Here is a 57,671-nt window from a genome sequence, read left to right on the forward strand (position 1 = left end):
TCGCCGACGGCCTGCCGCCAGTCGGCGCGGCCGGGGACGACGAGGGGGCCCGGGCCCGCGGGCCCGGGGGGCGGGACCGGTGTGGTCGTCCCTTCCGCTCACCGTCGGGTCGCCCGGCGGCTCCGCTCACCGTCGGCTCAGCCGGCGGCCAGGTGGTCGGCCAGCCCCTCCTTGACGCCGCGGACGAACGCGGCGATCTCCTCCGGCGTGTAGATCAGCGCCGGGCCGGCCGGATCGGTGGACTGCCGTACGGCCACGCGGCCGTCGGCGAGTCGCTTGGTCTCGACACACTGACCGCCGTTCGGCCCGCTCCAGGGGCGCTCCCAGCCTTGTTCCCCGAGATCGCGCGCCGGCATGCCGTTGTAGACGCTCTCGTCGGTCATCGTCATGAGTACTCCTTGCGCATGCGGTTCAAGAGGGTCTTGCTGTCCTCGGAAGACGTCAGCAGCGCCATGCGGTTGTGTGCCTCGAGATGGGAGACGACGTCCGCGCGCTGGTCAAGGTAGACGGAGGCGGAGAGAAGCTCGCTGTAGACGATGTCGGGCAGTTCGGGTTCCTCGAACCGGAAATAGGTGAACGGGGCGCACGCTCCGACATGCGCGCCCGCACTGAAGGGCACGATGTCGAGGCTGACGTGCGGGAGTTCGGAGGCGTCCAGGAGCCGTTCGAGCTGCTCGCGCATCACGTGCGGGCCGCCCACCACCCGGTGCAGGACCGATTCGTCCATGACCACCCACAGCGTGGGGGCGTCCGCCCGCTCCAGCAGGCTCTGGCGGCGCAGCCGCAGCTCCACCCGGCGTGCGAGCTCCTCCTCGCTGTCGTTGGGGAACCCGCCGCGCAGCACGGCGCGGGCGTAGTCGTGGGTTTGCAGAAGGCCCGTGACGTACTGGGGTTCGTACGTGCGGAGGGTCTTGGCGCCGGTCTCCAGGCTGACGTAGGCGGTGAACCAGCTGGGGACGGCGTCGCGGTAGGAGTGCCACCAGCCGGGCTTGTTGGCCTGCTCGGCCATGTCGACGAACTCGTCGATCTCCTGGCGGTCCGCGCCGAACGTCTGCAGGAGCTTCTCCGCGTAGAGCGGCTTCAGGGCGACCTCGGCCTTTTCCAGCCGGCGGATCGTCAGGGGGGTCACGCGCAGGGCCTTCGCCGCGTCCTCCAGCGACACACCGGCGCCCAGCCGCATGTCCTGCAGCCGACGGCCGAGGATCATCCGCAGGACCGTCGGCGCGCTGGTGCCGGAACGGGCTTCGCTCACGCCCAACCCCCTGAGTGATCGTCAACAAAGCCATTCTTACAGCCATTTGATGATGACACCAGAGTGATACAAGCGCTGCTGAGATTATCAGGGAGTCGGTTGCAGCGTGAGCTATCGCACGCGCATAGTGGACCTGTGAGCGGTCAAGGCACAGTAATGACGCAGATTCCGGTGCCGGAGAGCACGCGTGATGTCGATCCCGTCGTCGGCCCCCCACCGCTGGTCACGTGCCTCGGCGCACGCCTCGCACCGCTCGCGCCGCAGTCCCGTATCCCCTCACCGCGCCCCGCCCCCCGGAGGCGCTGGAAGGCGACACCCGTGACTCTGTCCACGCCCTCCCCTCCGGCCCCGGCCTTAGCCGGGACCGTGCCGTGCCGGGAGTACTGGTTCGGCCTGCCCGCCCTGCGTTCCAGCGTGAGACCCGCCCGCGACACCGTGCGGGACCGGCTCCGCGCGTGGCAGCTGCCCGACGACACCTGCGGCGACGCGGTGCTGCTGGTCTCCGAGTTGACCACGAACGCCGTGCTCCACACCGGCAGCGGTCAGGTCCTGTGCGGCCTCACGCTGACCGGCGACCAGCGGCGCCTGCGGATAGAGCTGCACGACGAGGGCCGTACTCCGGTCCTCCCGCCCGAGCACCGCGCCGGCCCCGGCGAGGAGAGCGGGCGAGGGCTGTTCCTCGTCCAGCAACTCGCGGACACCTGGGGCTCCGCACGCTCGACGCGGGCCGAAGGAAAGGTCGTCTGGGCAGAGTTGACGGCCCACCCGTGACGCTGTGGGGCACGGTCGGCCGCCGCACCGGACCGGTCGCGCCGACCCGCGGCAACGACCGCACGCCCCCGCCGCGTTCACCGTTGCGCGCGGCGGAACCCCTCCCACTCCTCCTCGTTCTGCTCGCGGAAGGTGCCCATGACTCCTCACGATGACGCCGCTTCTTCCGTCGTGCTGTACGTGTGCGCCGACCGAGCCCGGTGCGCGCCCGGGGAGGCCACGCAGCGCGCGCAGATCGAAGGGCACGCGTTCGCCGAGGAGCGCGGACTGACGATCTCCGAGGTCATCACCGACCCGTACGGCGAGTCCGACCCGGCCCGGCGCAGCGGGTGGCGGCGGGTGAGACAGCTGGCACAGACCGGCCACGTCGGCACGGTGCTCGTCCGCTGGCCCAGCGCCATCGCCCCGGAGTCCGCGCACGAGCTGCGGACCCGCGAGGCCGAGTGGCTGCGCGCCCAGGGTGTGCACGTGCGCTACACCTGGGCGCCCTTGTCGTCGGGGTGCTGCGAGACCGGCTGACGTCACTGGCCGGTCGGCGGCCGGCCTGCGGCCGGTGGCCGGTCAGGGGAACGGATGAGGGTGGGGGTTGATCTCCTCGGGGAGCCGGCGGGGGGTGTGGCCGAGGGGGTGCGGGGCGGTCAGGACACGGTCGAGTCCGGCGATGCGGCGCAGGTGGTGCCCGAAGGTCATCGGGAGCAGGCCGGGCACGAGGACCTTGACGCAGGAGAGGTCGGACGCGGCGTGCACCGGGGTGGTCTGGTCGACGACGATCGCTTCGAGGCCGGACGCGGCGAACCGGCCCACCACCTCGTCGAGATCCGCGCGCAGGTCGGCGTGGAGCGGCCAGGCGTAGTGGTCGGCGAGTTCGCGCAGGTCGCGGCGCTCCTGGGGCGGGCGGCCGCCGGGGGCGAGCAGGAAGTCGAGGCGGCGGGCGGCGATCGGGTCGCAGTGGAGCAGCGCGTGGTCGTCCATCAGGCGGACCTGCTCGGGGTCCTCGCGCATCCGGGCGGCGTCCGCCACGCGCTTCGGGTAGATCAGCCGGTACGCCTCGATGGCGGTGACCAGTTCGTGCAGCGCGCCGAAGACACCCCGTTCGGGGTCGAGCCCCGAGCCGCCGGCGCACAGCACGCGGGGGCGGGGCGCCGCCGGTTCGCTGCCGGGAGTGGAGGCCGGTCGGGCGTCCACGGCGGCGGCCCAGAAGCAGGGGATGCGCTCGGCGCCGGTCACGTCGAAGACCTCGACGCGGTAGCCGGTGCGCTCCTGGATACGGTCGGCGAGCAGGCCGATCCGCCGGTCACGCGCGGAACGCAGGTCGAGTGCGGGCGCCGGGAGCCGGGCGTACCAGGTGAGCAGGAACGCGTCGCGCTCGGCGAGTTCGAGCAGGCCGTACAGGGCGGCCTCCTCGACGCAGCCGCCGAGCGCGCAGCCGTTGGAGATCTCGGAGACGAACGGCCGGGCGGACCGCGGGTGATGCCGGCCGAGCCGGTAGTACACCAGGCTCTCGGGGACCAGGACCGGCTGCTCGCGGGTGAGGGAGTGTCCCCAGACCCAGGGCAGCACGAGGTCGGGGTGGTAGGGCTGGAAGGGGAAGCCGGGTTCCTGGTAGCGGTGGGGTTCGTGGCCACCGGTGGTCGCCGGGTCCAGTACGGCGCCGGGGTGCCGGGCGGCGAGTTCGCGGTGGCTGCCGCGCACCACGGTGCGCCGGCCGCCGGGGCGGCCTCCGCCGAGCCGCTCCAGTGCCTCGGCGATCGCGGTGACCCGGGCGGTGCGGAAGTCGAGCGCGCGGCCGTAACCGCCGTCGACCGACTCGGGCGGGCCGACCTTGGCCTCGGCGAACGGCAGCGTGTGCAGGCCGCGGGCGCGCAGTCCCTTGAGGACGCCGGTCTCGTCGTCGGCGTAGCGGGCTTCCAGCACGGCCCGCTCCGCGCGCAGGTTCCTGACCCGGGTGACCGCCGGGTCCGGCTTGGGCCGGGTGACGCGCGGGATCGTGGCGTCGGCGGGGGAGTCGTCGGGCAGGCCGCCGCACTCGGGGCAGAGGGGGTCGGGCAGGAAGCGGCGCCGGGTGATCTCCAGGTCGCTGAGGCGGAGCATGGTGACGGTGTGCCCGGCGCCGGCGGTGGCGGGTGCGGCGGTGGATACGGTGGTGGGCGCCGCGGTGGGCGCGGCCGGAGTCGCCGCTGAGGTCGCCGCTGAGGTCGCCTCGGCGGTCGCCGCGGTGCTGAGCTGGTTCAGGGCGAGTCGCGCGGCGAGGTCGGCGGCGATCGGGGTGAGCAGGGGCGAGACCGTGCCGGTGAGGCGGTTGCCGTAGGTGGCGTGCAGGGCCGCCGCTTCGGCGGCGTCGTCACGTGCCCCGGCGCGGCGGGCGGCGAGGCATCGGTGGCAGCCCGGCGTGCCGGGGCGGACCAGCGGGCCGATGACCACGCGGTCCAGTTCCGCGACGACGAGCAGGAACGGGGCGCCGGCGGCGGCCAGTTCAGGCGCGCGCGCCGCCGCCGCGTCGGGTGTGTCGGCGGCCAGCAGCCGTACGTCGCTCAGGAGCGGTACCTCGCTCAGGAGCTGCGCCTCGCTCCGGGGCCGCGCCATCGTGCCGGACCGGCGGACGAGCGCCTGGCCGAGCAGGCCGCCGTCGTGGTGTGTCCGGGGGAAGGTCGCCAGGAGGCCGTCAGTCATCGCAGCGCACCGTTCGTAGCAGGTAGGGCAGGATCGCGGTGGCGGCCGGATCGTGGTCGAGCGGCACGATCAGCGCGCCGTGCGTGGGGCCGCGCAGGTCGCGAAGTGCCGCCGCCACCGCCTCGGTGAACGTGCCGCCCGAGCCGAGTCCCCGGGGCGCGCCCGGTCCCCGCGCGGATACGGCGGCCGCCGGCACCAGGTGGGCCGTGCCGCGCTCGGGGGACCACGCCCACAAGGAGGGCCCGCCGGGCCCCGGGACGAACCGCCGCGGGTCGAGGGCGAGCAGCGCGTACAGCGCCAGGGCGCGCGACGCGGTGCGCAGGCGCGCGGTGGTGAAGTCGGTTCCCGTGGCGTGGACCTGGTGCTCGGCCCGGCCGGTGCGCGGGTCGCGGACCAGGGCCCGGGAGGCATGCCGGGGGAACTGCGGCAGCTCCCCCTCGTCCAGGTCCGCGAGCAGTCCGGCGCGCGGGTCGATGCAGCCGGCCGCGCGCTGGGAGAACTCCTCGGGGCCGACGGCCGGGCCGTCGCGCAGGGCGGTGATTCCGGCGAGGAACCGCGCCTCGGACTCCGGCGCCGCCGGCAGCGCGCCCGGGTGGGGGCGGTAGGCGTGGCGGGTGGTGGTCAGGGTCGCGGTGTCCAGCCGGACGAGCGGTTCCGGCTCGGCCGCCGCTTCGGTGGAGGAGTCGAGGAAGGCCCGCTGGAAGCGGTACGCCAGCAAGGTGGCGGCGAACTCGGCACCCTCGGAGGGGTGTTGGGGGAGCGGAGTGGCGGCTTGCGTGCCGTGCACGCGCAGCCGGGCGCCGAGCCAGCCGCCGGCGGCGCGGTCGGGACCGGGGGAGAGCGTCGGGCCCAGCCACCAGGACTCCGCGTCATGGACGGCGGCGGCGAACCACAGGCCGTGCGCGCGGCAGTCCTCGTCGAGCCGGGCGACGGAGGGCGGATCGTCGCCCGTCGACAGGAGCAGCAGCGCGTCATGGCCGCCGGCCGCGATCGCGGTCGCGGCCGCCGCGTGGTCGGCGACCGGCGTGACGGCCGGCAGGCCGGTCAGCCGCAGCGCGTCCGTCAGCGCGCCGACCGCGGGCGGCGCCCCGAGGACCAGCACCCGCAGCCGCGAGTAGGCGGCGGTGCGCCGCTCCGGGCCGGGGGCGGCCTGGTCCGTCAACAGGCCGTGGCTGTCGATGAGTCGAAGGACGCGGAGCACCATGGCGCTCCGGGCCTCGTCGAGGCCGCCGACCAGCTGTCCCACCGTGCGGGTGCCGTCCAGGAACGGAGCGAGCCGGTCCAGCCAGTCGGCGATGCCGGGAGCGGCGATCAGGTCGGTGCCCTGGCTGGAGCGCACGTAGACGGTGCCGCTGCCGCTCGGGGTCAGGAAGGCGTCGGCGCGCAGGAGGGGCGCGGAGTCGTAGGTGATCACGGTGTCCTCGGCCGGGGAGGGGTCGGTACGGTCGGGTGGAGCAGATGGCAGGCCGGTGTGCCGCTGCCGCGTTCCTGGCCGAGCAGAGCGGCGAGCAGCGTGGTGCGGTCGGGGGGCGTACGGGCGGGGTCGGCGCGGTCCGGGTGCCTACGGTCGGGGTTCGTACGGGCGGGGTGCGCGCCCAGCAAGGCGTCGGCGGCCGCGGTGTCGACGTCGCAGCGGAGCCCGGCGCCGAGTCCGGCGCGCGCGGCGGCCAGGCCGATCCGCTGGCCGATGACGCCCGCCCGCAGGTTGAGCATCTGGTACCAGCGGTCGCCGTGTTCGGGATAGCCCGACTCGTAGTCGCCGGTCACCAGCACCGCGCAGGCCGCCTCGTAGCCGGCCAGCTCGCCCGGACCGCCGGGTGGGAACAGGTGCCGGGGCGTGCCGTCCCCGGTGACCGGTACGAGCCGGCCCGTGCCCGGGTCGCGCCGGTGGCAGCCGGCCGGAAGTCCGGTGACGCGGTGGGCGACGACGTACAGGTCGCAGCCGGCGGGGGCGGCGTGGTCCAGGGGGATCGGGCGGGCGGCGTCCGCCAGGACGGTGAGCAGGGCGGCCAGCGGAACCGGGACCGGTTCGAAGCCGGAGCGGGCCGAACGGCGGCGCAGCAGCGGGGCGTCGGGCGCGATCGCGCCGGGCGTCCGGGCGGTGACCACGGCGTGGACGCGCTCCGCTTCGGGGTCGAGGCCGAGCAGGCGGCCCAGTTCCCCGCCCGCGAACCGGGCGTGCGCCGTCGGCGCGGCGCCGGCCGACTCCAGCAGGGTGAGCGCCTGCCCGGTCAGCACGCCGGTGTCGAGCGCCTGCAGCCGGTGGCCGAAGGGGCCGTAGCGGGCCAGGTTCGCGTCCAGCCGGCTGGTGATCAGCAGGACCGACTCGGGCTGCTCGGGCGGCGGCCGGTCCAGCGCGCGGGTGAGGTCGGCGCGCAGGTCGGCGCGGGAGAGGAGTTCGAGTGCGTGGGCCGACGGCAGGTAGTGGCAGAGCCCGGCGGCGCCGGCCGTGTACACCTCGGCCGGATACGTGCCGCCGCCGGACGGCACCGGCCGGCCGGCACCCACGCCCGCGCCGGTCCAGTCGACCCGGGTGACGCCGTTGAGCAGCGCGAGCAGGGCCCCCAGGCGCTCCGCGGAGGCGGCCGGATCGCGGTCGGCGGAGGGCGCATCGGGTTCGGTGGAAGGCGAGTCGGGGCCGGCCGGGGGCGGGGGGAGGACCGGCGGGAACGGCAGGGGGAGGACGGGCGCGCCCGGGTGGTGCTTGGGCGGGGCGCTGCCCGCCGCCGGGTCGATGGCGGGCAGCACCCGGCCGTACCGCGCGTGGTAGCGGCGGGCCGCCGCCCCTCCGGTGTCGGCGGGCGGCGGGTAGGACGGGTGGGCCGCGTCGGACAGGTCAGCCGGGTCGGACGCGTTGGCCTGGTCGGACGGGTCGGCGTCGGGCCCGGGAGCCGGTGGCGCGGTCCTCATCCGTGCGTCCGCGCCGCCGCGGTGGCGCGCTCCGGCGTACCGGGGGTGTCCGCCGCGGTGGCCAGCACCAGTTCGAGCGCGCTGACCCCGTAGACCTCCTCCACCGCGTCGGCCGCGAGGTGGCAGAGCAGGTAGCGGGTCAGGCCGGGCAGCCCGAGACGGGAGAGGTGGAGATAGGTGTAGTTGAGCATCAGGCGGTAGCGCAGGAAGCGCGGGTCCCGGTACATCATCTGCTTGTACGTGGCGCTGCCGCTGATCGCCCGGTGCAGCGGGCTGGCGGTGAGCAGTCCGCCGATGCCGTTCTCCTCGTCGGTCGGGATCTCCGCCTCGGGGATCTCGCCGGCCTCGTACAGCGCGGTCCAGCGGCTGCCCAGCGGGTCGATCGCGGCCACCCAGCGCCGCAGCGCCGCAGCCTGGTCCGGCCCGGCCGCGGTGCCCGGCGGCTCGGGTTCGGCCCCGGCGGTGTCGAAGGCCGCGACCACGGCGCGCACCTGGTCGGTGAGCACCGCGCGGTTGGCCGCGTACCGCTGCGCGAAGGCGTCCCGCACCTGGGGGCCGACCGTGCTCAGGTAGCCCTCGGCGTGCGAGCGGAAGGAGACGAACCCGCGGCGGATCGACGGGTCCTGCGGGTGCCGGCAGAGCGTGTGCGCGGTGGCGAGCATCAGGCGCAGGGCCAGCGTCTCGCGCGGCAGTCCCGCGGCGACGGCCTCCAGGTGCTCGAACATCAGGTCGTTGGTCCGCTGGTAGAAGAGGGCCAACTCGTCGGCGCCGACCGGACAGCCCAGCACGTCGACCCGGCGGTCGTGCTCCTCCCAGGTGATCGCGTGGTCCTGGTGGAAGGGGGTCAGCGGGCCGGGTTCCCGTTCGGCCGCGGCGAGGCGGCGGTGCAGCGGCAGCAGGGCGGCCTCGTCGAGGGGGGCCGCGGACGGCCGCGTGGCCAGATATCCGCCGATCAGCTCGGCGACGGCGGGTTCCACCAACTCCGCGAAGACGGCCGGCGTGGCCTGGACCACCAGCCGCAGATGGGGACCGCGGCGCCAGTGCCGCAGCACGTAGGCCGAGGCGACGTGACCGGCGCAGCGCTCGATCACCGGCCGTACGGCCTGGAGGATCAACTGGTCGGTGTCGTCACCGAAGTACGCGATGTGGGCCGCGCGCCACTGCGGCTCGTCGGTCGGCGGGATGGCTGCCACGGGGGTCCCTCCTTCGTGGTTCTCTGCGGTCCGGGCTCGTTGCCACGGGCTTTCGTCAGCCTGTCGCTACGGGGGCCGGCCTTACGGTGGTGCGGCGCCGTCGTGGCGCGCGGGGCCGCCGGCGCCCGTCAACTCCGCCACGGCCAGCAGCGCCAGGCCGCGCAGGGTCGCCTCCTGGCCGAGCCGCACGTCGAGGCGGTTGCAGGCCAGGTGGGTCAGATGGCCGGCCAGCCGGTCGGGGAGGGCGGAGTGCCGCTGGGCGTTCCGGCAGGCCGCGAGCCACTGGTGCACCGGGTCGGTGCCGGCCTGGCCGGCAGCTTCCCCCGGTGCCTGCGCGCGGGCCGCGCGGGCTGCTCGGGCGACGGTGAGCAGGGCGGCCCGCCGGTCGCCGTACCGGGCCAGCAGGTCCGGCGCCGGCCGGTCCGGCGCGACCGCCGCGTCCAGGCTGCCGGTCAGCAGGGCGAAGCAGTGCGCCGCCCGCCGTGCCGGGCCCCACTCGGCCAGCACCGCGGCGACGGCCAGTTCGCTGCAGGTGGCGAACGCGTCCTCGACGGCCCGCAGCGCCGCACCCCGGCCGTACTTGCCGTGCTCCGGCCGGTAGGGGTGGAAGGCGAGGCTGTCGTGAGGGGCCAGGGTGCCGGATTCGCTCTCCGGCTCCTGGGCGGCCAACTGACGTGCCAACGCCTGGTATTGGCCTCCCGTCATGGCCGGCGACGGCGGCCGGGTACGGAAGAACGCGGCGGCGTGCGCCTCCAGCGTCGTGCGTACCGCGGGCTCCGCCGCCGGCGTGGTGAGGCGTACCCGCAGGCGCAGGTGCGGACCGCCCTGCCAGTGGCGGAGGAAGAAGAAGCGGTCGGCCAGGCCGCGTCGGCGCAGCTCCGCGACGGCCTCGGGGAGCAGCGCGCGCACCACCAGGTCGAGCGGGTGCCCGGTGAACACGTGGGCGCTGACCCAGCGGTCGTCGGGTTGCGGGTCCGATGCCGGGGCCGGCTGAGACTCCGGCTCCGGGTCCGGCCCCGGCTCCGGGTCCGGTACGCCTCCGGGCGGGCGGGTCAGCATGTCCGCGCCTGGCGGTCCGGCAGCGGGAGCGGGGCGGCGGGCAGCTCGACCACGAACTCGGTCGCGTACCGGCGGCCGTCCCGGTGGGCCGGAGCGTCGTGGAGGTCGGGCAGGGCCTCGGTGAGCAGCAGCGGGCGGCCGGTGGCGGCCGCCCGCTCGAAGACGCGGAGCAGATGGGCGTGGGCGAAGTCGACGTACACCGGCTTGCGGTCCTTGTCGTGCAGCGCGGGGCCGGTGAAGCCGTCGGCGGGGCGTGGGGTGAGGGTGCGCAGGAAGCAGCGCTGCGGCAGGCCGAGCGCGGCGCGCCAGGTGTGCACGCGGACCAGGTAGGCCGCGTCCGGCTCCCCGGCGGTGCGGGCCGGCGCCCTTCCGCGGTCGACGAACCAGGTCGCCCGGCGCAGCACCACGGCCCCCAGGGCGAGCCGGGGCATCCTCGTCCAGCCCGCGTCGGGCGCCGCCCCCGGGTCCGTACCCGGTGGCGCGGTCCGCGCCGGCGGGAGCAACTGCCACAACTGCGGCCAGTCCGACCAGAAGGCGTAGGAGGTCTGACCGAACGCCTCCGCCAGCAACCGGGCCGGCAGCGGGAGCAGCGGCGTGGCGAGCAGGCCCAGGTGCAGCGGCCGTACGACGCGGCCGGAGGCGCGGTGGAGCAGGTGGAGGCGGCGGGTGCGGGGGTCGTGCACGACGTCCAGGTCGGCGGGGCGGATCAACCGCTCGGGGGGCCGGTGCGAGGTGGCGCCGTCCAGGTCGATCGCGTAACGGGTGGCCGCCGCCCGCTGGTTGAGGGCACTGCCGAAGGCGGCGTCGAACTCGACGTGGAGCGGGGTGCCCGCGGGAACGCCGTCGGGAAGCCCCTCGTGGGCTGCCTCGGGGCAGCCGGGGTCGGGTGCGGCAACCTCGGGTGCGGCAGCCTCGGAATCGACCTCCTCGGGTTCGGCCGCTCCGGCCGCCGCGTCGAGCAGGCGGGCGATCCGGGTCCGGCCGGTCCCATGCCCGCAGGTGACCGTGTTGAGCACCAGGCCGAGCCCGGCGGTCGGGTCGTCGGGCAGGGTCTGGACGTAATAGGCGTGGTGGTCGCCGGAGGTGTCCGGGTCGGGCCAGGCGCCGCACAGTTCGCCGACGACCTGGGGTGCGAGACGGACGGTGCCGTCGTGCGCGGGCGCAGTGCCGGCGATCAACTGGCGCAGCTCGTCCCGCCGTTGAACGTCGCGCTCGCTCGGAACGTGTGCCCCGGGTGCGGCCCACCAGGCACCGAAGTCCTGGAGGAAGCGGGTGAAGGGCTGCCGGAAACCCGGGCCGTACGCGGTCAGGGCGCGCTGCCGGAGAGCTTCGCGCGGCGGTGCGAGCGTGTCGAACGGGGCGAGCAGCGCGGGTATCCGTGCCAGGTCGGCGAGCGCCTGCTGCCAGCCGGCGGGATCGAGCACGGCGGCCGTGCCGACCGTGACGGTGTGGTGGAAGTACACCGGCCCGCGGTCCAACTCGTCGTTCGGGCCGATCAGTTGGAGGCGCCGGGCGGCATCCGTGGTGTGCCGGCGCAGGGCGGCGGCGAGGTCCCGGTGGGAGCCGGGCGCGGCGGCCCGGGCGGCGTCGATCCCGTCGCGGATGGCGCGCAGGTCGTCGAGCAGAGGGGTGAGGCGGTCGCGGTGCCGCGGTGCCGGCAGGTGGCGGCCGAGCCAGTCGTCCAGCGAGGCGGCGTCGAGTTCCTGGTCGGGCGGGCCGAGCCGGACCTCCAGCAGGCCGAGCCGGACCAGCCGGGCGATGACGGCGTCGGCGGCGGAGCCGGGGGAGTCGGCGGCGGGGAAATCGGCTGAGTCGGCGGGGAAATCGGCTGAGTCGGCGGGGGAATCGGCTGAGTCGGCGGGGCCGGTCGTGGCGCTCCCCGGGCCGGGCGCGCCGAGCAGGGCGCGCAGCCGTACGGGGCTGGGCTCCTCGTGGACCGCCGCCAGGATCGCGGCCAGCGCGGGTGTGGCGGGCAGGGCGCGTACCTCGCCGGACGGGCCCGGCGCGGTGAACAGCCACCGCTCACCCTCGGGGGAAGGCACCGGTGTGGCCGACGGGTTGACGCGCAGCCGCACGGCGGCGCCCAGTTCGGGCACGTGGGCGAGGGCGGCGGCGATCCGGGACAGCGGCAGCAGACCCGCCTCGGCCACCTCGGCGCGGACGGAGCTCTCCAGCCGCACGCCGGCGCCGGCGTCCGCCTCCCAGCGGCCGAAGCCGACGGCGGCGAAGGTGGTCAACGGGCTGGGTTTGGCCATCGCGCGGCCCGCGTACTTGGCCAGCCGCACGGCTGCCCCGTCCAGCGGGCGCCGTTCGGGCGTGCCGCGCTCGCCCCAGCGCAGCAGGTCCTCGTACAGGTCGGGGCTGGCGTAGTCGAGACCGGTGGCGAACGCCCGGTCCTGGACGAGCGCGGCGAGGGCGGCCGCCGCCGACCGGGTCTCGACCGGTAGGACGCTGCCCAGTTCGGCGAAGAGCTCCGCCCGGGTGCGACGCAGATCGGCGTGGTGGTGGAGGCGCTCGGCGAGCGCGGTGCCGAGTACGTCCGGCGGGGCCGCCGCGCCCAACAGCGGTCCGATACGGGCGCCTTGGTGCACGGCGCGGCGCAGGCCCACCAGCCGGGCCTTGAAGGGGCGGGCCGGCTCGGTGCCGATCAGGGCGTACAGCGCGTCGCTCAGCCGGGCCGCGTCGACGGTCAGCCGCTGGTCCAACGACGCGACGCGGACGGCGAGTTCGGTGCTGCGCGGGATGCGGGAGGCGTCGAGCGCGGTGGTCGGCAGCCCGGCGGTCCGCACTCCCACGGTCCGGTCGGCCGGGGCCGGAGCGGGGGCGGGCGCAGGGGTGGTGAGCGCGGGGCGACCGGTCGAAGGCGGCGTGTTCCGGCTCATCAGAACACCACGGGGATACGGAAGGCGGCGCCCGGGCGTGCCGTGCCGACGGCCACCTGGAAGAGCACGGTCTCCTCGCCCGAGGCCGCCCCGAGCAGGCGTTCGGCGCTTGCGGCGTCGTAGCCGTTGTGGACCCGGGCGGACAGGCCGTGCCGCGCCGCGACCACGCAGAGCAGGTGGGCCGCCGCCCCCGCGACCAGGTGCAGCCTGCGGAAGGCGTCGGTGCCGTGCCGCGCGACGGTGGCACCGCGCCGCACGGCGAGGTACGCGGTGCAGGAGGTGGAGCGGAAGTTCATCGACACCCGGCCCTCGGTCTGCCCGATCCGTTCGAGCAGCGGCAGCGGGTCGCCGTCGTGGACCTGGCGCAGGCGGCCGCCGCCGTGGACGTAGTGGCCCGGGGAGGTGCCGGCGACGCGCCGGACCAGCAGGTGGCAGGAGAAGCCGGTGAACGGCGCCGCGGCGAGGGCGGTTTCGAGATCGGTGAGCAACTCCCGTGGCGCGGGCACGGGTTCGGGGTCGAAGAGCGCGGCGCCGGAGTGGCGGGCGCGGAGTACCGAGGCCAGGTCGGGTGGCGGCCAGGCCGCCCGGTCGGCCGTGGGCGCCGCCGGTCCCAGGATCTCCAGGTAGCCCATGGGGTGTTCAGCCATGGCCGGCAGCCGGTTCGCGCAGAGGTCGTGCAGCGTCTCCCGGTCCTGGCCGGGCCGGGTGCGCAGGCCGAGCGCGGTGGCGACCAGGTGCACCGCGCCCAGCAGCATCCCCGCCTCCTGGGCGCACAGCCGCGGGGCGTAGTCGCCGTAGAGCCGGGCCGTCCGGGCGAACCGGCTGGTGATCACGACATGCCGCGAGGTGCCGGGACCGCCGTCCCGATCATCGCCCGACGAACCTGGCAGCAGCACGAGTTGGTGGTGGAGCGGATCGAACCGGAAGGCCGCGGTGGGGGTGAGCAGGGTGAGCTCGCTCGGGTAACGGCACCGCGCGGAGGCCACCGCGCGGTGCAGCGGCCAGCCGCCCGGGGTCAGGTCGTGCTGGAGCAGGCCGTAGGAGTAGTGCAGCAGCGCGGCGAGGACGGCCGGGTCGGCGAGGGTGGCCGGGGAACCGGGGGAGGGCGCCAGGTGGAGCGGCGGCGGCGCCAGCGGGAGGCGCGGCCCGGGCGGGAGCGGGTCGGGCTCCGCGCCGGCCGTTCCGGGTGCCGGGTGTCCCGCCGCGAGCGTGGGCGGGATGGCCCGGCGGGAGTAGACCGCGTCCGCCCAGAGCGACGAGGGGAACGGGTCCTCGGTCGCGAAACTCCTTGCGGTGCTGGGGGTTCCGGGGGTTCCGGGGGGCTCGGGAACCGTACCGGCCGTGCCGGCCGGCGCGGTTGGACCGGTCCCCGCGGCCGTGCCGGTCCGGCCGGCGGCCCCGCCGGTCACCGCGCCTCCGCGCCGAGGAAGCGGCCGGTGGGCAGATCCAGGACCGCGGCATCGGTCACCAGTGACGGGTCGGCGCCCTCGCCGGTGCCGTCCAGGCCCGCCACCCGGTGCAGCAGGTGCAGGCAGAGCTGGTTGGCGGCGAGCGCCGCCACCGGGCCCCCGAGGTACGCACTCGGCCCCGGCGGGTGCGCCGGACCGCCCGAACCCGTGGCGCCGGTCGCGCCGTGATCGGGCCCACCATCCCGCGGTTCCACGGGGGTTGGAGGTTCCGAGGCGTCCTCGGGAACGCCCACCGAACTGATCACCACGCGGTCGCCCCGTCCCACCGCCTGCCCGTACAAGAGCCCACCGCGGGACGCCAGCGCGCGGGCCCGGCCCGCCGGTTCCGGGTCCCACACGTCCGAGCCGAGCAGCACCACCCCGGCGCTCGCGGGCGGTTCGGAGGTCTCCGCGCCCACGGCTTCGTAGCGAAAGCACCCGCCCTCCTGCTGGAGCAGCGCCACGCACGCGCTCAGCCGGGCCGTGTCCCTCGCGGCCTGCGGACCCTCGTCGGCCTCGCCGCGTCGCAGGCGGACATGGGCCACCCCCGAGGCGAGCAGGGCGAGGACCAGCGCGCGTGCCATCCGCCCGCTGCCGACCACCAGGGGAGCGCAGTCGCGGTACCGCTCGAAGCGGTGCTCGGGCGAGTCCGCGCGCGCCGCGACGAAGTCGATCAGCGCGGCGTGGTGGGCGCGTATCCGCGGGGTCAGGCCGTGCGGAAGATCCGCCGTGGCGTCGCGTACGAAGCCCTCCCGGGCCAGCAGTTCCACCAGGGTGCGGACGTGCCGCGCGGCCTGTGGCGGGAGGTCGGCGGTGAGCTGGTCCAGGTCGCTGCCGCCGTCCAGGAACGGCCGCAGCCGTTCCAGCCACGGGTGGATTCCCGGCAGCGCGAAGGCCGCCGTGTGCCGGGGTCCGCTGATCACCACGCCCCGTTCGGAGGGCAGCAGATGCGTGTCGGGAAGCAGCCTCGGCCTCATCGCCACCTCCATCGGGGTTCCGCGGCGGGAACGTGTTCTCGCGGGCGAAAGGCGCGGGGAGGCGCCGGACGAAGCCGTGCCCACGACCTCCGGGCGGCCGACACTAGCTCAGCTCAATGGTCTAGTCCATCCCCTTCACAGACCCCATTCGTCACGCTAGTGTCCGAACTGGGCGCCCGAACATGCGTGTTGATGCTCCATTAGGTTCGAAAGGAGGGCTCTGATGAACGAGAACAGCAACGGCTCACCCTCGCTTGCTGCGGCGGTCGCCGACCTCGCGCTGGACCTCGACTTGGACTCGCTGGCCGGGGACGAGCACAGCCAGTCGCTCACGGCGGGCCACGGTATGACGGAGGCGAGTGCGTCCTTCTGCTGCGCGCCGCCGCCGAACTGCTGTAACTGCAGCTGTTCGTGAGTCGGTAGCGCGTGCCGGGCGGAAGGTCGCCCGGCACGCGCGTCGGCCCGGTGCCGGCCGGCCTCGCGCCGGTCAGCCGGGTGCCGGCCGGTCTCATGCCGGCCGGTCTCATGCCGGTCGGCCCCCGTGCCGGTCGGCTCCCCGCGCGTTCAGCTCCTCGCGTGCTCAGCGCTCGCGGTTCATCAGGCTGAGGACGGCGCGGACGAGCGCGGCCAGCGCGGAGTCGGACAGCGGTTTCGTCTCCAGCCGGAACTCCACGGTGGTGCGGCTGTTGTCGCGCTTGAAGCGGAAGGCGACGTGCAGGCGCAGGAAGGCGAGGACCCCGGCGAGGACCGCCAGGTCGGGGAGGAGGTCCTCGCCGCCCATCTGGTCGTCCTCCGGCGGGTCGTCGAGGATCTCCGCGACCAGGTCCCGCGCGGCCTCCTCGCGTACGAGCGCGGCCAGCACGCGGCGGGCGGCGGCCGCGGGATCGTCCGGCCGAAGCGGCGGGGCCCCGGCGCCGGCCTGGGCGAAGAGCTCCTCAAGGACCTGCTGTGCCTGCATCGTGTCCGTCACGCCGGTGGGGAAGGCCCGGCCCAGCTCGTGGGCGGCCTCCTCCAGTGCCAGCAGCGCGGCGCGGTCCGGCAGGGCGGCGGCCCGCTCGGCGTGGACGTCGTCGCCCATGTCAACTCCAGTCTCCGAGCGGGACGAACGCCGCCCAGTGGTAGGGATGGGACAGGTAGCGGCGGTCCTCGTCGGCGAGCATGCGCCGCTGCGCGTCCCACAGGGCGCGCCACAGCGGGCGGCCGTCCATCACCGCACCGGTCACCTCGTCGAGCAGGGCCGCGGAGCTGGTGCGGTCCACCTGCCAGATCGGGGCGAGGACCGTGCGGGTGCCACCGCGCAGCAGGGCGCGGGGCAGGCCGGTGAAGTCCTCGCCGGGATGGTCCGGTTCGTGCCAGCCGACCGAGCAGGCGCGCAGCACCACGCGGGACGGGGTGCGCGACCCGCTCAGGTCGCGGGCGCGCAGGAAGGTCCGCCGGGCCCGCTGCGAGGCGGGATCGGCCTGCCGGCTGGGCCGGTCGGTGCCGTCGGAGAGCAGCAGGGCGGAGTTCTCCGGGTCGCTGTGGTCCTGGTGGCCGTGGCAGGCGATGTAGGCGAGGTCGGCCCGCGCGATGTGGTCGAGGACCTCCTCCGGGGTGGCCTGCGGTCCGGTGAGGGCGGACAGCCGCCAGCCGCGGCCGGCGGGAAGCGTGTCGGCCTCGAAGCCGCTGCCGCCGCCCCGCAGGTCCTCCTCCGCCGCCACCCGTACGCACAGCGCGCTGCCGGAACCGGCCGGCGGTGCGGCGCGCAGCGCGGCCAGGGCCGAGATGCTCGGGATGTACACCAGCGCCGCCTGCTCGACGCAGTACCGGCCGTCCGGCAGCCGCAGCGCGCCCAGCGGCAGCACGGACAGCGGCCCGTGCGGCGCCACGCACAGCAGCCCGCGCCCCTCCAGCAGGTCCTGGAACGGCATCAGCCGGGCGGCGAGCCCCTCCAGGGGCAGCGGGGACGGCCGCCGCGGTCTGATCGGGGGGACGGGGGGAAAGGCGGAGCGGTCGCCGTCGACCGTGCGGCGGATCTTCTCCGCGGCGGCGTGCAGTTGCGCGCGTCCGACCCGGATGCGGTGCCACCGCAGGGCGTCCTCACCGGACGCCAGCACGAAGCAGAACGTCTCGGATTCGCCGGTGAAGTACGAGGCCAGCACCATGCCCTCGGCCGGAGCCGCCTCGTTGAGCAGCCGCGACGCCTCGGCGAACCCGGCGGGCCGTGCGGTGCGCAGCCGTACGTACTCCGGGACGAACGGCTCCAACTGCTCGTACAGCAGGCCGAGCGCCCCCGCGCACTCGCGCCAGGCCCAGGCCCGGTCCGGCCGCTCCCCGCCCGCCAACCGCCGCTGCGCGGACAGCAGTCGCCGCTCCTCCGCCCACACCCGCTGCGGCACCTGCGGCGGCTCGGCCAGCGGCATCCGTGCGAGGTCCTCCACGACCCCGCGTGCCTTCGTCTCCTCGTGCAGGTCGAACGCGAGCAGGTCCGGCGGGCGGCCGTCGGGCAGCGGCAGGTCGTCGCCGTGCTCGAACAGCAGGGACAGCAGGGCCTCGTAGAGCCGGAGCACGAGCCCCGCCGCCTGGTCCGCGTCCTGGAGCACCGGATGCGACTCCCGTGCCCGCAAGCGCAGTTCGCGGTGGTGCCACAGCACCTCGAAGGCCCGCCGGTGCCCGCCCGGAACCCGCAGCAGCAGCCGGGCCAGCCCCAGCGGCAGGTCCGGGTCCGGGAGCCGGCCGTGCGCGTCGTACGAGGCGAGGACCTCCTCCGCCAGCCGCGCCGCCACCAGCGGGCCACGGACCTCGGCGACCGCCTCGCACACCGGCACCGTCAGGTCCTGCAACGTGAGGAGCGCGTCCCGCTCGATCGCCCGGCGCAGCCCTTCCGCGAGCCGGTCCGCGAGCTGCTCCCGCCGCCGGGGATCGCGCTCGACGCGGCACAGCCGTTGCAGCGCCAGCAGGCGGGTGTCCGGCAGGTGGTTGGCCCCCGCGGGGAAGAGCCGGAGCATGCGCTCGCGCAGCCTGGCGAGGGCGAAGGAGAGCGAATCGTGGAAACCCTCCGCGGGCAGCAGCCGGGTGAGCGGCATGCGCGTGCGCAGCCGCTCGGGAAGCCGCTCCGGCTGCCGCGCGTGCCCGGGGTCCCCGGACACGTACAGGGCGTAGCGGTAGCACTCGGCCGCGCCCTGGTGGCGGTCCTCGGACAGGTCCAGGTCGCCCATGGTGACGAAGAGTTCGCCGAAGCAGGGGTAGGTCGAGCCCGCCGCCTCGAAGAGGCCCTGCACCAGATGGGACTCCAGCGTGAACGTGTCACGCGGCAGCCGCGGATCGGTGCCGGAGAACAGCAGCCTGGCCAGCGTGCAGCGCAGCGACACCGCGTTCAGGGCGCCCGCCCCCTGCTGCTCGGCACGTTCCAGCTCGTTGCCGAGCAGCTCGAACGCCTCCCACTGGCGGTCGTTGCGCTCCAGGCAGGAGGCCAGGCCGTACACCGCCGAAGCGCGCACCGCCGCGCGCGTCGACGTCTGCGGCAGCTCCAGCAGGGCGCGGTAGGCGTCCACCGCCGCCCCGAGCGCACCGACGGCCTCCGCCACGCGGGCCCGGCAGCCGAGCAGATCCGACCGCGCGGGCACGAACGACCGTTCCGCGTCGTCCAGACCCGCCGTCAGCGCCTCCGCCCGTTCCAGCGCGGGCACGGCCTCCCGGTAGTGGTGCAGCGCGATGAGGGCCTGTGCGAGCTGGAAGCGCAGCGCCGCCTCCTCCACGGCGGTGACCTCCGGCTCCCGGTCCACGGCCGCGGCCGCCTGCCGCAGCACCTCCGCCCGGCGCGGCGGATCGCCCATCGCCACGTACACCGACGCCAGTTGCAGGTAGGTGTTCACCAGCGAATGCGCGTCGCCCACCGCGTGCTGGAGCGAGAGCGCGTGGGCCGCGTGGTAGAGCGCCCTGCGGTGCCGGCCCTGCCCGAGCAGGTGGTTCGCCCAGTCGGCGCGGGCCGTGGTCCGGCTCGGGCCGTGGTCGGTGAGCAGTCCCAGCGCGGCGATCGCGTGGGCGTTGCCGCTCCGGTCGGCGTTCCACTGCGCCAGCAGCCGCGTCGCGGCCCGCACCGGCTCGTCCGGAATCAGGGCGCGCTGCCCCTCCAGCACGCGGTAGGCACCCAGCACGCCCCGCGCGGCGCAGGCGCGGCGCAGCAACCCCGGGAACCCCTCCCCGCCGGCGGACCCGCCCGCCGGTCCGGCGGCGGGAGCCGTCACCGCCAGGGCCTCGCAGCGCTCGGCGAGGAACACCGCCAGCTCCGCGAAGGTCCCTCGCCCGAAGGAGCGGTCCGTCTCCGCCTGCTGCCGCAGGACGGCCGCCGTCTCCTCGTGCCGGCCCGGCGGGATACGCCCGAAGTGGGCGAGCACCTCCTCGTACGTGGGGGACGACAGGGCGCGCAGCGCGAGCTGCACGGGCAGCACATCCCGGTCCTCATCCGGCACCGTGCTCCCCCTTCCGGCCATGCCCGCCGAGTCCCGACAGGGCCTCCTGGTACGGGCCCGGGTACTCGGAGGCGCGGGCGCGCAGCCGCAACTGCTCCCACGGCTCGCGCAGGCTCCGCTGGCCGCGCTCGGCCTCCGTCTCCAGCAGCATCGCCTCGAACCCGGCCTCCTGCTCCCGCGTGCGCCGTTCGAGGAGGGTCGGCTGCTGCACGCCGGCCAGCACCGCCGATCGAGGAGCGAGGCGGCGCAGGCGGGCCAGCACCTCGTCCCGCTCCCGTGCGGGACCGACCGCGACGCGGATACGGGCCAGTTGCTCCAGCAACGCTCCCGCCAGGGGCAGTCGGTCCTGCTCCAGCAGCGCCGCCGCCCGGTCGAACGGGTCGAGCGCGTCCTTGGCCTCCCCGAGGGCGACCAGCGCCGCCGTGTGCAGCAGCAGCCGGTCCGTGCCCAGCGGCTCCTCGCCGAGCCGCTCCCGGATCTCCCCGTCCGCCGCGGTGCGCAGTTCGAGGAAGCGCAGCTCGTCGGCCCGTTGCCGGCGCAGGTCGCGCACCGCGATCAGCCGGTTGTGGGCCATCGCGGCACGCTGCGAACCCGCCGGGTACGGCGACGTGTGCGGACCGACGTTCTCGAATCCGCTGACCACGTGGGCCAGCAGCCACATCGCCATCTCGGGCCGCTCCGCCGCCGCGTAGGCGCAGGCCGTGTCCACCCACGCGCCCCGGCGCCGGGGACCCGCACTGAGGGCCGACAGCAGCGCCGTCGCCGCCGCGAAGACCTGCCCGGCGCGCAGCAGCGCGACGCCCAGCAGATGCTCGTGCACCGGACCGCGCGTCGCGACCTCGAAGAACGGTTCCAGCGCGCCCATCCGTTCCCGAAAGGGCGCCTGCGGCACCGGCAGCCGCTCCACCCACTCGCGCGGCAGCTCCTCCGGGTCGAAGGGAACCTCCCACCCCAGCACCGCGGTTGCCTCACGCAAGCCCGCCACCCCCCGTCCGGAACGCGACCTCTGTCCTTCGATGACCAGTGTGCCCGAGCACGTACCCCGCGGGCGCGGAGCCGGCGGATGCGGAGCCGGCGGATGCGAGGCCGGCGGATGCGGTACGGGGCGGCCCGGGGCTCACTCGTCCATGAACACGATCCGGCGGGCCGGGCCGGAGGTGCCGGGGGCCGTGATGGTCGACACGCGGCCGGCGGGGACCGCGCGTTCGCGGCCCCAGGCGCGGATCTCTTCGATCTGCTCGGGGTTGAGCCGGCTCAGCGGCACGGTGTTGGCGAAGGCGTCCAGGAGGTAGGAGGGCTTGAGCCGGTCGGCGCCACCGCATCGGAACGCCTCCTCGCCGACGTCGTGGAGGGTGGACTCGATGTCGGACCCCGCGAAGCCCTCCGACAGGTCGACGAGCCGGTCCACCTGCTCCGGGTCGGGGTCGGCCCGCAGATAGCGGTGGTAGTAGACCTCGATGATCTCCTTGCGGTCCTGACTGTCCGGCAGGTCCACGAAGAACAGCTCGTCGAACCTTCCCTTGCGCATGAGTTCGGGCGGCAGGCTGCGGATGTCGTTGGCGGTGGCCACGATGAAGGCCCGCGACCGGGACTCCTGGAGCCAGAAGAGGAACTGCCCGATGATCCGCTGCGGTACGCCGGACATGTCGTCCCGGCCCGCCAGGCCCTTCTCGATCTCGTCGATCCACAGGACGCACGGCGCCACCCGGTCCGCCATGGCGAGGGCCTCCCTGAAGCGGCCCTCGGACTCGCCGAGGTACTTGCCGTGGATGCTGGCCATGTCGAGCCGGTAGAGCGGGAGTTGCCACTCGTGGGCGATGGCCTTGGCCGACAGCGACTTGCCGCAGCCCGGAACTCCCACCAGCAGGACGCCCCGTGGCGGCCGCAGTGCCGTGTCGCGCAGGTCGGCGTGCATCATGTCGTGCTTGCGGGCCAGCCACTTGCGCAGGTTGGTGAGGCCGCCGATCGTGTAGTCGCCCTCCTTGAGCTGGACGCGTTCGAGCCCGGTGAGGTCGGAGAAGATGCGGTCCTTCGCCTGGGCCAGCCCGAGGACGTCGCCCTTCAGGATGGAACCCTTGGCGGCGATGGTGGCCATCAGGTTGATGCACTCGGCCTCGGTGACACCGCAGAGGAACTCGGCCGCGCGCCGGGCGTCGTCCTGGTCCCACTCGATCGGGATGTGCCCTTGGTGGTCGCCGAGGAAGCCGGTCAGCGCGTCGTACATCTCGTCGGTGTCCGGCAGGTCCAGGTGCAGGCTCATGCCGAGGCGCTGAAGCCCGCTCCAGATGGGCGCGTCCGTGATCAGCACGATGCTGCCGGAGTTGTTGTCGGCGAGCCGGGCGAGTTCGGCGATGTGCCGGGTGACGGGAGTGTCGTCCTCGAGGTGGTCGGGATCGACGAGGACCACGGTCGCGTTGGCCCGGCCGCTGAACTGCTTCGCGGCGAAGTCCATCGCGCCGACCAGCGAACGGTCGTCGTGCACGGGGGCGTTGGTGCGCAGGTCGCGCAGCCCGGTGGCCCGCGTGTAGATCCAGAACGGCATGGTGCTGCGGCGCGGCTGGTTGGCCGCGTCCCGCAGCAGCCGCAGGGCACGCTGCTGCTCGATGGAGCGCATACCGATCACGGGCACCCGGGCGGAGATGTAGCTGTCGAGGTGGGCCAGGCTTTCGGAGTAGTTCGACATGCGGGCCTTCGGTCGCGTGGGCGGAGTTGCGGGCGGGGGGCTGCGTCGGCGGGGTCTGCGGGGGCCGGGTCATGTGGGCACGTGGCGGGGGCGGAAGGCGGGCCGCGTGAGCAAGTGGCCTGGCCAGGAGGGGAGTTCGGTCGGCTCAGTCGGTGATCACCCGGCGGCGCGGGCGGGCCGCGGGATCGACGGCCCACGGGTCCGGGTCCGGGTCCGGGTCCGGGATCGGGACCGCGTTCGGGTCCGCCTTCCCGCGGGCCGCGGCCTTCCCCGGAGCGGGCGGGTCGGCCGGGAGCGCGGCGGTCAGCGGGTTGTCCCGGAAGGTGCGCCGGCGCTGCTCCACCCAGCGGGGGTCGGAGCCGTTCTCCGCGGCTGCCAGGTCCAGGGAGCGCTCCAACTGGTCCTGCAGATCACGGATCTGGCCGTCGACCATGTCGGTCAGCCGGGTGCGCGTCGTCTCGGGCAGCCCCGGGTGCCCGGCGACCGCCCGTACGGCCCGCAGCCCGTTTCTGGCCTGGGCCAGCGCGCGGCCCGCCGAGAACTCGTCCGACGCCGCGAGCAGCGCCGCGACCAGCCGGTCGGCCCAGGTGGTGAGCCGGGTGTCGAGCGCCCGGCTCAGGTGCTCCGCCAGCCGCTCCCAGGTCTCGGCCGGAAACCGGTCGTCGGCGAGCGGCGGCAGCGCGCCGGGAGCGACCGGCTCCTCGGCCGCCCAGCGCCGCAGGAACTCCACCCACGTCTCGTACGGCCCGCCGTGCCCCCAGTACGCGTTCACACCGAGCCGCCGGGCCTGCGCACGAGGGTCTCGCCCGGCGGGAGCGGCTCCCAGTCGGGCAGGCCCTCGACGACCCTGCGGACCCGGCTGGTGACACGTTCCCCGGTTCTCCGGCCGGCGGAGGAGGCCCACGGGGAACCGCCGCCGGACGAGGACCAGGCGGTCTCCCCGGGCGGCCTGCGGGGCGGGGGCGGTTCGGTGGGGTACGGGCCGGGGCCGGTGGTGCTCACGATGCGGGTCCCTCCTTGGCTACGGTGCGGCCCTCGAAGGGCGAACCGCTGTGAACAGCGGTGCTCAACGACTTGATCATCTCCCGGCAGCGCGGCTCGACCTCCTCGGCCGTGCGCAACTTCTGCTTCCAGTCGGTGAGTTCGGCGGAAGCGGCGCGCAACTGGTGGACGGACTCCAGCTTGGCCTTTTCGAGGATCGTGCGGGCGTTGTCCTGGAGCCGGCGGGCGGCCTGGGCGCCGTTGTACAGGACCAGGCCCCAGACGCCGCCCACGACCACCGAGATCACCAGGGCGACCGGCATGCTGAAGGCCCCGACGACCACCAGGATGCCGAGGATCACGAGCGCGAGCGGCGCCGCCTTCCGCACCCACGGGAAGGCGTACGAGGCGACGAAGGGCGCCATGTGCTGGTCCCAGTGCGCGGTCAGCGACTGCTCCAGGTCGGGCATCGGCCGGGTGAACGTACCGTTCCACTGCGGGAGTCGGAACGTCTGCGCGGCCACCGTGCACGTCGTGCCGAACTGCGCCTGGACATCCGGCGGCACGGCGGCACGGTAGTCGCGGGTGAATCCGGCGTGCGCCTGCAGGAACCACTCGTGGCAGGCGGCGACGGCCAGTTGGCGGGTGGCCTGCGAGGTGCCGAGGGCCGCCGGGTTGAGCGCGGCGGTGGTCTGCACGGTCAGGTAGTCGAGCGTCTCGTCGTACGAGGCGGAGTCCGCGTCGGCTGCCTTGCGGGCGGCGTCCAGGTCGCCGCCGTGGTCGATGACCGCGTGGTTGAAGGCGAGGTCGCGGCGGAGCGGCAACTCCTCGTTGTCGTACCCGGAGACGAGCCGGTCGAGGATGTCGTCCACCGCGTCCTCGATCCGCTCGGTGGGCCGGCCGACGTGGTCCATGACGGCCTGGTACTTGTCGAGCACGGCCTGCTGGGCGCGGGCCCGGCCGAGGACGCTGCCGAGCTGCGGCCACTGCGGGCTGACCTGGGCCAGGCGCGGGAACTCGGCCACCGCGGACGGCCGGGCGAGCGAGTCGATCTCGTCGCGCCAGCGGGTGATCTGCCGCCGCTGGGAGTCGTCGTCGTCCATGAACTGCTCGCGCCAGCCGGCCAGTGTCGTGTCGAGCAGTTCACGGCCGGCGAGCCCGAACGCGCCCTGGGCGATGGACTCCAGGATGACGGCGAACTCCCGGCCGAGCGCGGCCGGGTCCTGGGCGATCAGGTAGTGGCGCAGCCAGCGCACGGCTGCCGCCCTGCGCTCCTGCCGGCGCAGCACCAGGGCGAAGAACAGCGAGGTGCGCTCCGGCGAGCGCCGGAACGCCTCGTCCACGGCCTTCTCGCACAACGTGCGGTCGTCGGCCGACCAGGAGGCCAGCGCCACCAGGGCGGGCGCCAGCCAGTAGCGGGGCGTCTGGATCATCAACTGGTCGCTGACGAGGCGGACGTTGTCCTCGGACACCAGGCCCAGGTCGAAGGCCTGGAGCATCCCGACCGCGGTGCGGCGCACCGTCTTGTGGTGGCCGAACTCGTGGTCGACCTGGTCCTGGATCACGCCGACGCGGGTTTCGGCGCGCTGGACGTTGGCGGTGAGCTGTGCGGTCCTGACGAAGGCGAGGAACTCGTCGCGCAGTTGCTGGAGTTCCGTGCGGGTCTGCTGCTGGTGGGACTCGACGGCCGCCACCTGGCCGGAGACGGAACCCACCTGCTCGCTGAGCCGGACCACGAGGTTGCTGACCTGCTGCACCTTCCGATGAAGGGCGTAGTCCACCTCGGACATGCGGTTTCTCTCCGATCACACGGTTCGGGTCGGGGGCGTCGGCAGCGGGTGGGTCAGGGACGGACCACGGTCCCGTCGTCGAGGACCGGCAGGAGCAGCCCGCCGGGGTAGACCTCGACGAAGGCGTAGCCGCCGGAGCGCACCAGCATCCGGGCGGCCGCGAAGGGTTCGGGCACCGCCTCGAAGGGGGTGAAGTGCCGGACGATCTGCTGGAAGAGGTTGAGTTGATGGTCGACGTACGGGGGGCCGAGGCGGCAGACGGCGAAGAAGCCGACGGGGGCCTCGCCGTAGCCGGTCTCGTACTGGTCGCGAATCCACTCGGCCAGTCGCTTGCGCGCGGTCTCGTCGAAGCCGGCGTCGAGGCGGCCCACCGCGTCGCGCAGGTCCTGCGGGCGCGGAGCGAGGGCCGCACGGCGCGGCGGGACGTGGGGCCCGGTCCGGCCGACGACCCGGCCGGAGGAGGGCCCGGTACCCGTGCCCTGCTCGGTGCGGCGCAGGAGGTCCGGCGACATGGCGGGCGGCGACATCGCGGGCGTCGCCGCACCGCCGCTCTGCACGATCCGCCGTGGCCGTTCCAAGTGACCCATGTGTCCCCCGACGTGAGTGAAGGCGTTCGCCGTCTCCGCGGTGCGTGCCCTCTTCGGCTTCAGCGTGGCGCCTGCGAGAGACGAAGACTAGTGACGCTGCGTCAATTCTGCGACCGGAAGCGCGGCTTCACGGTCGAATAACCGAATTGCGCCCAGGATTCGCCCGGTCGGCGCCCGGCTCGCTCGCGCGAGCGGCGCGACGCGGCTGGCAGACTGCCCACCATGGGGTCGATCCATGCGTTCATGACGGGCGTCAACGCCTACCCTGCGCACATCGCCAAGCCGCTCACCGGCTGCGTCAACGACATCACCGAGGCCCGTCGGCTCCTGACGGACCGCACCGGGGGCGCCGCCCGGGTGCGGGTCCTGCTCGACGGCGCGGTGACGGTCGCGGCGGTGGAGGACGGCATCCGTACGTTCCTGGGGGCCGTGGGCCCGGGGGACACGGCGCTCTTCTGGTTCTCCGGGCACGGCACCGAGACGGTCGCTTCGGGCGCGGACCTGCTGATCGAGGCGACAGGCCGGAACCAGGCGCTGGTCTGCGCGGACGGCCCGCTGCTCGACAAGCGGCTGGGCGCACTGCTCGGCGAGGTCGCGGGCCGCGGCGCCCATGTGGTGGCGGTGCTGGACTGCTGCTACTCCGGCGGCGCCACCCGGGACGACGCGGAGGCGGCGGGCATGACCGCGCGCTTCGCGCCACCACCGCCGCGGTGGGGGGAGGGGGAGGCGGCGCGGAGCGTGGCGCGCGAGGACATGGCGGGGGATGCGGCCCAGGGCGTGACGCGTGACGTGGAACTGCCCCAAGTCCCCCTGCGGCACCTGCTGTTGGCCGCGAGCAGGCTCGATCAGCTCTCGTACGAGGGGGAGTTCGACGGGCGCCGGCACGGTGTCTTCACGCACGCCCTGCTGGGCGCGGCCCGGGCCGCGGGCCCGGACACCACGTACCGGAAGTTGCTGGCCGCGGCCGACGCCCGGGTCCAGCGTGCCGGCGGCGGGCAGCGGCCGGTGCTGTATCCCGAGGCACCCGGCGTCGCCGATCTGCCCTTCCTCGGCGGCGCGGTCGCGGGAGCGACGGGGGACCACCTGCTGCGCTTCGGGGCGCACGGCTGGGAGGTGGACTGCGGCACCGGCCACGGGTTGCGGGACGGCGCCGGGGCCGAGGGCACGGAGTTCAGCGTGGTGGACACGGGCTGGGCGGGCGAGCCGAACGGCCCGATCAGCTCGGACAGTTCGGACAGCCCGAACCGTGCGGGAGGGGAGGACGGTACGGCGCCCGGTGGGGTACTGCGGGCCCGCGTGGTCCGCGCCGACCGCACCCTCGTGGACCCGGTGGACTGGCTGCCCGACACGGCGCGGGTCTATCCGGTGGTGCTGTCGGCGCTGGCGTCGGCGCCGGCGACCGTGAGCGTGGCAGCGGACGGGCTGCCGGGCGCGGCGGAGCGGCTGGCGGCGGCCGTCGCGTCGGCCGGGCCGGGCGGCGGGCCGTCCCCGCTCCTCCAGGTCGTCGACGCGCCCGGGGACAGCGGCGACCCGCACTTCCGCGTGGTGGCGCGGGACGGGTTCGCGTCGGTGCTGGACCGGGACGGCACCGCACTGGTGGACCCGCTGCCGTTCGGCGAGGACCCGGCCGGGAACGGGGCCGGCGACCCGGACCCGCGACGGCTCGCCGCGTGCCTGACGCATCTCGCGGGGTGGCGGCGGCTGCGGGACTTCACGTCGCGGCCCTCGGTGCTGGACAACCAGGTGCGCGTGGAGATCGTTCCCTGGGACGCGCCCGACGGGCCTGCGCTCGTCCCGGACGGCCGGGGCGAGATCGTCCGCGCGTACGGCGCCGGGTCCGCCGAACGGCCGCGCGAGCCCTGGGTCTCGATCCGGCTGCACAACCGCTCGCAGCGCGCGCTGTGGTGCGTCCTGCTCGACCTGACCGACAGCTACGCCGCCGACTCCGCGCTGTTTCCGGGGCACTTCATCGGCCCGGGCCGCACCGGCCACGCGCTGGACGGCGACCCGGTGCAGCTGTCCCTGCCGCCCACCCGGCCGCTCGTGCCGGGAGCCGAGGTCCGGGACTGGCTCAAACTCATCGTCGCCGAAGGCGAGTTGAACACGGTGCCGTTCCGGATGCGGGCGTGGGACCCGGCCCGCGCGGTCAGCCGCGCAGATGGTGCGGGGGCCGAGGACCCGGGGACCGCGGGAGTCCTCCGGTTCGAAGGCCCGGACCGTTCCGGTGGCCGGCGCGAGGCCGGACGCGTCACCGGCGCCGTGCCCGTCCGCTGGGCCACGCGCACCATCGCCCTGCGGACCGTGGTGCCCTGGGGCCCTACTGGCCCAGGTGCGTGAACCCCGCCCAGGCGCTCAGGTCGTCCGGGTCGATGTGCCGGGTGCGTTCGGCGAGGGACGCGGGCAGGGAAGCGGGCAGCTCCCGGGCCGGATCGAGCATCCACAGCTGACCCCGGCGCAGTGCGGTCGCGGGCGGCTCCCCCTCGGCGCGCAGGTAGTGGTGGACCAGGAACATCAGAACCGACGTCGCGTCGTCCGGCACCGGCCACAGCGAACCGATGACCGACCGGGCGCCGGCCACCAGGAAGGCGGTCGCCAAGCTGTACGCCTCGTTGTGGCCGCGCCCGGAGACATGGCTGCGGCACGCGGCGAGCAGGACGAGGCCGAGCCCGCTGCCGCCCGTCGCGCCCGTGGCCTCGGTGAGGTCCTCGGCCGCCAACTCGCCTCCGTGGAGGGTGAGATGGGCGGTGTGGCGGGTGTCCGCCGAGATGGCGGCATGGCAGGCCAGGTGCAGTACGGCGCCCTCCTCGACCCCGCCGCCGCCCCTGACTCCTGCGCTCTCCGTGACCTCCGCGCTCCCCGCGACTCCTGCGCTCCCCGCGGCGGCGGCCCCCGCGTCGGCGGCGGCCCCCGCAACCCCCGCAGCCTCGCCCGTCAGCCAGGCGAGCACCTCCGCCGGCGTGCCGGGTCCGTCCGACGCTCCGCCCTCGCGGTGCCCGAGGAACCGGCCGCGCGGGTAGAAGGCCCGCTGCACAGCGTCGGCCTCCTCGCCCGCGTACCGCAGATCCCCGGTGGGGTCGCCCACGACGAGCGCGGCACCGGTGTGGGCGGCCGGCGGACGGGCGGCCACATCGCACAGGAGCCGGGCGGAGGCGGCGTACGAGATCTCCGCGTCGTGCAGCGCGTACCGGCGCCGCCCGTCCGGTCCCTGCCGCCATGCGGCGTGCCAGGGCACGAGCCCCAGGGTCCCCATCGGCACGAGGACGAGGCGCGGGACGCGACCGGTCCGGGTGGCGAACACGTCGAGCAGCGGCCGCATCCCCGCGTACCAGGCCCACCCGCACACCCGGTCGAGGCGGCCGCGCAGTGACGCGGTGGCCGAGGAGGCGGACGCGTGGCCGGGCACCGGCCCGAGGTCGCGGCCGGAGCCGGAGCCGGAGCCGGACCAGGACCAGGACCCCGAGCTGGACCAGGACCCCGACCCCAGACCGCCGTTGCCCGGTCCGGGCGCGTCGCCGGAGCCCGCCACCGGGGCCCGGACGTAGTCCCGCAGCGCCGCCGCGTCCGCGGCCAGGGTCGGCAGCGGAACGGCGTGCACGGCGCCGGTCGAGGTGACGACCACGGAGCTGCCGGGGGTGTCGTCCGTCGCCGGGACCAGGTAGACCAGCGCGTCCTTGCGCAGGGTGCGCAGCGCGGCGGCGATCTCGTCCGGGTCGGGCGGGTCGAGCAGGCCGTCCTGGACCGGGTCCGTTCCGGTGAGGGCCGCGAGGACACGGCGACGCAGGCTGCTCGGCACGGCGAGGGGCGCCTGGACAGCGGTGAGGGGGTCGGCCGGGTCGGCGGGGCCGAGGCCCGCGGCGCTCCACTCGGCGGCGAGGTCGTCGCGGCCCGCGGCGACGAGGCGTTCGGGCACCGTACGGGAGGTGGTGGCGGCGTGCAGGACGAGGCCGCGGCAGGCGTCGAGGGCCCGGACGGCCTGCTCGGGAACGTTGTCGCGCAGGCACCAGCCCGCGACCTCGAACGCGGTGTCGGTGGCCTGCACCACGGCCTGGGCGGCGTGTTCGGTGCCCGACTGGAGCAGCGCGGCCCACGCGTGGCCGCGCAGCGCGTCGAGCCCGACCCGGCGGCCCGCGCCGCGGTCGTCGCCGCGCAGCTCGCCGCGGGTCCGGTAGGCGCGGCCGAGGGCGAGGCCGGCGAGCGCGTACAGGCGGTGGTCGGGGCCGCCGGCCAGCGCGAACGCCGACTCCAACAGGGCGATTCCCTGGGAGAGATGGCGGGCCCGGGCGGTGGGCAGGCGCTGGACCTCGGCGAGCGCGCAGTGCCCGGAACCGAGGCAGTGGGCGTACCGCAGCCGGCTGTCACTGCCCTCGTCGGCCAGGTCGTGGGCTTCCTTGAGCAGTTCCATCGCCTCGGCCAGCGCGTCCGCGTCCTGCCGGTCGGCGGCCCGGGTGAAGCGGGCGATCGCGTTGTCGCCGAGCACCCACGTCCGGTGGTCGCGCGGCAACTGCTGCGCCGCGGAGCGGAGTTGAGCGATGGACGGGCGGCCGACGAGCGGCGGTGCGGGCGGGGCGCCCAGGGTGCGGGCGGCATGGTCGCGGACGGAGCGGGCGTTCTCCAGGAGCGTCCAGACCTCGATGCGGGACGGGTCCTCGGGGTCGAGCGCCGCGTGTGCCGCGAGCATCGCGGCGAGGTGGCCGTCCGCGGCGGCGAGGTCGCCGCGCTGGGCGGCGGCCTGGGCGTCGACCGCGGCCTGCTGCGTGTCCAGCATCCGGCGCAGGTAGGGGGTCACCCGGGGGTCGTCCCGCAGTCGCTGCCACTGGCCCCGGGCCGCCACGCCGTCGTCGCCGGTTGCCGCGGTCTGCCCCCGGGTGGCCGTGGCGGTGAGCCGGATGAGGTCGATGCCGAGACCTCTGCCGTCGGTGCCACCCGGCGCGCCCGTGGCGGGCTCCGCGCGCGCGAGGTGGTCCAGTACCTCGTCCATGCCGCCGGCCGAGCGGGAGTCGCTGCCGACAAGGAGGGCCTGCGCGGCGACGGCGTGGGCCCGGCGCTGCCACTGCGGATCGTCCTGGCCGAAGCTGAGGACGCAGTCGATCAACTCGGCCTTCTGCGCGGCGGTGACGTGAGTGCCGTGCGGGTCGACGAGCATCAGGCGCGGCAGCAAGGAGGCGGCGAGGTGGGCGCGTTCCTCGTGCGACTCCAGGGCGCGGAACCGCGCGTACTCCACGTCGAAGGCCCTGGCCCGCCGGCCGTCGCTGTCGACGCTGCCGAACATGCCGGGGAAGCCCTGGTCCCCGTTGCCGAAGTCCAGGAAAGTGCGCCCCTGTTCGATGTCGCCCAGCAGGCTCCGGTACGCTGCGAGCGCGCCGTCGAGGCGGAAGGCCTCCGGCACGTCGTCCGGTGCTTCGAGGGTGACGCCGTGCGCGTTCTTCAGCATGGAGTGGGCCCAGAAGCCGGTCAGCTGCGTCATCTTGCGCAGGTCGTCGTCGAGTTGCCCGCCGGTGAGGACCAGGTCCGCGCCTTCGGCCGCGTCCCGCAGCCGCCGCGGATCGGGGTCCTCCAGGTAGCGGTTCTGCTGGAAGACCGCGAGGAGCAGAGCGGTGACGGTGACCGGGCCGTCGCGTTCCGGCACCCACGCGTCGACGGCCCGCCGGATGAGGGCGATCGCCCGGTCCTGTAGGGCCTTGTCGCCCCGCACGCCGCCGCGTTCGTACAGCAGCCGTCCGAAGCTGTCGAGGTACAGCGGCAGCAGCCGGTCGACGTCGGCCGGATCGGCCAGCAGCCCGGCCAGTTCCACCTCGGCCGCGGCGGCGTGCGCCTGGTCCTTCCAGGTGGCCCAGATCAGGAACCGGATGAAGGCGCACCGGATCTCGGCTTCCCAGGCCCAGGGCGGGGCTTCGCCCGCGGTCCGGGTCGCTTCGAGCACGGCCGAGTCGAACTCCCCTCGGGAAAGCTCCAGTTCGGCCCGGTCGCGGGTCATCCGGCCGTGGCCCAGGAGGGCCAGGGCGCGGCTGTAGCGCAGGAACGGCAGGTCGATGCCGGGCGGGGCGGCGTCCAGCACCGTGCCGTAGAGGCGGGCCGCGGCCGCCGCGTCGGCCGGGTCGGAGCACACCTCGCAGCGCTCCAGGTGCAGGTAGGCCCGGGACACCGTCAGCTCCAGGGCGTCGTCATCCGGGCGCGAGGCTTCCTCGTCGCCGGGCAGCGCGTCGCCGGGCAGCGCGTCGCCGGGCAGCGCGCCGTCGGCTTCCTCGTACCGCCGCAGGGCCTCGTCGAGCAGTTCGGCGCGCCGCTCCGCCGGGCCGTCGAAGTCCTGGAAGCGCTCCTTGGCGCAGACCGCGAGCAGGTGGAGCCCCAGGAAGCGGGCGAGGCCGTCGCGTTCGTCGAGTTCGCCGCGTTCGCCGCGTTCGTCGCGATCGGCAAGGCCGGAGATCCCGTCGCGCAGCAACTCCTCCGTCTCGTCGAGGAGTTCGGCGCGCGGTTCGGCTTCGTACTGGCAGCGGCGGACATGCCCGAACTCGATCCGCCACACGGCCCACTCGCCGTCGTCGCCGGGCGCCCGGAAGGCCAACCCGAATGCCTCGGCGGCCAGTTCCAGGTCCTCCGGCCGGCCCTCCAGCAGCCACAGGCGGTAGCTGAGCGTGCCGGCGCGGGCGCACAGGACGGGCGCCGCGGGAGCGTCGGAGGCGGTCGCGGCGAGGGTGGCGAGGATCTCCTCGCGCCCGGCACGCAGCTCGTCGCCGTCCTCGTACGCGTCCTCGTCCTCGTCCTCGTACCTGTCGGTGTTCGCGTTCTCGTCGGGAGCGGGTGTCGGGTTCTGCGCGGTCACGGTGACGAGGGTCCCAGGATTCCGCAGAGAGAGGGGGCCAAGTGCTGCTTTCAGGGCGCGAGTTGGACGTAATAGGGCCGGAGCACGGCGTTGAGCCACTCCCGCCCCTGCGCGGTGTCGAAGTCGACGGTGCCGCCTTCGTCGATCCGCAGCGCGTCGGCCGGGACGCGGTCGCCGAACAGCATCACCGAGCGGTCCGCCGGTTCCCGCTTGGAAGCCCACACCAGCCCCTGCGCCCACGGCTCGGTCTGGCGGCGGAGCCAGTGCGCCCAGTCGCGGGTGTACGGGTACTCCTGCGCCTCGGTGTGCACGAGCCAGGTGTCCTGGTGGACGGCGGCCAGGTCCTGCGCGCTGACCAGCGGCAGGACGCGCAGGTCGGCGGTGAGCCGCAGCGCGCTCAGCCGGCGCCCCTGCACCGCGCGGCGCGGCAGCAGCCGGGGCCCGCCCGCGGGGTCGAAGGGCAGCGAGCGCAGCAGGGTCTCGCAGACGGCCGCCGTCGCGCTCAGCCCGGCGTACAGGTATCCGTACGGATCGCAGGAGGTGGCGTCGAACCGGCCTCCTCCGTAGAGGCAGTGCGCGGGCTTCGGGTTGAAGCCCTCGGCCGCGCGGTGGGAGCCGTGGATACGGTGCAGCAGCGTCCCGCGGGGCAGCGTCACCTTGCCGGGGGTACCCGTCATCGCTTCGGGCGGGCGGTAGTTGGGCACGGGCTACTCACTCTCCAGCAGGAACCCCGCGACGTCGACGAGCCGCCGGTCGCCCCCGGTGCCGAGCAGCCGTACGGGGCTGGTGCCGAGCCACGCGTTGGCCGACAGCCACCAGTCGGCGGCGCCCCACGGGTCGCGGTCGGCGGCCAGCAGCGCGTTGACCTCCCGCACGACCGGCCGGGGACGGACGTCCTCGGTGAACTGGAAGCGCGGCAGCCGCAGTTGCCCGCCCACCCCCGGCAGCCGGATCAGATCCGGGGCGAAGGGGTCGCTGCCGTGTTCCAGCACCGTCCCGGCGTCCAGCGCGGGTTCGGCGAGCAGCCGCGTGCGCACCGGGCCGAGGACGGGCCCGACCATGCGGTGCCCGTCGACCAGCAGCACCGCGAGGTCCTCGGCCGCGAAACCCTCCACGAGCAGCGGCCCGTTCACCGCGCCGCCAGGGACCAGCCGGGCCTGCGCCTCCTGTGCCTCCTGCGCCTCCTGTGCCTCCTGCGCCTCCTGCCCGAACACGTCGGGCAGCCGCTCGCGCAGCAGATCCGCGGCATCGCCCGCCGCGGCGCGGCGCAGGCCGGGAGGGCGGTCCGCGTCGCGCATCACGCCGAGCAACGCGGCCAGCCGGGCGCGCAGGTCCGGTCCGAGGCGCCCCTCGACGAGGTCCCAGCGTGCCGCCGCGGCGGCGAGGACGACATACGGGCCGGCCGGCCCGGCCGGGTCCGGGCTCATCCGTCCACCCCCGTGACCTCCGTGCCGGCCAGCAGCCTGACCAGGAGGTCGGCACGGTCCTGGCGGCGTACGACGAGATGGACGTCCCAGTCGGCGCCCCGGGCGAGTTCGGCCTCGACCGCGGCCCACAGCGCGCCGAAGCTCTCCGACGGGGTCAGGCCGCCGCGACCGGCGCCGAGCAGCGGCAGGCAGATCGAGCGCAGCGGCGGCTCGTACCGCGGCGCCTCCTCGGCCAGCACCGCGAAGACCCGGGCGACTCCTCTGGTGATGTCGGCGGGCTGCACCTGGTAGTCGTTGGTCTCGGGGCGGGGTACGGCCAGGGCCACGTGGTAGATACGGCGGATGCCCTGACGGCCGAGCTCGCCCCCGGAGGTGACGGCGACGGTGCCCGGCCGGGCTTCCCGGCCGGCCGGTGCGTGCCGGGCGGTCCACCGCCGCAACTCGTCCTCGATGCGGTCGTCCACGAGCCCGCCGATGGGGTCCCGGCGCGCTCCCGCGCGGCGCAGCGTCGCGGAGACGGACGACTTGTAGGGCGGGGGCAGCACGAAGTAGGTGTTCGACGGTGAGACGACCACGTCGATGTCGCGCAGGAGGTCGACGGCGTGGACGTGCACCGTCACGGCCACGGTGCGGTGGTGCACCCGCACGCGCAGGGCCCGGTGCGCGGCGGGGACGCGGTCGTACGCTTCGGGCCCGAGCGGATGCTCGACGGTGCCGGCACCGGCGCCGCCGCCGGAACCGGAACCGTTCGTGGCCCCGGCGTCCCGCGGCGCCCGCTCCGCGAGCCGGACGACGAGTTCCGCGACCTGCCCGAGAACGATCAACTCGTGGTGCTTGCGGAAGCGTTCGACGCTCACCCCGTACACCTGGGCGGCGCTCCTGCGCCGGTCGCTCGCCGGCCAGTCCCGGGTGCCCGGGAAGAGGCCGAGGCTGTACTCGGCGGCGGCCTGGAGCGTGCCGCCGTCCAGCCGGGAGACGGCCAGGCGCAGCACCCGTTCCACCGCCCCGCCCGGCCCCTCGCCGCCCTCCCGCGGAACCGGAACGTCCCGGGCGATCCCGGTGAGGGCGGGCACGTCCAGCGTGCGCAGCCTGACGACGCCGGCCCGCCGTACCTTCCGCACCTCCGCGAGGACCTCACCGTGGTCGGGCACGCGAGGAAGCGGGGACATGACGGCCAGCATCGCACCGGCGCCGCGCGGCTCACAACCCTGAGGCGCCGCCCACCGCCGGCTCCCCGCCGGCTCCCCGCCGGCTCGGGACAGGACGAGGCGTCAGGTCAGCGCGGCGGCCCAGACCTCGTCGGTGCACAGCTGGATGGCGCCGGAGACGACCGCGTCCTCGGCGAGCGCCGACAGGGAGACCCGAGGGCAGACCAGGACGCGTTCGGCGAGATGCCCCGCGATGGCGTCGGCCAGCACCGGGCCCGCCCGGGCCACCCCGCCGCCGATCACCACCGCGCCGGGCGCCAGGGCGAGGACCACAGGGGCAATCGCCCTGGCGAAGGTGCCCGCGATGTCGTCGACGACGGCGAGCGCGGCCCGGTCGCGGCGGGTGGCCGCGGTGAAGACGGCGGCGGCCGGGTCGGTGCCGGCCGCGATCTGGGTGGCGAGGACGGACCGGGGGTGCGCGGCGGCCGCCTCGACACCGCGCCGGCCGATCGCCTCGGACGACAGCCGGCTCTCCAACTCGCCGCGCCCGCCCGCCGTGACCAGGCGGGCGCTCTCCCCGATGAACCCGATCTCGCCCGCCGCGCTCCGCGAACCCCGGTGCAGCCGGCCGTCGATCACGATCCCGGCGCCGAGGCGCTCACCCCACTGGACGGCCAGCAGCGTCCCGTCCGGGTCGTCCTGCGCGCGGGCCAGCGCGAGCGCGGCGAGGTTGGCGTCGTTCTCCAGGTGGACGGCGCAGGGCACGACGGCCCGGACCCGCTCCACGATCGCCAGCGACGGCCAGCCCGCGACGCTCGGCGCGAGCTCCACCGTGCCGGTCGCGGCGTCGATCAGTCCCGGCGAACCCGCCGCGGCCGCGGCCACCGACCCGGCGTCGACTCCCGCCTCGGCGAGCGCGGACCGTACGGCGGCGTCCATCGCGGACAGGACGTCGGCCGCGCGCGACCGGCCGACGACCTTGCGGACCGTCGCCAGACGGCGCCCGCTGACCTCGGCCACCACCGCGGTGACCCGGTGCGGCCCCACGTCGATCCCGAGCACGGGACGCGACCGGCCGTCGAGCGCGAAGCGCGTGGCCGGCCGGCCGACCGAGCGGTCCTCGGTACCCGGTACGGCGACCAGCCACGCCCGCTCGATCAGCAGGTCGACGGCCTGCCGCACGGTGGGCCGGGCCAGCCCGGTGCGGTCGGCGATCTCGGCGATGCGCAACGGCACCGGCACGGCCCGCCGTACCGCGTCGAGCACCGCGATGCGGTTGAGCTCGCGCAGTACGGCGGTGCCGGTGGCGCCGTGCGTCACGTGCCGGCCTCCCGGATTCCGGCGCCCGCGGGCGGCACGGCGTCAGTAGCGTCAGTTGGCGGCGGCCCGCACGGTCACCTCGCTCAAGTGGAACGTGCCGTTGGCCGAGTTGGACAGGCCGACCACCCGTACGTAGCGGGCCCGGGCGTCCATCGCGTAGCTGTCCCCGGCGTCGGCGGCCACCGCGGTCGAGAGTTTACCGCCGAGCGAGAACCAGTGCGTGCCGTCCGTGCTTCCCTCCAACAGGTAGGTGTAGTACCGCTTTCCGTCCACGTAGGTGCGTACGTTCACCGACGAGAGCCGCTGGTCCGAGCCGAGGTCGACCTGCCACCAGGTGCCGGCGTCGCCGATCACCCCGCCCCAGTACCGCTGGTTGGTCCGGTCGCCGTCGTCGGCCGCCGACGGCGGGCTGCCCGCCTCGGAGGAGAGCGCGGTCGCGGGCCGGCCGACGCTCACCACCGGGTCCCCTGAGGTGTCGCGCGGCGTGGAGGCGGAGACGGTCAGGCCCTGGAAGACGGCGTATCCGCTCTGGTGGGTGTTCTGGTTGACGGCCGAGAAGTCCACGCCCGCGTCCTCGGCCGGACTCATGCCGGGCACCGTCGCCGATCCGACCACCGCCCAGTTCGTGCCGTCGGTGCTGCACGCGCCGGTGACCGTGTCGCCGGCCCGGCTGATCCGGACGTACGCGGGTGCGGTGAGCCCGTCGTCCTCCAGGTAGTGGTCGAGCCGGCCGTCCCCGTCGGAGTCCCAACTCAGCATGCAGCCGTGCTCCGGAGTGACCGCCAGCGTCGCGTACCCGCCGGAGCCCGGCGCGGACAGGTCGGAGGAGACCACCAGGCCGGCCCGGGCGTAGGGCGCGCTGTCGCCCTGCGCCCGCACCTGCGTCGTCACCGACGTGCGGTCGGCGAGGAGCCCGGGGCGGTAGACGGTGCCGTACTCGTCGGAGCCCTTGTACTGGTCGGCGCCGCCCCCGGCGAGGGCGAGCGTGGACCCGCTCTGGGCCACCGTCAACGGTGTGGTGGCGGTGGTGCGGTACGGGTCGGACACGGGTCCGGCGACGAGCACGCCGCTGCCGGCCGTGGCCGCGCCGTGCGCGCTGCCCGAGGCCCAGGTGACCCGGGCGGACAGTCGCGCCACCGTCGTGGGGGTGGCGCTCGCGGGGATCGTCACGTCCCAACTCCGGCTCGCCGTACCGTTCACGGGCACGGTGGTCGAGGCCGGCCCGCTGACCGGCCGCACGCGGTACCCGGCCGGCGCCCGCAGGACGAAGTCGGGCTGCCCGGCGGCGCGCACCGGGTTGCCGTTCGCGAACGTCGCCGTCACCCGGACGGTGCCGCGCGGTGCCGCGCCCGACTGCGCCGAGTCGAGCGCCAGGGTGCCCGAGGGGAGGTCGGCGACCCGTTCGGCGAGCGCGTGCGCGTCGCCGGCCGGGGTGCTGCGGTACTGCGTGGTCTTCTCGTCCCACTGCTCGGCGACGGCGATCCAGTCGATGGCCGGCGCCGGTTCGCCGGTGCGCAGCGACCGGTCGAGGCCGTCGAAGTACTTCTGCCACCGCGGCAGGTAGTAGTCGCCGACCAGGCCGTTCCACTCGCGGGCGGCGTAGTCCTGGATCACGCCGGTCTTCGACCACTGGGTGAGCAGGGAGCGCGCGTCGTACTGCAGCGCCGCCGCCTCGGCCGGCGAACCGGCCTGCGCCGCGGCGTCCGCCTGCCAGGAGCCGAACAGGAAGTCGCCGTCGGTGCCGAGCAGTTGGTCGAGGAGCTTCATCTCGCCGGTGAACGTGCCGGTCAACTGCTCGAAGAGCGCTCGGTCCTGGGCGGAGTAGGCGGTGCGGATCTTCGGCAGCAGGGTCCGCCCGTCGTTGGCGAGCACCTGCCGGGCGAGGTCCACGACGTCGTAGCGGTACGCGGTGCTCGTCCGCAGCGACGGGCGCACCGCGAGCAAGTCGCTCAGGGCCACGCGCAGTTGCGCGGGGTCGTAGTCCACCGAGCCGCCGCTCCTGGTCAGCGAAGGCTGCAACTCGTAGACGCCGGTGACGTGTTTGGTGTCATTGGTGGCCGGCCAGGAGTAGACGGTGTCGGCCAGGATGCCCCAGGCGGCGGTCGCGTGCGGGTCGCTCCCGCCGTACCGGGCGGTGGCGTAGTCGGCGAACCACGGGTGGACGTCGACCGCGGTCGGCTCCCAGGCCAGGTCGGAGAAGAACTCCACGGCCGCGGGGTTGTTGTCGATGGCCTCGGGCATCATCGCGATGCCGTTCAGCGCCGTGCCCGGCCGGGCCAGCCACTGGTGGAACTTGGTGTTCCATGTGGTCAGGCTGGTACCGAGGTTGGTGTGGCCGCCGAAGTTCCAGATGGTGCCGAAGGCGTAGGGCACCCCGTCGAAGTCGTGGTCCCGGTCGGTGATGTTCGGCTGGTCGGAGTTGCCGTCCACGACGAGCATCTTCGACTGGTCGACCGCGGTGAGGGTGGCCTGCAACGGGTTGTTCTCCCAGCCCAGGATGGCCCAGATCGCGTCGGGGTGGGCCTTCTCCAGGGCGTCCTGCACGGCGCGGGAGGCGTCCGGGATGTCCACGTCGCCGGCCTGGCCGCCCTCGTGCAGCAGGTCCATCTTGTACATCGTGCTCGGTCCGAAGAGCCGGGTCTGCGCCTGGTAGAACTCCGCGGCCACGGCGGCGAAGTCCGCACCGGTGGGGTCGAGCCAGTCCGGCCGCTTCAGGCCGTTCCAGGTGCCCTGCGCGATGGTGTGCGCGCCCGCGTTCTTCTGCGCGAAGTCCGGTGGCACGGTGCCGTAGTAGCCGGGCAGCACGGGGGTCATGCCGAGCGAGCGGAGCCGGGAGGTGATCTGCCGGCCGAGCGCGGCGCGGGAGTCGATCAGCTCCTGGGGGATCGGGCTGCCCAGGCAGCACAGGTTCTGCAGCATCCACCACGACTGGTGGCCGGGTTGCGGAATCCACGAGCGCATCTCGGCCGCGGTGTAGCCGAACTTCTCGAAGGTCTGCTCGTACACCGCGTCCTGGCCCTCGTAGACCAGGACTTCGTTGATCCCGTCCAGCGCGAGCACGTCGATCCGGTGCTGCCACTGGCTCCACGTCATGTACGGGCCGCTGTACCCCTCGTTCGTGTCGTTGAGCGCGAACCGGTGGGCCACGACGGCGTCACCGGTGAGCGGGGCCTTGGGGAGCGGGAGGCGCGCCGGGAGGTGCGCCTGGTCGCCGTCGAGCGAGAAGTCCGCGTGCACGACGTCGTGCAGATACGTGCCGAAGCCGCGCAGCGCGGTCGCCGGGGTGGTGCCGCTGACGGTCAGGTGGCCGCCCAGCGCCTCGACCCGGTAGCGGTCGGCGCCGCCGGACAGTTGGCGGAGGTCGACCTGGGCGGCGTGGGCCGTGCCGAGCAGGCGGACCAGCGCGTCATGGGCCGACGCCATGGCGGAGGCGTCGGCGGAGGAGGCGGGGGCGGTGGAGGCGTCGGAGGCGGAGGCGTCCGAAGCGGAGGTGGGAGCGGGGGAGGAGGCGGGGGCGGCGTGGGGAGCGGCGGCCGAGGTGGGGGTGGCCGGCGCGGCAGCCGCCACGGCGGTACCCGGCACGGCGATGAGCGCCGCGCCCGCGGCCAGCACGGACAGGGCGGCGAGCGCCCGGCGGTAGGGACTGCGGATGCCGGCGATCACGGCCTGGCTCGCATTACGAAGTGTCTCTTCCTATCCATGCGAATAGTTGAGCGGTTCATGCCATTTAGCGTCAAGAGACTGCACAGGCACCGCGGGGACGAGTTTCGGCCGATCCTCGCCCGCCGCGCCGTCGCGCCCCCTCGGTCGCCGCGGCCGGTCCACGGGCGAGGGTGCGCGCCCGCATCCCTGCCGTCGACCCTTCGTTCCATGTCGTTTCCCATCGAACGAAGGCACCGGGATATGGGTCCTGGCTTGGATTCGATGATGGAGGGCAATAGTTGTCACGGATATGGAAGCCGTGGGACCCGTGATGACCTTGGATCTGATGGATGTGTGTCGCCAGTCTTTCGATATCGATGAACGGCGTGCCACCATGCAGCCAACGCAAGTGCACTCGATATGCATTCGAGTGATGTCGCTTGAGCGCCGAGAATTCACGGTTCGGTTGCTTCGGGCGGCCGTTGCCGCGTTGCGGAGTGGCGTTGGCGTCCTCACGACCGGCTCCACCCGCCGTGCCGAACTGTCGAGGGGTGAGATGACCAAGCTGCGCAAGATGTCGACCACGTGGTGCGCGGGAGCTCTGCTGGCTCCCGTCCTGCTGTGCCATGCCGCGCAGGCCGACGAGAGAACCACCGCGTGCGCCGGCGCCGCGGCCACGTCGGCCGCCGGACCGACCGCCACCGAGATCCTGCAGGTGGACTACGAGAGCGGCACCCTGGATTCGGGGGTGCCGGGCCTGACCACCACGCACGCCACGGCCCCCGACGCCTCCGCTGTCGTGCGGCCCGGACACGACAGCTCGTACGCGGTCCAGCACAAGGTGACGCTCGACGACCCGGGATACGTCTCCGACGGCGCCCCGCGCAGCGAGAGCGCCACCGACCAGCTGAAGAACGGGCAGTTCAACGTCGGCGACGTGCAGCGCTACGAGTTCAGCGTGCTGCTCAAGGACTGGCAGCCGTACACGGCGGGCGACAGCGAGACGGGCGACATCGTCTTCCAGGGCAAGTACGGAGACGCCCAGCCCCCGGCGTTCTACCTGATGACGAAGCGCAACGCGATCGCGTTCAGGTCGCCGCAGATGGACCGGCAGTCGACCGTGGTGCCCGACTTCCGCCCCTACGTCGACCAGTGGATGAACTTCCGCGTGGACGCGGACTGGACCACCGACGACACCGGCTACTTCAGGGTCTCCGTGCAGCTCCCGGGCCAGTGCGACTACGTCCCGGAAGCCGCGTGGGAGGACATCCGCACGTATCAGCCCGCGAAACCGACCGACCACGGCTACCTCAAGTGGGGCTTGTACCGGCCGTCGGAGTCGATCGCGAACGGCGACGTCCCCACGCGGATCGTCGAGCACGACGACATCCGGGTCTTCGACCTGTCGTGACGCGCGCCCGTGCCCGCTCGTCCAGGGACGCCGACCCGCTCCGTGCGGCGGCGATCCGAACCCGCGACATGAGTTCCCAGAGTTCGCAGAGTTCGCAGATTTCCCAGAACCCCCAGATCCGACACCTTCAGGAGTACAGATGACCGACCACGCTTCCCTGAGCAGGCGCCGACTGCTGCAGGCCGGCGGCGCGTTGGGGCTGGCGGCGGCCGCGGAGTCCGTCCTCGCCGGCCGGGCCGACGCCGCGACCGCCGGGCGGGCCCGGACGACGGTGACCGACCTGGGCCCGGGTCTCGTCCAGTTCTCGCTGATGAGCGGGCTGCTGGTCGGTGACACCGTCTACGTCGGGTCACGCAACCTGGACCCCGCCTGCGTGGTCGGGTTCGACCGGTCGACCCGGAAGGTGGTGGCGCACACCCCCATCGACGCCGAACCCGAGCCCTCCATCCAGGCGCTCGCGGCCGACCCCGCCGGCCGCTACCTCTACGTCGGCGTCCTGCTCAAGGCCGACCAGGGCGGGCCGAACCTCTTCCGCTGGGACCTCACGACGCCGGAGCAGCCCGCGGTCGCCGTCGGCCGGACCGAGGACCGGGACATCCGCGATCTCGCGGTCGCCCCCGACGGCACCGTCTACGCGGTGGGCGGCCTGCCGGGCAAGGCGCCCGCCCTGTGGGAGTACGACCCGGCCACCGGCGCCGTCACGAACCTCGGCGTCCCCGACCCGAACGCGACGCTGGCCAGGGCGGTCGCGGCCTCGCGGGACGCCGTCTTCTTCGGCGCGGGCAGCATCCTCGCCGGCGGGGGCGGCGCGAGCCGCGCGTCGCTGTTCGCCTACGACCGGGCGGCGCGCACCTTCGCCTCGATCGTGCCCAAGGAGATGGAGCAGGACCCCAGCATGCGGGAACTCGCCGTCATGGGGGACCAGTTGCTGGCCAGCACCTCGGGCGCCGTGGAGCCGGGGAAGATCGCCGTGATGGAACTGAAGGACCTGTCCTCCTACACCCTGGTGACCACGCAGAGCGACACCATCAAGTCGTTCACCTGGGACGACGACCGGGTCTACTTCGCCACCGAGTCCGGGGTGCAGGCGTACACCAAGGCGGACCGGACGATCGCGCCCGTCACGTTCTCCGGGCCCGACCTCGGCGAGATCTGGGGCCTGGACCGCGTCGACGGGGACCTGGAGGTCGTCTCGGGCTACGGCTTCGTCGCCGAGATCGACCTGGCGGCGAAGACGTCCGTGGTCACCGACCTGCTGGCGGCCGGCGCGCCCGCCGGCCCGCAGCTGGGCATGGGCATCGCGGCCGGCGGCGGGTACGTCTACGTCGGCGGCAACGGCGGTGTCGCCCGGCACGACCGCAGGACCGGGGAGGTCGTCAACCTCCTGGTGCCCGGCGAGGCCAAGGACGCCGAGGTGATCCGGGGCGGCCTGTACACCGGCCAGTACGACGCGCAGGGCATCTGGCGGTACGACCCCGCCGCCCGGAACGCGCAGCCGCACCAGGTCGCGGACTTCCCCAGCCAGCAGAACCGCCCGCTGGACACGTCCTGGGACCCGGTCAACCAACTGCTCCTGGTGGCCGTGCAGTCCGACACCGAGGGCGGCGGCGCCCTGTGGACGTACGCGCCGAGGACCGGGAAGTCGGCCTCCTACGTCAACCCGATCGACGACGTCCAGATGGTCCGGGCGGTGGCGAACGAGGGCGGGGTCGCGTACCTGGGCGGCGACAACGCGGCCGCCGGGGGACCGGCGCCCGCCGTCGTCGCCGTCGATCCGGTGACCGGGCGGGAGCGGTGGCGGATCGACCCGCGGCAGCCCGCGGGGGTGGCCGCGCTCGCCGTGCGGGGCCGGTACCTGTACGGGCTGGGCAGGAAGGGCGGGCTGTTCGTCATCGACGTCAGGACCCGCACGCTGGTGCACACCGCCGATGTGAGCGCCGTCTGCACGGGGTTCGCCGCCATGGTCGTCAACCGCGGTACGGTCTACGGGGTTTCGGAAACGACGCTCTTCCGCGTCCACCCGCGGACGTTCGCGGTCAGCACCGTGGTCGCCGGCATCGACGGCGCCTGGTACAGCGGCCCGCACGTCAACGCCCAGGGCGGTCTGCTCTACACCCTGCGCGGCCGCAACCTCGTCGAGGTCGATGACCGGCCGGCCCGCTGACGGGTCGCCCGCTGACGGGGGGCGCCCGCTTCCCGCTGTACGCCGAGCCGTGGCCGGCGGCGAAAGCCGCCGGCCCCCGGCCGTATCGACCTTTGATTGATATCTTTCGGTTGTCGAGTGAAGGTGGACGGCTCACGCTCGTGCCGAGAGAGGACTGAACGTGTTGGCTGAGGAACGGCGTGAGGCGATTCTGCGTGCTGTGGAGCGCCAGGGTTCGATCACCGTGAAGGAGCTCGCGGCGGAGATGGGCGTCTCCGCCGTCACGCTGCGCCAGGATGTACGGGAACTCGCCGGCCGCGGGCGGCTCACGCGCGTGCACGGCGGTGCGAGGGCGCTGGCCCCGGCCGAGCCACCCGCTGCCACCGCTGCCACCGCATCCACCGCGGGCCCGGCGCCGGCCGGTGAACGGCATGCCGTCGGGCTGGTGGTGCCGCCGGGCGGCTACTACTACGCGGAGGTGATCCGCGGCGTCCAGAACGCGGCCCGCCCGCTCGGCGTCCGCGTCGTGCTGGCGGTCTCCGGGGAGTCGCTGGCGGAGAACCAGGAACAGGTGCGCCAGCTCCTGGCCGGCGGCGTCGACAGCCTGCTGCTGATGCTGCACTCGGGGCTGCGCCCGCTCGACGAGGCCGAGGAGTGGCTGAGCGGCCTGGACACACCGGCCGTGCTCGTGGAGCGCCGGGTGGGGCTGCGGGCCGGGCAGTTGGAGCAGGTGGCCTCCGACCACGCCTACGGCGCGGCCCTGGCGGTGCGCCACCTCGCCGGGCTCGGCCACGACAAGGTGGCCCTGGTGGCCCGGGTGGAGAGCCCCAACACCCCGCTGCTCAGCGCCGGTTACGCCGACGCGGTGGCGGCGATCGGGCTGACGCCGTGGCCGGAGTACCTCATCGACACCAGCGGCGACGCCACCGCGGCCGACGCGCGCTTCGAGGAGGTGGTGCGGGCGGTGGAAGCCGGCGAGGTCAAGGCGGCGCTGGTGCACAACGACATCGACGCCATCGCCCTGGTGGGCATCCTGCGCGCGCGGGGGCTGCGGGTGCCGGAGGACCTGGCGCTGGTCACCTACGACGACGAGGTCGCCGAGTTGAGCGATGTGCCGCTGACCGCGGTGGCCCCGCCCAAGCAGGCGGTGGGGGCGTGGGCCCTGGACCTCGCGCTGCGCCGCCGGGCCGACCCTTCCGCGCCGCTCGCCGAGATCCTGCTCCGCCCGCAGCTGCGGGTGCGGGCCTCCTGCGGTGCCGACCTTCAGGCCGGCGCCTGACCGACGAATAGCGTTTGCTTTCGTTTTCTTCATTCGAAATCATATGCATTGACTGGCTGTCGTGTGTAGCGAATACTTGCGGTGACACCCAAGCGAACGATCGGTGGCACATCATGTTTCGTAGCCGACTGGCAGCCCTGGCCTGCTCCGTCGCGGCACTCGGCCTGCTCGTCACGGGATGCGGGAACTCGGACGGCGGCGGGTCCGCGGCGGGCAAGGACACCGGGAAGGTCACCTTCTGGTCCTTCGTCAAGGGCTCCGACAAGGTCGCCGCGGCATTCAACCGGACCCACCCGGGCATCAAGGTGAGCTTCGAGTCGATGCCCTCGGGCCAGGAGTACTACTCCAAGCTCACGAACGCGGTCCGGGCCGGCACCGTCCCGGACGTCGCGGTGGTGGAGTACCCCCAACTGCCGCAGTTCGCCACCCAGGGCATGCTGGAGAGCCTGCCCGGGTCACTCGGCTCGCTGGTCAGGACCGACTTCCCGGCCTCCGTCCAGCGGCTGGTCCAACTGGGCGGCAGCACCTGGGGCGTTCCCCGTGACGCGGCGCCGCTGATGCTCTACTACCGCAAGGACTTCTTCGCGGACCACAAGATCTCCGTCCCCACCACGTGGGACCAGTACCGGGACATGACGCAGCAGGTCAAGAAGGCCGATCCGAAGGCCCGCGGCGGCGTGTTCTACACCGACGACCCCAGCCTGTTCACCGGCCTCGCCTGGCAGGCCGGTGCGCGGTGGTTCGGCACGGACAAGGACGCCTGGAAGGTGTCGCTCGACGACGCGGCCTCCCGCAAGGTGGCCGACTTCTGGGGCGACCTCGCCCGCAAGGACCTGGTCAGCTCGCTGAGTTCGCTCGACCCGTTCTGGACCAGCGTGCAGCAGAGCCGCACCGTCGCCTACGTCTGCGCGAGTTGGTGCGCGGGCTCCCAGCAGGCGACCGTCGCCGACCAGGCCGGCAAGTGGTCGGTGGCACCGGTCCCGACCTGGGACGGCAAGCCGGCCTCCGCCATGTACGGCGGCTCGTCGTTCGTCATCCCCAAGGGCGCCGGGAACAGCGCGGCCGCGGCCGAGTTCATCAAGTGGATCACCACCGACCCGCAGGGCATGAAGGCGTGGGTCTCCGGCGGCACCAGCAGCATGTTCCCCGCCGACCCCAAGCTCGTACCGGTCACCAAGGCGGCCTTCCCCACGACCTACTTCGGAGGCCAGGACGTGTACGCGGTGGCCGGCGCGTCCTATGACGCCGTCAAGCCGGGCTGGACGTGGGGTCCCGACATGGGCACCACGAACACGGCCATCGTCGACCAGCTCCCGAAGGTCGCCGAGGGCAAGGCGAACCTCTTCGACGTCCTCAAGGGCGCGCAGCAGGACACCGCCAAGGACATCCGGCACCGCGGGATGAAGCTCGTCCCGTAGCACCCGCGGCGCGCGGGCCCGTCCGGCCGCCGGACACCCGCCCGGTCCCCGGGCGCCGGTGCTGCTCCCGCACACCCGCCCGGGCCCCCGTCCCGTCCCCGCCCCGCACCCCCTCCGCGCTCTCCCGTCGAGAAAGGCCGGTATGGCCAGCCCGTCCGTCCGTGCCCAGCGCCGTACCGCCGCGCTGCTCCTGGCACCGTTCTTCGTCCTCTTCAGCGCCGTCGTGCTCGCCCCGCTGGTCTACGCCGGCTGGCTGAGCCTGTTCACCACCCGCACCTCCGGCCTCGGCTTCGGCGGCACCCAGCAGGTCTTCGCCGGCCTGGACAACTACACGCGGGCGCTCTCCGACCCGGCGTTCCGGAACGGCTTCCTCACCATCGCCGCGTATGCCGCCGTCTACCTCCCGGTGATGATCGGCGGCGCGCTCGTCCTCGCCCTGCTGCTGGACTCGGCCCTGGTCAAGGCGCGCGCCTTCTTCCAGCTGGCGCTGTTCCTCCCGCACGCGGTGCCCGGCCTGATCGCGGCCCTCATCTGGGTCTACCTCTACACGCCGGGACTGAGCCCGGTGATCGACCTGCTCGGGTCGGCCGGCCTGCACGTCGACTTCCTCTCGGCGGACAACGCGGTGTTCTCCGCGGCCAACATCGCCGTCTGGGAGTGGATCGGCTACAACATGGTCATCTTCTACGCCGCGCTCCAGGCGGTGCCGCGCGAGACCCTCGACGCGGCGCGGCTCGACGGTGCCGGCGGCATCCGCACCGCGCTGTCGATCAAGGTGCCGATGATCCGCCCGGCCATCGCGCTGGCCGTGCTGTTCACCGTGATCGGCTCGGTCCAGCTCTTCACCGAACCGAAGGTCATCTACAGCGCCTCCAGCGCGATCGGCAGCAGCTGGACGCCCAACATGTACGTCCAGACCGCCGCGTTCACCCGCGACGACCTCGGACTGGCCGCGGCCGCCTCGCTGCTCATCGCGCTGTTCGCCGCGGCCCTGTCGTTCCTCGTCACCCGCTTTCCGCGCCGCAGGAGGCAGCCATGACCGAGCCCACGACGCTCAGCGCGCCGCCCGCCGCGGCCCCGGCGCCGACCGGCGGGAAGCCGCCGGTCCGGCGCGGGCCGCGCCGACCCGGCAGCCGTCCGTCGCTCCTGCTGTCCAGGGCCGGGGTGACCGCGATGCTGGGGCTCGCCGCCCTGTACACGCTGCTGCCGATGCTCTGGCTGGTCCTGTCGTCCACCAAGAGCCGCCAGGACCTGTTCGCCACCAACGGATTCGCGCCGGGCCGCCACTTCGCGCTCTTCGGCAACCTGCGGTACCTGTTCACCACCGAGGACGGCGTCTACCTGCGCTGGATGGGCAACACCGTCCTGTACGCGGGCGTCGGCGCGCTGCTGGCGACGGTGCTCAGCGTCGCCGCCGGGTACGCCTTCGACAAGCTGGCCTTCCCCGGCAAGGAGAAGCTCTTCGCCCTGGTCCTGCTGGGCGTGATGGTGCCGGGCACCGCGATGGCGATCCCGCTGTACCTGATCGCCGCCAAGGTCGGCCTGGTGAACACCTACTGGAGCGTGTTCGTCCCCGGCCTGGTGTTCCCGTTCGGGGTCTACCTGGCCCGGGTCTTCAGCGCGTCCTACGTCCCCGGCGAGGTGCTGGAGGCCGCCCGGGTGGACGGCGCGGGCGAGTTCAGGACCTTTCGCCGGATCGCCTTCCCCATGCTCGCGCCCGGCTCGGTGACGATCTTCCTCTTCCAGTTCACCCAGATCTGGAACAGCTTCTTCCTGCCCCTGGTGATGCTGTCGGACAAGAAGCTCTACCCGGTCAACCTCGGCCTGTACGTCTGGTACTCCTCCGCGCTGTCCGAGGGGCACCCGCAGGACTACCTGCTGGCCGTGGTCGGATCGCTGGTCTCGGTGGCCCCGCTGGTCGTCCTCTTCCTGATGCTCCAGCGCTACTGGAAGTCCGGCATGACCGCCGGCGCGGTGAAGTAGCCGGGCGGGAAGCCCCCCCGCGGACGTCGAGCGGTCCGGGGGCGGCGTCGACGAAGCAGCCGGCCCCGCCCTCCCCGCTCTCCTCACACGTCACGGTGGCCCTTTCAGCCACACGCGTTTCCGCGCGCCTCGCTCCCGCACCACGGCCGCCAGGCATCGGAAAGCGCAGGCGGCTCGCCCTCGCCCGCCCGGGGCGACCTGGTCGAACGCCGCAATGCGCGGCCCCGGGGAGGGCGGGACAACGGCCGAAACGCCCCCTTAACCACGGAGGTCGGCAGATGGATATTCCGACGTGGGTCACCGTGAACATGTCATGAACCTGACGATCGCCTCGGTGCCCGGTCCCCCATCCCCCCCACAGCCCCGGCCTCGACGAAGCGGCCGGGGTCCCGGAACAGGAGAGACACATGCGCACCAGTTATGCCCTGCCCGTGGCCGCGCTCGGCGTGGTCGCCGCGCTCGGGCTGTCCTCCGGCGCGGCGTCGGCCGCCGACAACCCGCTGAGCCTGGCCTGCCAGGCCACACCGCCGATCGTCTCCGCGGAGACCTTCACCATCGACGCGGGAGTCAACGGCACCGCGCCGGCTTCCGTGGCCGCCGGAAGCGCCTTCACCGTGTCGCTGGCCCCGGACGCGATCACCGTTCCCTCGTCCGTCAACGGGAACACCGTGAACTCGATCAGCTCGCTGAAGCTGACCGCGCCGGTGCCGGCGAACGCGACGCTGACCGGCGAGTCGCTCAGCGGCGGTTCCGGGCTGGGCTCGGGCGCCCCGTCGGTCTCGGTGAGCGGCGGCACCATCGCGCTGACCGTGCCCGGCCCGATCAGCGGCGGCAGCACCTTCACGCTGCCGACGCTGAACCTGGACCTGACCGCCGGCGCCTCCGGCACCACCGTGCAGACCCAACTCGCCGGCAGCAGCTACTCCAGCCCCGGCCTGACCTTCACCGCGAACGTGACCTCCAGCATCTTCACGGTGAACGCGCCGACCGCCTGCTACCCCTCGCCGAACCCGGTGCTGACCTCGACGACCGTCTCCTGACAGCCGCGCACGGCACGGGCGACGGGCCCGGCACCGACGACCTGGTGCAGGCCGTCGGCGCCGGACCCGTCGCCCTCGACCGCACTACGCGGTCGCCGCGCCGGTGCTCGTCACGGCCCCGAGGTCAGATAGGTCACCGTGGTGCCGCCGTTGACCTGGCCGCCGGAGTTGTTGATCACATGGCTGATGGTGCCGCTGCCGCCCAGCGAGACGGTCACCATGTCGTGGAAGGACGATCCGCTGCCGGGCACCTCGATGGCGCGGTCGGCCACCACCGACGGGTTGGTGCTCATGTAGCAGTAGACGCCCAGCCCCCACGCCTGGTGCGAGGTGACCGAGTCGGCCACCTTGTAGGAGGGGTAGCCGTTCTCCCCGCCGCCTGGTGTCCAACTGGCGTTGTTCGGCACGTCGTAGGGCATCTCGGACTGGTAGAAGTACGTCCGCCCGCCGTTGCCTTTCCACAGCGTCTGGTACTGCTGGTAGTGCTCGACGGCCAGGCCGTACATCGTGACGTTGTTGCCGTTGACCACCAGCCCGTTGGCGGCGGTGTTGGTGTTCCAGCCGACGGTGCCGCCGTTGCCGTGGTCGGCGCGCCAGATCCACAGGTCGCTGCCGATGGTGTTCGCGCTGTTGACGACGAGGGACTGGGTGGCCTTCCCGGCGACGTCGCCACCGACCCGGAAGAACACGTCCTGCAACGTGGTCGGGTCGGCCGCGTGGCTCGCCGAGGCGCCGGCCGGGCCGATCTGCACCAGCGAGCTGCTGTTGGTGGTGCCCGCGCTGACGATCAGCCCGGCGATGTCGATGCCGTCCACGTCGGCGGTGGTGATCGCGGTGACGCCGTTGTCGGGCATCAGCGTGGCCAGGCCCAGGCCGAGCACCACGGTGTCCGGGCGGGTGATGTTGATCGGCGCGTTCAGGTGGTACACGCCGGGGGTGAAGAGCAGGTTCAGCCCGGAGGAGAGCGCCGCGTTGATGGTGGCCGCGGTGTCACCGGACTTGACCACGTAGAACTGGGTGATCGGGATCGAGGTCCCCGGCGTCGAACCGCCGGTCCAGTCCGGGCCGGTGGCGTTGGTGCGCAGGCTCGGCACCATGACGTTGTACAGGCCGGTCGAGTCCGTGTAGAGGTACGGCTTCTCGCGCACCGTCGGGGACTGGCCGACCGTGGTGTAGGTCGGGAACGACTGGGCGGGGGCGCCGTTGTCGCCGACGAAGACCATGTTCCAGTTCGACCCGGCCCAGCTGCCCATGGAGGTGTCCTGGGTCAGGAACTGCTGCTGGGTACCGGAGTTGACCTGGCCGGAGACCCGCGAGTCGCCGATGAAACCGCCCGAGGACCAGTTGCTGCTGTTGTTCCCCGAGGTGTTGTCGTCCAGGATCATGTTGCCGTGCACGTCGACCCGCCGGAACGGGTCGGCCTGCGAGACGGCGTACTCCAGCGTCCCCGAACTGGGCGTGTCGGAGAGGTTCTCCACGTCGCGCCAGAAGTTCTGGGTGGCGTTGCCGCCCGACCAGCCCGCGTCCACGTGCACCCCGCCGCCGGTCAGCGAGACGTCGTCGGGCGACGCCCCCAGGCCGGCCACCTGGGTGTAGAAGCCCACCGGGACGTCCACGTTGTAGCTGCCCGGCGTGAACAGCAGCGCGTAGCGGTTGTTGCCGAACTGGTTGGACTGCTGGGAGCTGTAGACCGAGTTGATGGTCGACTGGATCGACGACGACGACATCGACGGGTCGAAGATCTTCACGTTGGGGCCGAGGTCGGGGTTGTTCGGGTTGGTCGGCGGGGGAGTGCCGCCGGTGCCGCTGCCCGAGTCGTTCAACGCGAAGGACTGCGCGCTGCTGCCGTTGCAGGTGTACTGCTGCAGCTGCACCGAGTCCGCGGTCGAGGCGCTGGGGACGTCCAGGCACAGGCCGCTGTAGTGGTTGACGAAGTGGTAGGAGCCGCTGCTCTCCTGGACCGGCTGCCACTCCTGGCTGCTCCACCCCCCGTTGGACCACAGGTGGATGAGCGCGCCGTTGGCGGTGGACGGACCGTCCACGTCGATGGCGGGCTGCGCGCCGTTGGCGTTGACGATCGTGTAGTAGCCGGAGTCGGTGGCCGGTTTGAGCTGCCACTGCTGAGCGGTGCTGCCGTTGCAGGTGTACTGCTGGACGGCGGTGCCGTTGGCGGTCGCGGCCGCCGCCGCGTCCACGCACTTGCCGCTGTTGCCGGCCACCAGGTTGTACCAGGTCGAGGGGGAGACGGCGGCGTGCGCGCTGGCCGCGCCGACCGTGGAGAGCGCGGCGGCCACGAGTACCGCGGCCGCTCCGGGTCCGACCGCGCGACGCGCCGTCCGGCCCAGTTTCAAGAAACGTTTCATGACGCCCTTTCCCAGCGGGGTTCGTGTTTCTGAAACAAGAAGTGCGGCACATCCCGGACCAGCGCACCCCCGCGACCGTGGTGGCGCGCGTGCGGCTGATGAACGTCCGGCCTCTCAGCAATGTGTGTTTCATGAAAGAAGCAGAGCCGTTGCGGGCATGTCAAGACATTGGTCTGACACCGCACGTCAGCGGTGCCGAGGCGCGGGGGACCAGGTGATCTCCCCGGCGGGTGTGGCCACGGGTGCCACCCGGCGGCGCGGGTCCGTCCGCCCGGCGCGGATGGTCAAGTCTTCATCTTCTGGACGCTGTTGAGGTCCGGTACGGCCGGGCGGCGGGACTGGACGGCAGGTGTCTACAGCTTGTGAACGCACAGGTCGGGGCGGGGTGGCGGGTCAACCGCGGTGCGCGGGCGCTGACTCGGCGGTACGGCCTGAACGCATCCGGTCAGGAAGGTTTGCTTACAGAAGCCTTGACGCGGTCTCGCGTTCCGTCGCAGACTCCGGTTCTGCTCGGCCGAGATGAAACACCCCCCCACCACCGGCCCACACGGAGCCACGCATGCGTCCCAGACACGGCATCGCGTCCCTTGCCACGATGGCCCTCGCCTCCGCCGCCGCCTTCCTCGGCGCTGCGGGCCAGGCCCACGCCGACACCGGCCTGCCCGCCCACTTCGCCGCCCCCTACCTCCAGATCGACGGCAACACGGCCAACGACATGGCGTCGGACATGAACGCCACCGGGCTGAAGTACTACACGCTCGCCTTCCTCACCCCGAAGTCCGGCTGTACCGCGGAGTGGGAGGCCAGCGGCGACTCGGTCGGCGCGTACACCTCGCAGATCAACGCGCTCAAGTCGGCCGGCGGCACCGCGATCATCTCCTTCGGCGGGGCCGAGGGCGGGGAACTCGCCCAGACCTGCACGTCGGTCTCCTCGCTCACCGCCGCCTACGCCAACGTCGTCAACACCTACGGGATCACCCGGCTCGACTTCGACATCGAGGGCGGCACGCTCGGCGACACCGCGTCCAACCAGCGCCGCAACCAGGCGCTCGCCGCGCTCCAGGCGCAGAACCCGGCGGTGCAGGTGGCCTACACCCTCGCCGTCGCCCCGAACGGCCTGCCCTCCCAGGAGTACGGCGTCCTCACCGACGCCAAGAGCAAGGGCGTCAACGTCAGCGCGGTCAACATCATGACGATGGACTTCGGGGACGGCGAGAACGCGCTCAACGACGCCGAGTCCGGCGCCCGCGCCACCGCGGGACAGCTCGCCGGCCTCTACGGCATCTCCACGTCGGCGGCCTACGGCCGGCTCGGGCTGACCCCGATCGCGGGCCAGAACGACGACAACGAGTACTTCTCGCAGTCCGACGCGCAGACGCTGGAGAGCTTCGCCGCGTCCAACGGCGTGCAGGAGCTGTCGTTCTGGGAGGTCGACTACTACGACAAGGGCGTCGGTTACGCCTACTCCCGGATCTTCAACCAGCTGACCGGTGGCGGGGGCAGCACCCCGCCGGGCGGCGGCACGACCGGCCGGATCACCGGATACGGCGGCAAGTGCGTGGACGTGGCGTCCGCCTCCAGCGCCAACGGCACGGCGGTGCAGCTCTACGACTGCAACGGCACCAACGCGCAGCAGTGGACGGTGGGTTCGGACGGCACCCTGACCGCGCTGGGCAAGTGCATGGACGTGGCCGCGGCCGGCACCGCCGACGGCAGCCAGGTGCAGCTGTACGACTGCAACGGCACCGGCGCGCAGGTCTGGCAGCACCAGTCCAACGGCGAGCTGCTGAACCCCGCGTCCGGCAAGTGCCTGGACGCGACCGGCCCCAGCTCGGCCAACGGCACCCGGCTGCAGATCTGGACCTGCGCCGACAGCGCCAACCAGCAGTGGACCCTGCCGAGTTGAGCTGACGCCAAGCCGCGGCCCCGGCTCCGGGGCCGCGGTCGGGGCCGGCCCGGCCGGGGAGCGTCCACCGCCCCTCGACCCGGTCCGGCCCGCAGCCGTGCCCGGATCACCACCGGCCCTGACCAGCGGCTTTCACGCGTGGTCGACCCGCGGTCACGGCGCGGGCATCGGAGTGCCGGATTCCGGTCGCCGGGTGTTCCGCAAGTGTTCAACTCGACGTCCGTGGCGGCGCTGTGTGCGGTCCCTAGGGTCCCTTGAGGCTCAGGAGGAAGGGACTCATGGACACACCCCTCGCGGTCCGGGCACGTGGGATCACCAAGTGCTTCGGCGATGTCGTCGCACTCGACGGGATCGATCTGGATGTGGCGCAGGGTCAGATCCACGGCCTGGTCGGGCCGAACGGCGCGGGCAAGACCACCCTGCTCGGCCTGCTGCTGGGCCTGGCCGTCGCCGACGGCGGGCGCCTGGAGATCCTCGGCGCACCGGTCGGGCGGGCGCTCGCCGCGCCCGACGGCGTCGCCGGCTTCGTCGACGGACCCGGCCTGTACCCCTCCCTCACCGCCCGGCAGAACCTTGCCGCGCTGGTCGCGCTGCGCGGTCACGACCCGCGGACCGGCGCGATCGGCGACGTACTGGACCAGGTCGGGCTCACCGACGTCGCCGACGACCGGGTCCGCGGCTACTCCCTGGGCATGCGCCAGCGGCTCGGGCTCGCCGCCGCCCTGCTCACCAGGCCCCGGCTGCTCGTGCTCGACGAACCCTCCAACGGCCTCGACCCGGCCGGGAAGAGACACGTCCACGGGGTGCTCACCCGGCTCGCGGCGGACGGCACCGCCGTGGTGGTCTCCAGCCACCGCATGGACGACCTGGAGGCGCTCTGCTCCGAGGCCACCATCCTCGCCACCGGGCGGGTGGTCTTCTCCGGCCCGTTGAGCAAGCTCGCCGCCGAGAACCGCGAACTCGACTACCGGCTGCTCAGCTCCGACCTGCCGGCCGCCCGACGGCTGGCCGCCGACACCGCCGGGATCACCGTCGTGGACGACGCCCGGGCCTGGCGCGGCGCCGAAGCGCTCGTCGTCCGGGCCCTGGTGCCCGCGCTCGACGAACTGGTGGCCGGGCTGGTCAGGTCCGGCGTCGCGGTGCGCGAGCTCGCCCCCGTGTCGTCGCCACTCGAAGCCGCGTTCCTCGCCCTCACCGAAGAAGAAGAGGAGGCCGGCCGATGACCGCGCCGCCGACGACCGTGGACACGGCCGCGACCGCCGCCGACGACGGCGGAACCGCCGTCGGGGTGCGCCCCGTCTCGGTGGCGCGTGCCTACCGCTTCGAACTGGTCAAGCTGGTCTCCCAGTGGCGCGTCCGGCTGCTGGTCCTCGTCTGCTGGATCGCGCCGGCTCTCTTCGTCGCCGCGGTGAGTGAGCAGAGCACGCTCCCCTCCGACACGCTCTTCGGCCGCTGGATGCACGCCACCGGGTGGGCCGGGCCGCTGGTGGTGCTCGGGTTCGCCGGCAGTTGGGCGCTCCCGCTGCTGACCTCGCTGGTCGCCGGCGACGTCTTCGCCGCCGAGGACCGGCTCGGCACCTGGCGCCACCTGCTGGTGGCGGTCAGGTCGCACCGACGGATCTTCGCGGCGAAGGCACTGGCCAGCCTCACCGTCATCCTGCTGCTCGTGGTCGGGCTGACCGCGTCCGGTGTGGTCGGCGGCCTCGCGGCGGTCGGCAACCACCCGCTGGTCGGTCTCGACGGCCACCTGCTGTCGCCGTCGTCCGCCGCCGGGAACGTCCTGCTCGCCTGGACCTGCGCGCTCGCCCCGACGCTGGCGCTCGCCGCGATCGGCCTGCTCGGGTCGGTCGTGCTGGGCCGGTCCCCGATGGGGCTGCTGCTGCCCGCGCTCGTCGCGCTCGCGATGCAACTGGCCCAGCTCCTGCCGCTGCCCGTCGCCGTACGCCTGGCGCTGCCCGGCTACGCGTTCATCGCCTGGAACGGCCTGTTCACCAGCCCGGCGCAGGTCGGGCCGCTGCTGATCGGCATCGCGGTCAGCCTGGTGTGGGCGGTGGCCGCGACGGCGCTGGCCTATCTGCTCTTCCTTCGGCGCGACTTCACCAACCTGACCAACGACGGCTCCGGACGCCGCGCGATCACCGTCGGGCTGCTGCCGCTGGCCGGACTGCTCGCCGTCACGGTCGCGGTCGTCGCCGTCGCGACCCCCTCGACGGGCTCCGGCATCGACCGGAACAAGCTGCAGCGGTCGGTCGCCACGGCCTTCGGGCACCTGTACCGGATGCAGACCGAGCAGCTCAACCGCCCCGCCGTCACCGAGGCGCAGTTGCGGGTCACGGCGGCGTGCGACAAGAGCGACGGCCATGTCGCCGCCAAGGGCGCGGGCAACGACTGGCGCTGCGTCGTCACCTGGCACCTCCCCGGCGTCCAGGCCCCGGGCACGGCCGTCTACCAGCTCGACGTCACCTCCGACGGGCGGTTCGTCGCCGACGGCGACGGACCGAAGGAAGTGAACGGCTACTTCCTGGTGCGCTCCCCGACCGGCGACGCGCCGAACCCGCTCTGGCAGTTCGACGGCAACGTCGAACTGCTCCACGCCACCTCGAAGGGATAGCACCTGATGCAGGTAACACGCCGCCGAAGGCGGGCCGAGAAGGCGCATGTCGTCTTTCTCGGCCGGCGCATCGGCCGCCGGACGATCCTGGTCACGGCGGGCCTGACCACGCTCGCGCTGGGCGCCACCGGCACCGCTTTCGCCCAGACGCACCAGTTCGGCACCGAGCAGGTCGGCCAGACCACCGACAAGGGCCAGGTCATCTCCAGCGACCAGTACCTCGCGCCGTACGGCGACCGCCTCGTCATCAACGACGGCAAGATCATGTCGTCCTCGGTCAGCCCGGACGGCACCCACCTCGCGGCCTCGGTCACCGATGGCGACGGCGCGCTGACCATTGTGGACCTGAAGACCTGGAAGGTGCAGCAGCTCGTCGGCAACAACGCGGCGGCGAACCTGCGGATCAGCGGCAACGACGTGGGCCAGGAGGGCCCGTCGTACTCGCCCGACGGTTCGCAGCTGTGGCTGGGCCAGACCGACGGCTACACCCGCTTCACCGTGAACGCCGACGGCACCCTCGCCGACCCGGTGTCCGTCAAGATCCCGGCGGACGGCGCCAAGCACGCCCTGGTCGGGGCGGCGGTGTTCTCGGCCGACGGCTCCACCGTGTACTCCGCGGTCAACGGCCAGAACCGGGTGGTCGCCATCGACGCGGCGACCGGCGCCATCGAGCAGAGCTGGGCGGTCGGCAACGCGCCGCGCGACCTCGTGCAGGTCGGCGGCAAGCTCTACGTCAGCAACGAGGGCGGCCGGCCGGCGAAGAGCGGCGACACCACGCTCAACTCCTACAACACCCAGGTGCCGGCCAGCCCGGTGACCGGCGCCACCACCACCGGCACCGTCAGCGTCATCGACCTGGCGAAGCCGGCCGCCGCCCCCGCGACCATCAACGTCGGCCTGCACCCGACCGCGCTGTACGCGAAGAAGGGCACGGTGTTCGTCACCGACACCGCGAGCAACGACGTGGCGGTCATCGACACCGCCCGCGGCAAGGTCGTCCAGACCATCTCCACCAAGCCCTGGCCGGAGGCGTCGGTCGGCTACGAGCCCGACGCGGTCACGCTCACCGACGACGGCCACCTGCTGGTGACGCTCGGCCGCGCCAACGCGATCGCCGTCTACAAGTACCGCACCGCGCAGGAGCCGGTCAGCTACGTCGGCCTGCTCCCGACGGACTACTTCCCCGCGGAGATCACCACCGTCGGCAAGCAGGTGGTCGTCTCCAACACCCGCGGCATCGACTCCCGCCGCCCCACCACCAGCGCCGGGCACGGCACCCACGACACGACGTCCAGCCTGACGCACTTCACGCTGCCGAACGACCGCGTGATCAAGGCCGAGACCGCCAAGGTCTTCCAGCAGAACGGCTGGACCAGCAGCGACGTCAAGCTCGCCAAGGGCCACAAGGCGAAGGCGGTGCCGGTCCCGGCCCGGGTGGGCGACCCGTCGACGATCAAGCACGTCTTCCTGATCGTCAAGGAGAACCGGACCTACGACCAGGTCCTC

General features: G+C 73.8%; 40 protein-coding genes (1 of these 40 running past the window's edge). 15 read left to right on the top strand and 25 right to left on the bottom strand.

The window, feature by feature from the left end:
* Positions 1-137: 137 nt before the first annotated feature.
* Together AB0399_RS22655 and AB0399_RS22660 are read right to left on the bottom strand one after the other, a co-directional pair.
* Positions 138-389, bottom strand: coding sequence for a DUF397 domain-containing protein (locus AB0399_RS22655; RefSeq protein ID WP_366412555.1), 252 nt, complete (start codon positions 387-389; stop codon positions 138-140).
* The gene (locus tag AB0399_RS22660; RefSeq protein ID WP_329365261.1) at positions 386-1,252 is read right to left on the bottom strand and encodes a helix-turn-helix transcriptional regulator; all 867 of its coding nucleotides are present in this window, start codon (positions 1,250-1,252) and stop codon (positions 386-388) included. Before AB0399_RS22660 ends, AB0399_RS22655 begins: the two co-directional genes overlap by 4 nt.
* 318 nt (positions 1,253-1,570) lie before the next feature.
* On the opposite strand from AB0399_RS22660, the gene AB0399_RS22665 reads away from it, so the two are divergent.
* On the top strand, positions 1,571-2,023 hold the full coding sequence (locus tag AB0399_RS22665; protein WP_329365259.1) for an ATP-binding protein: 453 nt from the start codon (positions 1,571-1,573) through the stop codon (positions 2,021-2,023).
* Positions 2,024-2,161: 138 nt separating this feature from the next.
* Positions 2,162-2,542, top strand: coding sequence for a hypothetical protein (locus AB0399_RS22670; RefSeq protein ID WP_366412556.1), 381 nt, complete (start codon positions 2,162-2,164; stop codon positions 2,540-2,542).
* A gap of 42 nt (positions 2,543-2,584) precedes the next feature.
* Here AB0399_RS22670 and AB0399_RS22675 read toward each other — a convergent pair whose 3' ends face one another.
* From AB0399_RS22675 to AB0399_RS22710, 8 genes are all read right to left on the bottom strand, one after another.
* Positions 2,585-4,693 carry a TOMM precursor leader peptide-binding protein gene (locus AB0399_RS22675; RefSeq protein WP_366412557.1) on the bottom strand — a complete coding sequence of 703 codons (2,109 nt, stop codon included), beginning with the start codon at positions 4,691-4,693 and terminating at the stop codon, positions 2,585-2,587.
* Positions 4,686-6,107, bottom strand: a complete 1,422-nt coding sequence (locus AB0399_RS22680) for a hypothetical protein (protein ID WP_366412558.1) — start codon at positions 6,105-6,107, stop codon at positions 4,686-4,688. Before AB0399_RS22680 ends, AB0399_RS22675 begins: the two co-directional genes overlap by 8 nt.
* Positions 6,104-7,603: a hypothetical protein gene (locus tag AB0399_RS22685; RefSeq protein ID WP_366412559.1), complete on the bottom strand. Its 1,500-nt coding sequence runs from the start codon at positions 7,601-7,603 to the stop codon at positions 6,104-6,106. The genes AB0399_RS22680 and AB0399_RS22685 overlap by 4 nt, the downstream gene beginning before the upstream one ends.
* Positions 7,600-8,796: a thiopeptide maturation pyridine synthase gene (locus AB0399_RS22690; RefSeq protein WP_366412560.1), complete on the bottom strand. Its 1,197-nt coding sequence runs from the start codon at positions 8,794-8,796 to the stop codon at positions 7,600-7,602. The genes AB0399_RS22685 and AB0399_RS22690 overlap by 4 nt, the downstream gene beginning before the upstream one ends.
* Positions 8,797-8,877: 81 nt before the next feature.
* On the bottom strand, positions 8,878-9,855 hold the full coding sequence (locus AB0399_RS22695) for a lantibiotic dehydratase C-terminal domain-containing protein (RefSeq protein WP_366412561.1): 978 nt from the start codon (positions 9,853-9,855) through the stop codon (positions 8,878-8,880).
* A complete protein-coding gene (locus AB0399_RS22700; protein WP_366412562.1) occupies positions 9,849-12,737 on the bottom strand; it encodes a lantibiotic dehydratase in 2,889 nt (962 codons plus the stop codon). The genes AB0399_RS22695 and AB0399_RS22700 overlap by 7 nt, the downstream gene beginning before the upstream one ends.
* The gene (locus AB0399_RS22705; protein ID WP_366412563.1) at positions 12,737-14,146 is read right to left on the bottom strand and encodes a hypothetical protein; all 1,410 of its coding nucleotides are present in this window, start codon (positions 14,144-14,146) and stop codon (positions 12,737-12,739) included. The genes AB0399_RS22700 and AB0399_RS22705 overlap by 1 nt, the downstream gene beginning before the upstream one ends.
* Positions 14,143-15,162 carry a hypothetical protein gene (locus tag AB0399_RS22710; protein WP_366412564.1) on the bottom strand — a complete coding sequence of 340 codons (1,020 nt, stop codon included), beginning with the start codon at positions 15,160-15,162 and terminating at the stop codon, positions 14,143-14,145. Before AB0399_RS22710 ends, AB0399_RS22705 begins: the two co-directional genes overlap by 4 nt.
* A 223-nt stretch (positions 15,163-15,385) precedes the next feature.
* On the opposite strand from AB0399_RS22710, the gene AB0399_RS22715 reads away from it, so the two are divergent.
* Positions 15,386-15,577 (top strand): thiomuracin/GE37468 family thiazolyl RiPP peptide, encoded by a 192-nt coding sequence (locus AB0399_RS22715; protein ID WP_328468733.1) that lies wholly within the window; start codon positions 15,386-15,388, stop codon positions 15,575-15,577.
* A gap of 165 nt (positions 15,578-15,742) precedes the next feature.
* Here AB0399_RS22715 and AB0399_RS22720 read toward each other — a convergent pair whose 3' ends face one another.
* The 8 genes from AB0399_RS22720 to AB0399_RS22755 all read right to left on the bottom strand — a co-directional run bounded on the left by AB0399_RS22720 (position 15,743) and on the right by AB0399_RS22755 (position 25,654).
* Positions 15,743-16,240 (bottom strand): hypothetical protein, encoded by a 498-nt coding sequence (locus AB0399_RS22720; RefSeq protein ID WP_366412565.1) that lies wholly within the window; start codon positions 16,238-16,240, stop codon positions 15,743-15,745.
* Between the two features lies 1 nt (position 16,241).
* On the bottom strand, positions 16,242-19,613 hold the full coding sequence (locus AB0399_RS22725) for a CHAT domain-containing tetratricopeptide repeat protein (RefSeq protein WP_366412566.1): 3,372 nt from the start codon (positions 19,611-19,613) through the stop codon (positions 16,242-16,244).
* A complete protein-coding gene (locus AB0399_RS22730; protein WP_366412567.1) occupies positions 19,603-20,589 on the bottom strand; it encodes a hypothetical protein in 987 nt (328 codons plus the stop codon). The genes AB0399_RS22725 and AB0399_RS22730 overlap by 11 nt, the downstream gene beginning before the upstream one ends.
* A 141-nt stretch (positions 20,590-20,730) precedes the next feature.
* Positions 20,731-22,296 carry an AAA family ATPase gene (locus tag AB0399_RS22735; protein ID WP_329365237.1) on the bottom strand — a complete coding sequence of 522 codons (1,566 nt, stop codon included), beginning with the start codon at positions 22,294-22,296 and terminating at the stop codon, positions 20,731-20,733.
* A 145-nt stretch (positions 22,297-22,441) separates the two neighbouring features.
* Positions 22,442-23,068 (bottom strand): hypothetical protein, encoded by a 627-nt coding sequence (locus AB0399_RS22740; protein ID WP_366412568.1) that lies wholly within the window; start codon positions 23,066-23,068, stop codon positions 22,442-22,444.
* Entirely contained in the window at positions 23,065-23,298 is a 234-nt protein-coding gene (locus AB0399_RS22745) for a hypothetical protein (RefSeq protein ID WP_366412569.1), read from the bottom strand. Before AB0399_RS22745 ends, AB0399_RS22740 begins: the two co-directional genes overlap by 4 nt.
* Positions 23,295-25,067: a hypothetical protein gene (locus AB0399_RS22750; protein ID WP_366412570.1), complete on the bottom strand. Its 1,773-nt coding sequence runs from the start codon at positions 25,065-25,067 to the stop codon at positions 23,295-23,297. The genes AB0399_RS22745 and AB0399_RS22750 overlap by 4 nt, the downstream gene beginning before the upstream one ends.
* A gap of 53 nt (positions 25,068-25,120) precedes the next feature.
* Positions 25,121-25,654, bottom strand: a complete 534-nt coding sequence (locus AB0399_RS22755; RefSeq protein ID WP_366412571.1) for a hypothetical protein — start codon at positions 25,652-25,654, stop codon at positions 25,121-25,123.
* A 222-nt stretch (positions 25,655-25,876) separates the two neighbouring features.
* Between AB0399_RS22755 and AB0399_RS22760 the strand changes: the two genes are divergently transcribed.
* Positions 25,877-27,991, top strand: coding sequence for a caspase family protein (locus AB0399_RS22760; protein WP_366412572.1), 2,115 nt, complete (start codon positions 25,877-25,879; stop codon positions 27,989-27,991).
* Here AB0399_RS22760 and AB0399_RS22765 read toward each other — a convergent pair.
* The 6 genes from AB0399_RS22765 to AB0399_RS22790 form a co-directional block, all read right to left on the bottom strand.
* A complete protein-coding gene (locus AB0399_RS22765) occupies positions 27,972-32,474 on the bottom strand; it encodes a CHAT domain-containing protein (RefSeq protein WP_366412573.1) in 4,503 nt (1,500 codons plus the stop codon). The two genes, AB0399_RS22760 and AB0399_RS22765, sit on opposite strands and share 20 nt — an antisense overlap.
* Positions 32,475-32,524: 50 nt before the next feature.
* On the bottom strand, positions 32,525-33,178 hold the full coding sequence (locus AB0399_RS22770; protein WP_329365227.1) for an RES family NAD+ phosphorylase: 654 nt from the start codon (positions 33,176-33,178) through the stop codon (positions 32,525-32,527).
* Positions 33,179-33,181: 3 nt separating this feature from the next.
* Positions 33,182-33,901: a hypothetical protein gene (locus AB0399_RS22775; RefSeq protein ID WP_366412574.1), complete on the bottom strand. Its 720-nt coding sequence runs from the start codon at positions 33,899-33,901 to the stop codon at positions 33,182-33,184.
* Positions 33,898-35,070 (bottom strand): hypothetical protein, encoded by a 1,173-nt coding sequence (locus tag AB0399_RS22780; RefSeq protein ID WP_366412575.1) that lies wholly within the window; start codon positions 35,068-35,070, stop codon positions 33,898-33,900. The genes AB0399_RS22775 and AB0399_RS22780 overlap by 4 nt, the downstream gene beginning before the upstream one ends.
* A 102-nt stretch (positions 35,071-35,172) precedes the next feature.
* On the bottom strand, positions 35,173-36,369 hold the full coding sequence (locus tag AB0399_RS22785; protein WP_366412576.1) for an ROK family transcriptional regulator: 1,197 nt from the start codon (positions 36,367-36,369) through the stop codon (positions 35,173-35,175).
* 51 nt (positions 36,370-36,420) lie between these two features.
* Positions 36,421-40,032, bottom strand: a complete 3,612-nt coding sequence (locus AB0399_RS22790) for an alpha-N-acetylglucosaminidase TIM-barrel domain-containing protein (RefSeq protein WP_366412577.1) — start codon at positions 40,030-40,032, stop codon at positions 36,421-36,423.
* Positions 40,033-40,567: 535 nt separating this feature from the next.
* Here AB0399_RS22790 and AB0399_RS22795 point away from each other — a divergent pair.
* From AB0399_RS22795 to AB0399_RS22825, 7 genes are all read left to right on the top strand, one after another.
* Entirely contained in the window at positions 40,568-41,422 is an 855-nt protein-coding gene (locus AB0399_RS22795) for a heparin lyase I family protein (protein ID WP_366412578.1), read from the top strand.
* Positions 41,423-41,561: 139 nt separating this feature from the next.
* Positions 41,562-43,586, top strand: a complete 2,025-nt coding sequence (locus tag AB0399_RS22800; protein WP_366412579.1) for a PQQ-binding-like beta-propeller repeat protein — start codon at positions 41,562-41,564, stop codon at positions 43,584-43,586.
* A gap of 160 nt (positions 43,587-43,746) precedes the next feature.
* The gene (locus tag AB0399_RS22805; protein WP_366412580.1) at positions 43,747-44,844 is read left to right on the top strand and encodes a substrate-binding domain-containing protein; all 1,098 of its coding nucleotides are present in this window, start codon (positions 43,747-43,749) and stop codon (positions 44,842-44,844) included.
* Positions 44,845-44,957: 113 nt separating this feature from the next.
* Complete coding sequence (locus tag AB0399_RS22810) at positions 44,958-46,262, top strand: extracellular solute-binding protein (RefSeq protein WP_366412581.1); 1,305 nt, start codon at positions 44,958-44,960, stop codon at positions 46,260-46,262.
* A 142-nt stretch (positions 46,263-46,404) separates the two neighbouring features.
* On the top strand, positions 46,405-47,301 hold the full coding sequence (locus AB0399_RS22815) for a sugar ABC transporter permease (protein ID WP_328468771.1): 897 nt from the start codon (positions 46,405-46,407) through the stop codon (positions 47,299-47,301).
* The gene (locus AB0399_RS22820) at positions 47,298-48,245 is read left to right on the top strand and encodes a carbohydrate ABC transporter permease (RefSeq protein ID WP_366412582.1); all 948 of its coding nucleotides are present in this window, start codon (positions 47,298-47,300) and stop codon (positions 48,243-48,245) included. Before AB0399_RS22815 ends, AB0399_RS22820 begins: the two co-directional genes overlap by 4 nt.
* Positions 48,246-48,652: 407 nt before the next feature.
* Positions 48,653-49,285: a cyclase gene (locus AB0399_RS22825; RefSeq protein WP_366412583.1), complete on the top strand. Its 633-nt coding sequence runs from the start codon at positions 48,653-48,655 to the stop codon at positions 49,283-49,285.
* A 110-nt stretch (positions 49,286-49,395) separates the two neighbouring features.
* On the opposite strand, the gene AB0399_RS22830 is transcribed toward AB0399_RS22825, so the two are convergent.
* A complete protein-coding gene (locus AB0399_RS22830) occupies positions 49,396-51,648 on the bottom strand; it encodes an RICIN domain-containing protein (RefSeq protein ID WP_366412584.1) in 2,253 nt (750 codons plus the stop codon).
* Positions 51,649-52,207: 559 nt separating this feature from the next.
* On the opposite strand from AB0399_RS22830, the gene AB0399_RS22835 reads away from it, so the two are divergent.
* The 4 genes from AB0399_RS22835 to AB0399_RS22850 form a co-directional block, all read left to right on the top strand.
* A complete protein-coding gene (locus AB0399_RS22835; protein WP_366412585.1) occupies positions 52,208-53,554 on the top strand; it encodes a ricin-type beta-trefoil lectin domain protein in 1,347 nt (448 codons plus the stop codon).
* Between the two features lie 278 nt (positions 53,555-53,832).
* Positions 53,833-54,777, top strand: coding sequence for an ABC transporter ATP-binding protein (locus AB0399_RS22840; RefSeq protein ID WP_366412586.1), 945 nt, complete (start codon positions 53,833-53,835; stop codon positions 54,775-54,777).
* Positions 54,774-56,165 (top strand): ABC transporter permease, encoded by a 1,392-nt coding sequence (locus tag AB0399_RS22845; RefSeq protein WP_366412587.1) that lies wholly within the window; start codon positions 54,774-54,776, stop codon positions 56,163-56,165. The genes AB0399_RS22840 and AB0399_RS22845 overlap by 4 nt, the downstream gene beginning before the upstream one ends.
* Before the next feature lie 6 nt (positions 56,166-56,171).
* Positions 56,172-57,671 carry the 5' portion of a phosphoesterase gene (locus tag AB0399_RS22850; RefSeq protein ID WP_366412588.1) on the top strand. Its footprint extends 1,254 nt past the window's final position, so only the first 1,500 of its 2,754 coding nucleotides appear in the window; its start codon is at positions 56,172-56,174; its stop codon lies beyond the right edge, outside the window.

Source organism: Streptomyces sp. NPDC088194, assembly GCF_040702025.1.
In the GTDB taxonomy this organism is placed as follows: Bacteria; Actinomycetota; Actinomycetes; order Streptomycetales; family Streptomycetaceae; genus Actinacidiphila.

What these genes read in the sequence shown, in the direction of transcription:
- AB0399_RS22655 (WP_366412555.1), bottom strand. Translation starts at nt 389, where the DNA reads ATGACGATGACCGACGAGAGCGTCTACAACGGCATGCCGGCGCGCGAT.
- AB0399_RS22815 (WP_328468771.1), top strand. Translation starts at nt 46,405, where the DNA reads ATGGCCAGCCCGTCCGTCCGTGCCCAGCGCCGTACCGCCGCGCTGCTC.
- AB0399_RS22715 (WP_328468733.1), top strand. Translation starts at nt 15,386, where the DNA reads ATGAACGAGAACAGCAACGGCTCACCCTCGCTTGCTGCGGCGGTCGCC.
- AB0399_RS22845 (WP_366412587.1), top strand. Translation starts at nt 54,774, where the DNA reads ATGACCGCGCCGCCGACGACCGTGGACACGGCCGCGACCGCCGCCGAC.
- AB0399_RS22710 (WP_366412564.1), bottom strand. Translation starts at nt 15,162, where the DNA reads ATGAGGCCGAGGCTGCTTCCCGACACGCATCTGCTGCCCTCCGAACGG.
- AB0399_RS22795 (WP_366412578.1), top strand. Translation starts at nt 40,568, where the DNA reads ATGACCAAGCTGCGCAAGATGTCGACCACGTGGTGCGCGGGAGCTCTG.
- AB0399_RS22670 (WP_366412556.1), top strand. Translation starts at nt 2,162, where the DNA reads ATGACTCCTCACGATGACGCCGCTTCTTCCGTCGTGCTGTACGTGTGC.
- AB0399_RS22830 (WP_366412584.1), bottom strand. Translation starts at nt 51,648, where the DNA reads ATGAAACGTTTCTTGAAACTGGGCCGGACGGCGCGTCGCGCGGTCGGA.
- AB0399_RS22735 (WP_329365237.1), bottom strand. Translation starts at nt 22,296, where the DNA reads ATGTCGAACTACTCCGAAAGCCTGGCCCACCTCGACAGCTACATCTCC.
- AB0399_RS22695 (WP_366412561.1), bottom strand. Translation starts at nt 9,855, where the DNA reads ATGCTGACCCGCCCGCCCGGAGGCGTACCGGACCCGGAGCCGGGGCCG.
- AB0399_RS22750 (WP_366412570.1), bottom strand. Translation starts at nt 25,067, where the DNA reads ATGTCCGAGGTGGACTACGCCCTTCATCGGAAGGTGCAGCAGGTCAGC.
- AB0399_RS22820 (WP_366412582.1), top strand. Translation starts at nt 47,298, where the DNA reads ATGACCGAGCCCACGACGCTCAGCGCGCCGCCCGCCGCGGCCCCGGCG.
- AB0399_RS22800 (WP_366412579.1), top strand. Translation starts at nt 41,562, where the DNA reads ATGACCGACCACGCTTCCCTGAGCAGGCGCCGACTGCTGCAGGCCGGC.
- AB0399_RS22775 (WP_366412574.1), bottom strand. Translation starts at nt 33,901, where the DNA reads ATGAGCCCGGACCCGGCCGGGCCGGCCGGCCCGTATGTCGTCCTCGCC.
- AB0399_RS22755 (WP_366412571.1), bottom strand. Translation starts at nt 25,654, where the DNA reads ATGGGTCACTTGGAACGGCCACGGCGGATCGTGCAGAGCGGCGGTGCG.
- AB0399_RS22835 (WP_366412585.1), top strand. Translation starts at nt 52,208, where the DNA reads ATGCGTCCCAGACACGGCATCGCGTCCCTTGCCACGATGGCCCTCGCC.
- AB0399_RS22675 (WP_366412557.1), bottom strand. Translation starts at nt 4,693, where the DNA reads ATGACTGACGGCCTCCTGGCGACCTTCCCCCGGACACACCACGACGGC.
- AB0399_RS22780 (WP_366412575.1), bottom strand. Translation starts at nt 35,070, where the DNA reads ATGTCCCCGCTTCCTCGCGTGCCCGACCACGGTGAGGTCCTCGCGGAG.
- AB0399_RS22720 (WP_366412565.1), bottom strand. Translation starts at nt 16,240, where the DNA reads ATGGGCGACGACGTCCACGCCGAGCGGGCCGCCGCCCTGCCGGACCGC.
- AB0399_RS22810 (WP_366412581.1), top strand. Translation starts at nt 44,958, where the DNA reads ATGTTTCGTAGCCGACTGGCAGCCCTGGCCTGCTCCGTCGCGGCACTC.
- AB0399_RS22760 (WP_366412572.1), top strand. Translation starts at nt 25,877, where the DNA reads ATGGGGTCGATCCATGCGTTCATGACGGGCGTCAACGCCTACCCTGCG.
- AB0399_RS22825 (WP_366412583.1), top strand. Translation starts at nt 48,653, where the DNA reads ATGCGCACCAGTTATGCCCTGCCCGTGGCCGCGCTCGGCGTGGTCGCC.
- AB0399_RS22840 (WP_366412586.1), top strand. Translation starts at nt 53,833, where the DNA reads ATGGACACACCCCTCGCGGTCCGGGCACGTGGGATCACCAAGTGCTTC.
- AB0399_RS22700 (WP_366412562.1), bottom strand. Translation starts at nt 12,737, where the DNA reads ATGAGCCGGAACACGCCGCCTTCGACCGGTCGCCCCGCGCTCACCACC.
- AB0399_RS22685 (WP_366412559.1), bottom strand. Translation starts at nt 7,603, where the DNA reads ATGAGGACCGCGCCACCGGCTCCCGGGCCCGACGCCGACCCGTCCGAC.